Annotated in this window: 47 protein-coding genes (1 of these 47 only partly in view); 20 read left to right on the top strand and 27 right to left on the bottom strand. The window is 57.1% G+C overall.

Annotated elements, in window-relative coordinates:
- From AACY11_RS17090 to AACY11_RS17065, 6 genes are all read right to left on the bottom strand, one after another.
- On the bottom strand, positions 1–571 hold a 571-nt coding region (locus AACY11_RS17090), incomplete at its 3' end, for a virion morphogenesis protein (protein ID WP_339495388.1).
- Positions 561–1,010: a phage tail protein gene (locus AACY11_RS17085; protein WP_339495387.1), complete on the bottom strand. Its 450-nt coding sequence runs from the start codon at positions 1,008–1,010 to the stop codon at positions 561–563. The genes AACY11_RS17085 and AACY11_RS17090, both read right to left, overlap by 11 nt.
- Positions 1,007–1,468 carry a head completion/stabilization protein gene (locus AACY11_RS17080; RefSeq protein WP_339495386.1) on the bottom strand — a complete coding sequence of 154 codons (462 nt, stop codon included), beginning with the start codon at positions 1,466–1,468 and terminating at the stop codon, positions 1,007–1,009. Before AACY11_RS17080 ends, AACY11_RS17085 begins: the two co-directional genes overlap by 4 nt.
- Positions 1,469–1,566: 98 nt before the next feature.
- A complete protein-coding gene (gene gpM, locus AACY11_RS17075; RefSeq protein ID WP_339495385.1) occupies positions 1,567–2,289 on the bottom strand; it encodes a phage terminase small subunit in 723 nt (240 codons plus the stop codon).
- Positions 2,286–3,305: a phage major capsid protein, P2 family gene (locus tag AACY11_RS17070; RefSeq protein ID WP_339464379.1), complete on the bottom strand. Its 1,020-nt coding sequence runs from the start codon at positions 3,303–3,305 to the stop codon at positions 2,286–2,288. Before AACY11_RS17070 ends, gpM begins: the two co-directional genes overlap by 4 nt.
- 1 nt (position 3,306) lies before the next feature.
- Positions 3,307–4,230 carry a GPO family capsid scaffolding protein gene (locus AACY11_RS17065; RefSeq protein ID WP_339495384.1) on the bottom strand — a complete coding sequence of 308 codons (924 nt, stop codon included), beginning with the start codon at positions 4,228–4,230 and terminating at the stop codon, positions 3,307–3,309.
- Between the two features lie 162 nt (positions 4,231–4,392).
- Between AACY11_RS17065 and AACY11_RS17060 the strand changes: the two genes are divergently transcribed.
- From AACY11_RS17060 to AACY11_RS17050, 3 genes are read left to right on the top strand one after another with little or no spacing between them, the layout of a single operon-like run.
- Positions 4,393–6,435: a terminase large subunit domain-containing protein gene (locus AACY11_RS17060; RefSeq protein WP_339495383.1), complete on the top strand. Its 2,043-nt coding sequence runs from the start codon at positions 4,393–4,395 to the stop codon at positions 6,433–6,435.
- Entirely contained in the window at positions 6,347–7,234 is an 888-nt protein-coding gene (locus AACY11_RS17055; protein ID WP_339495382.1) for a phage portal protein, read from the top strand. The genes AACY11_RS17060 and AACY11_RS17055 overlap by 89 nt, the downstream gene beginning before the upstream one ends.
- A 56-nt stretch (positions 7,235–7,290) precedes the next feature.
- Positions 7,291–7,548, top strand: coding sequence for an ogr/Delta-like zinc finger family protein (locus tag AACY11_RS17050; RefSeq protein ID WP_081794887.1), 258 nt, complete (start codon positions 7,291–7,293; stop codon positions 7,546–7,548).
- 67 nt (positions 7,549–7,615) lie between these two features.
- Here the strand turns inward: AACY11_RS17050 and AACY11_RS17045 are convergent, their stop codons facing one another.
- Together AACY11_RS17045 and AACY11_RS17040 are read right to left on the bottom strand one after the other, a co-directional pair.
- A complete protein-coding gene (locus AACY11_RS17045) occupies positions 7,616–7,801 on the bottom strand; it encodes a hypothetical protein (protein ID WP_339495381.1) in 186 nt (61 codons plus the stop codon).
- Between the two features lie 101 nt (positions 7,802–7,902).
- The gene (locus AACY11_RS17040; RefSeq protein WP_339495380.1) at positions 7,903–8,253 is read right to left on the bottom strand and encodes a helix-turn-helix domain-containing protein; all 351 of its coding nucleotides are present in this window, start codon (positions 8,251–8,253) and stop codon (positions 7,903–7,905) included.
- A gap of 83 nt (positions 8,254–8,336) precedes the next feature.
- Between AACY11_RS17040 and AACY11_RS17035 the strand changes: the two genes are divergently transcribed.
- From AACY11_RS17035 to AACY11_RS17000, 8 genes are all read left to right on the top strand, one after another.
- The gene (locus AACY11_RS17035; protein WP_339495379.1) at positions 8,337–8,549 is read left to right on the top strand and encodes a DNA-binding protein; all 213 of its coding nucleotides are present in this window, start codon (positions 8,337–8,339) and stop codon (positions 8,547–8,549) included.
- Positions 8,550–8,578: 29 nt separating this feature from the next.
- Positions 8,579–9,055, top strand: coding sequence for a YmfL family putative regulatory protein (locus tag AACY11_RS17030; RefSeq protein WP_339495378.1), 477 nt, complete (start codon positions 8,579–8,581; stop codon positions 9,053–9,055).
- Positions 9,055–9,420 carry a hypothetical protein gene (locus AACY11_RS17025; protein WP_339495377.1) on the top strand — a complete coding sequence of 122 codons (366 nt, stop codon included), beginning with the start codon at positions 9,055–9,057 and terminating at the stop codon, positions 9,418–9,420. The genes AACY11_RS17030 and AACY11_RS17025 overlap by 1 nt, the downstream gene beginning before the upstream one ends.
- Before the next feature lie 72 nt (positions 9,421–9,492).
- On the top strand, positions 9,493–9,732 hold the full coding sequence (locus AACY11_RS17020) for a hypothetical protein (protein WP_339495376.1): 240 nt from the start codon (positions 9,493–9,495) through the stop codon (positions 9,730–9,732).
- Entirely contained in the window at positions 9,729–12,524 is a 2,796-nt protein-coding gene (locus tag AACY11_RS17015; protein ID WP_339495375.1) for a toprim domain-containing protein, read from the top strand. Before AACY11_RS17020 ends, AACY11_RS17015 begins: the two co-directional genes overlap by 4 nt.
- A gap of 16 nt (positions 12,525–12,540) precedes the next feature.
- Entirely contained in the window at positions 12,541–12,834 is a 294-nt protein-coding gene (locus tag AACY11_RS17010) for a hypothetical protein (RefSeq protein ID WP_339495374.1), read from the top strand.
- A gap of 66 nt (positions 12,835–12,900) precedes the next feature.
- On the top strand, positions 12,901–13,200 hold the full coding sequence (locus tag AACY11_RS17005; protein ID WP_339495373.1) for a hypothetical protein: 300 nt from the start codon (positions 12,901–12,903) through the stop codon (positions 13,198–13,200).
- Positions 13,197–13,472 (top strand): pyocin activator PrtN family protein, encoded by a 276-nt coding sequence (locus AACY11_RS17000; protein WP_025111104.1) that lies wholly within the window; start codon positions 13,197–13,199, stop codon positions 13,470–13,472. The genes AACY11_RS17005 and AACY11_RS17000 overlap by 4 nt, the downstream gene beginning before the upstream one ends.
- A gap of 1 nt (position 13,473) precedes the next feature.
- On the opposite strand, the gene AACY11_RS16995 is transcribed toward AACY11_RS17000, so the two are convergent.
- The gene (locus AACY11_RS16995; protein ID WP_339495389.1) at positions 13,474–14,598 is read right to left on the bottom strand and encodes a site-specific integrase; all 1,125 of its coding nucleotides are present in this window, start codon (positions 14,596–14,598) and stop codon (positions 13,474–13,476) included.
- 102 nt (positions 14,599–14,700) lie between these two features.
- Between AACY11_RS16995 and dusA the strand changes: the two genes are divergently transcribed.
- Positions 14,701–15,711, top strand: a complete 1,011-nt coding sequence (gene dusA, locus AACY11_RS16990) for a tRNA dihydrouridine(20/20a) synthase DusA (RefSeq protein ID WP_339495371.1) — start codon at positions 14,701–14,703, stop codon at positions 15,709–15,711.
- A gap of 49 nt (positions 15,712–15,760) precedes the next feature.
- Here the strand turns inward: dusA and AACY11_RS16985 are convergent, their stop codons facing one another.
- The gene (locus AACY11_RS16985) at positions 15,761–16,594 is read right to left on the bottom strand and encodes an undecaprenyl-diphosphate phosphatase (RefSeq protein WP_339433344.1); all 834 of its coding nucleotides are present in this window, start codon (positions 16,592–16,594) and stop codon (positions 15,761–15,763) included.
- A 503-nt stretch (positions 16,595–17,097) separates the two neighbouring features.
- On the opposite strand from AACY11_RS16985, the gene AACY11_RS16980 reads away from it, so the two are divergent.
- From AACY11_RS16980 to AACY11_RS16970, 3 genes are all read left to right on the top strand, one after another.
- Positions 17,098–17,838, top strand: a complete 741-nt coding sequence (locus AACY11_RS16980) for a winged helix-turn-helix domain-containing protein (RefSeq protein WP_339433345.1) — start codon at positions 17,098–17,100, stop codon at positions 17,836–17,838.
- A 270-nt stretch (positions 17,839–18,108) separates the two neighbouring features.
- A complete protein-coding gene (locus AACY11_RS16975) occupies positions 18,109–18,750 on the top strand; it encodes a winged helix-turn-helix domain-containing protein (RefSeq protein WP_339433346.1) in 642 nt (213 codons plus the stop codon).
- Positions 18,751–19,141: 391 nt separating this feature from the next.
- Positions 19,142–20,536: an undecaprenyl-phosphate glucose phosphotransferase gene (locus AACY11_RS16970; RefSeq protein ID WP_339433347.1), complete on the top strand. Its 1,395-nt coding sequence runs from the start codon at positions 19,142–19,144 to the stop codon at positions 20,534–20,536.
- Positions 20,537–20,821: 285 nt separating this feature from the next.
- Here the strand turns inward: AACY11_RS16970 and AACY11_RS16965 are convergent, their stop codons facing one another.
- From AACY11_RS16965 to galE, 6 genes are all read right to left on the bottom strand, one after another.
- Entirely contained in the window at positions 20,822–22,900 is a 2,079-nt protein-coding gene (locus AACY11_RS16965; RefSeq protein WP_339495369.1) for a YjbH domain-containing protein, read from the bottom strand.
- Complete coding sequence (locus tag AACY11_RS16960; protein ID WP_401160224.1) at positions 22,897–23,658, bottom strand: capsule biosynthesis GfcC family protein; 762 nt, start codon at positions 23,656–23,658, stop codon at positions 22,897–22,899. Before AACY11_RS16960 ends, AACY11_RS16965 begins: the two co-directional genes overlap by 4 nt.
- Positions 23,655–24,320: a YjbF family lipoprotein gene (locus tag AACY11_RS16955; RefSeq protein ID WP_339433350.1), complete on the bottom strand. Its 666-nt coding sequence runs from the start codon at positions 24,318–24,320 to the stop codon at positions 23,655–23,657. Before AACY11_RS16955 ends, AACY11_RS16960 begins: the two co-directional genes overlap by 4 nt.
- A gap of 11 nt (positions 24,321–24,331) precedes the next feature.
- Positions 24,332–25,393, bottom strand: a complete 1,062-nt coding sequence (locus AACY11_RS16950; RefSeq protein WP_339495367.1) for a polysaccharide biosynthesis/export family protein — start codon at positions 25,391–25,393, stop codon at positions 24,332–24,334.
- 144 nt (positions 25,394–25,537) lie between these two features.
- Entirely contained in the window at positions 25,538–25,774 is a 237-nt protein-coding gene (locus AACY11_RS16945) for a hypothetical protein (protein WP_129394762.1), read from the bottom strand.
- Between the two features lie 231 nt (positions 25,775–26,005).
- Entirely contained in the window at positions 26,006–27,022 is a 1,017-nt protein-coding gene (gene galE / locus AACY11_RS16940) for a UDP-glucose 4-epimerase GalE (RefSeq protein ID WP_339495365.1), read from the bottom strand.
- 390 nt (positions 27,023–27,412) lie between these two features.
- On the opposite strand from galE, the gene galU reads away from it, so the two are divergent.
- Both galU and AACY11_RS16930 read left to right on the top strand, forming a co-directional pair.
- The gene (galU, locus tag AACY11_RS16935; RefSeq protein WP_339433353.1) at positions 27,413–28,246 is read left to right on the top strand and encodes a UTP--glucose-1-phosphate uridylyltransferase GalU; all 834 of its coding nucleotides are present in this window, start codon (positions 27,413–27,415) and stop codon (positions 28,244–28,246) included.
- A 44-nt stretch (positions 28,247–28,290) separates the two neighbouring features.
- Entirely contained in the window at positions 28,291–28,701 is a 411-nt protein-coding gene (locus AACY11_RS16930; protein ID WP_339433354.1) for a mannose-1-phosphate guanylyltransferase, read from the top strand.
- A gap of 31 nt (positions 28,702–28,732) precedes the next feature.
- On the opposite strand, the gene AACY11_RS16925 is transcribed toward AACY11_RS16930, so the two are convergent.
- The 8 genes from AACY11_RS16925 to AACY11_RS16890 are packed head-to-tail and all read right to left on the bottom strand — an operon-like array spanning position 28,733 to position 38,235.
- Positions 28,733–29,869, bottom strand: a complete 1,137-nt coding sequence (locus AACY11_RS16925; protein ID WP_339495363.1) for an SGNH/GDSL hydrolase family protein — start codon at positions 29,867–29,869, stop codon at positions 28,733–28,735.
- 37 nt (positions 29,870–29,906) lie between these two features.
- Positions 29,907–30,950 carry an acyltransferase family protein gene (locus AACY11_RS16920; protein WP_339433356.1) on the bottom strand — a complete coding sequence of 348 codons (1,044 nt, stop codon included), beginning with the start codon at positions 30,948–30,950 and terminating at the stop codon, positions 29,907–29,909.
- Positions 30,951–30,962: 12 nt separating this feature from the next.
- Positions 30,963–32,066 carry a hypothetical protein gene (locus AACY11_RS16915; RefSeq protein WP_339433357.1) on the bottom strand — a complete coding sequence of 368 codons (1,104 nt, stop codon included), beginning with the start codon at positions 32,064–32,066 and terminating at the stop codon, positions 30,963–30,965.
- Entirely contained in the window at positions 32,057–33,289 is a 1,233-nt protein-coding gene (locus AACY11_RS16910) for a polysaccharide biosynthesis C-terminal domain-containing protein (RefSeq protein WP_339495361.1), read from the bottom strand. Before AACY11_RS16910 ends, AACY11_RS16915 begins: the two co-directional genes overlap by 10 nt.
- Positions 33,286–34,398 (bottom strand): polysaccharide pyruvyl transferase family protein, encoded by a 1,113-nt coding sequence (locus AACY11_RS16905; RefSeq protein WP_339433359.1) that lies wholly within the window; start codon positions 34,396–34,398, stop codon positions 33,286–33,288. The genes AACY11_RS16910 and AACY11_RS16905 overlap by 4 nt, the downstream gene beginning before the upstream one ends.
- A gap of 14 nt (positions 34,399–34,412) precedes the next feature.
- Complete coding sequence (locus AACY11_RS16900) at positions 34,413–35,495, bottom strand: glycosyltransferase (RefSeq protein ID WP_339466205.1); 1,083 nt, start codon at positions 35,493–35,495, stop codon at positions 34,413–34,415.
- Between the two features lie 31 nt (positions 35,496–35,526).
- The gene (locus AACY11_RS16895) at positions 35,527–37,755 is read right to left on the bottom strand and encodes a polysaccharide biosynthesis tyrosine autokinase (RefSeq protein WP_339495359.1); all 2,229 of its coding nucleotides are present in this window, start codon (positions 37,753–37,755) and stop codon (positions 35,527–35,529) included.
- 39 nt (positions 37,756–37,794) lie between these two features.
- Positions 37,795–38,235: a low molecular weight protein-tyrosine-phosphatase gene (locus AACY11_RS16890; RefSeq protein ID WP_339433362.1), complete on the bottom strand. Its 441-nt coding sequence runs from the start codon at positions 38,233–38,235 to the stop codon at positions 37,795–37,797.
- A 288-nt stretch (positions 38,236–38,523) separates the two neighbouring features.
- Between AACY11_RS16890 and AACY11_RS16885 the strand changes: the two genes are divergently transcribed.
- Together AACY11_RS16885 and tal are read left to right on the top strand one after the other, a co-directional pair.
- Complete coding sequence (locus tag AACY11_RS16885; protein WP_339495357.1) at positions 38,524–39,486, top strand: glycosyl hydrolase family 5; 963 nt, start codon at positions 38,524–38,526, stop codon at positions 39,484–39,486.
- 202 nt (positions 39,487–39,688) lie between these two features.
- Positions 39,689–40,615, top strand: coding sequence for a transaldolase (tal, locus tag AACY11_RS16880; RefSeq protein WP_339433364.1), 927 nt, complete (start codon positions 39,689–39,691; stop codon positions 40,613–40,615).
- Between the two features lie 202 nt (positions 40,616–40,817).
- Here tal and rssC read toward each other — a convergent pair whose 3' ends face one another.
- Both rssC and rssB read right to left on the bottom strand, forming a co-directional pair.
- Positions 40,818–41,300: an anti-sigma factor antagonist RssC gene (rssC, locus tag AACY11_RS16875; RefSeq protein WP_042560140.1), complete on the bottom strand. Its 483-nt coding sequence runs from the start codon at positions 41,298–41,300 to the stop codon at positions 40,818–40,820.
- Positions 41,297–42,481 carry a two-component system response regulator RssB gene (gene rssB / locus AACY11_RS16870; protein ID WP_221733203.1) on the bottom strand — a complete coding sequence of 395 codons (1,185 nt, stop codon included), beginning with the start codon at positions 42,479–42,481 and terminating at the stop codon, positions 41,297–41,299. Before rssB ends, rssC begins: the two co-directional genes overlap by 4 nt.
- 275 nt (positions 42,482–42,756) lie before the next feature.
- On the opposite strand from rssB, the gene AACY11_RS16865 reads away from it, so the two are divergent.
- The gene (locus AACY11_RS16865) at positions 42,757–43,056 is read left to right on the top strand and encodes a PilZ domain-containing protein (RefSeq protein ID WP_221733204.1); all 300 of its coding nucleotides are present in this window, start codon (positions 42,757–42,759) and stop codon (positions 43,054–43,056) included.
- 54 nt (positions 43,057–43,110) lie between these two features.
- Here the strand turns inward: AACY11_RS16865 and AACY11_RS16860 are convergent, their stop codons facing one another.
- Positions 43,111–43,436, bottom strand: partial view of an MlaA family lipoprotein gene (locus AACY11_RS16860; RefSeq protein ID WP_221733205.1) — the end only. The gene runs 364 nt beyond the window's last position; 326 of the gene's 690 nt are visible here — the last part of the coding sequence; its start codon lies off the right edge, out of view — the gene reads right to left on this strand; its stop codon occupies positions 43,111–43,113.

Genomic DNA, 43,436 nt, shown 5'->3' with positions numbered 1-43,436 from the left:
TTTGCGCGCCGGAGGTCTCGGTTTTCTCGCCATTCAAAATGCGGATCAGCAGACCGGCCTTGGCGTAGTTCACATGCTGTTGAATCCACGCCACGGACGGCCGCGCCGGCTTCTTTTTGCCCTTCTGGCGAACGCTGAATCCCAGACGGCGCAGGCGTTTCGCCTGTTTTTCCGTGCAGGCGATACCCGGCGCAACGGCGTTCCAGCGCTTCATCTGTGCAGCAGTGCGCCGCTCAGTAACGCCGTTGTGTTGCTGCGTGGCGACCCAGCGAGTCAGGGCGTTTTTCCAGCCCAGTTCGGCCTCGTCGGCACTGACCCGCGTGACTTGCAGCAGCTTGGCCAGACCGGCTTCCATCTTTTTCTTGCCCTTGGCCGATCCCTTGCGTTCGGCGAACGGCGAGCCGTCGACGTTCTGCTGAGCGCGTTGACGCTTGCGACTCATTGAGCGCACGCGCTTGGTCACGTTGTTCAGCAGGCGCCGGCGCAGCTTGGGCGGCAGCTCCAGCAGCGCCAGTTGAGCGTCGACGTTGAGTAGCCCCCTAACATCGAGGTCGCACGCATTAGCGCTCACCGCTGGCCACCTCGCCGCGCTCGGCAACCCAGAGGTCAAACGGGAGGAACGCCCAGCGTTTGCCGAAGGCCTCGATCTCACCGCCCGGCTCTTCGGCCAGATATTGCGGCTCGACGAATTCCAAGGTGATTTCCACGTCGAACAGGTCGTTGTCCAACGGCTCAACCGCGAACTCCGGCGCCGGTAATTCGTGCTGATCGCGATCGGTGTCGTGGTTCTCCAGCCAACTGCCCACAAGCGCCATCAGCCGCGCAGGATGGTCAGCGAATCGCTCCAGGATGATCGCGGCGCGATAGTGCATGTCGGCAAAGTGCATGCCGGCGACGTCGGGTTTCCAGATCAGCGAGAGCTTCACCTGCTCGGTGAAACTGTCGAGCTGTTCAGGCTGGACTAGGCGGCGTTCGCGCAGGTACGCGGTTAGACCTTGCAGCTTGATCACAGCAACACCGCCGTGACGCGGCCACGGCCTTGCAGCACCCGGACGGCCTGCTGGCTGAACGCCAAAAAGGTTTCGCCGCGCTCGGGCAATTCCTTGCCGATGTTTTCAGCGCTTTCGCGACGGTTCACGGTCGCGAACTGGGTGAGCAAGCTGGCCTTGGCGCGGCAATACACGGCGCGCTTGTACGTCGCTGCGTGAAATGTGCGCTCAGGTAGCACCGTGGTGTCCGCAGATTCCACTGTGGTGACACCGACGTTCTGCCACTGGCTTTTACGCTTGGCCAGGTCGCGGTTGACCTCAATCATCGCGGTGTTCAAATCGGTGACCAGCATCTCGACCAGGTACTCCGCCGGCAGGCGGTAACCCTTCTGGAACTCGGACACGGAGAGGTTCGGCCAGAAGCCGTCGTTCTCAATCGCCTGTTCCACAAAGGTGGTGGGGTTCCCGGAAAAGCTCATTGCTGGCCGCTCAAATAGGGCGGGGAGACTGTTTTTCGTGGGGCTGGCCATGAATGGCAGACACACGTCCACAGTTCCCCGCTGGGGGGGGTAGTCGGTTATTGGGCGCCGGTGACGGCGGGTATTTGTTTGGCGATCGCCTTGCGGCACTTCTGGATTCGGGTTTCGTTGCCGGCCTTCGCGTACAGCTCAGTCGAACGTTCCAGATGCTTGAGTGCGGTTTCCCACTGCTCGGCTTCCATGGCGCGCATACCGATCAGCTTGTGGTACTTGCTCGGGATCTGTTCGGTCAGCTCCCATTCACCATCGACACGCGGCAGCAGATCGGAGAGATATGGCTCCGGACTGCGCTGGGCGTTGTATTGGGCGTAAGCCCAATCGATCACGGCATCCGCGACAAAGGTCTGCACATCGCGGCGCTTGAAGCGCTCAGGCATCTCTTGGCCTTGCTCGATCGCAAAGTCAGCCAGTTCCAGACCGTCTTCAAACTGCTCGGTGTCGAACAGCCAGACCATCACCTGCACCAGGACGCGGTTCGGCATCACCAAACCCGACTCCATGTAGCGCTGGATAAAGTTCTGGTACTTGGGCAGCAGCTCCTCGCGCTTGAGTGCCTGACGCCCAGCGAGTCCCTTGATGTTGCTCAGGCGCTGCAGATCCTGATCCAGCGAGGCTTCCATCAGCAGCAAGTGCTTTTTCGCGTTGGCCGGACTGCTCAGGGCTTCCGCCGGCGAATACGCCAGCGGTGCGGCTGCTGCAGCGATCAATGCAGCAGTTCCCTGAGCCAAAGTGCGGCGCTTGTGTGCAAGGGCCAGGCTCATGCGGCCAACTCGACGTTTTCCGTAAACGCGATCTTTTCCATCTGCTCGATCACGTAGCCTTCGTTGCGGCTGTTGTAATCTTCAACGCGGGAGCGTTTCGGGTTATCGACGGTTTGCTTGCGCCAGCTCGAATCCTGGAAGTAAATCGACAGATTGTCCCAACTGGTGACCAGCACCCCGTTGACCGGGAAGAACGGCACGCTAAAGCTCGGCAGGCCACCGTAGGTGGCGATCACCTGAGCATCCTCGATACGCTCTTTCTCGGTCGGTGTGTCGCCCTGCTTGGCATACAGCTTCGCCTTATCAGCCGCCAGCAGGTCAGTACCGATAATCGCGATCAGGTCGCCGCCATCACGCAGACGTTCGTCCACCATCTGCTTGGTGTCATGCACCAGGGCGTCAAGGTTGGCGTAGTCGCCATCCGGGCCCAAGGTCACCTTGCCCGCTTCCTTGCCTTCTTTGAGTACCTGTTGCGGAGCCTGCTCGCGCAGTTGCTGCAACCAGCCTTTGTTCACGTCCTGCAGCATCGGATAGGCAGCGATATCGGTCTGTGCAGCCGCTTTCAAGCCGTGGAAACCAACCATGATGCGATCAAGGGCGATCTGTTTCTGCACGGCAGCGGAATAGCGTTGGTGGAAGTCCGGAAACTTCGCCCAGGCGTCGATTTTGGCGTACGGAAGACCTACATCGGACTCGGTGGACGAGAGTTCGTAGGTGGTGTTTTCCAGCTCGGAAGCGTCTTTCGCTTCGCGGTCGGTGGTCTTGGTGTTGGTGCGTCCGGTGACGGGGCCAGACACGCCAATGAACACCTTCTCGCCCTTGATCTCGCTCACGCCGATGACGTTGATGCGGGAAAGGAAGTCCGACTTGGCGGTGATGGCGTCGTTCAGTTCCTGGGTGATGGACGGCTCAACGCTGAACATCTTGCTGGACAGCTCGACGCCGTAGGTTTCGGCCATGGCCAGTTGCATGGCTGCATACATCTTGGCGCCGTAGGCGCTCAGGGAGCGGGCCATGTCAGAGTACCCGCGCTTTGGCTTTGTCAGCTGCGCCGGTGGAGCGCGGCAACTGACGGCCGGTGCTGGTGTTCTGCAGCGTCGTGAACTGCTTTTGCAGACTGTTCAGCGCAGCCAGCACCGCTTTATTACCGCCGCCGCTACGCTTGAATTCGCGCTCTTCTTCAGCCGTCGTGACGATATCGTCAACTGCAGCGCTTACGTCATCGATCGGGGCTTGATCAGGTTCCGGTGCGTCTTCGGCAGCAGGCTCGATCACGGCCTGAATGCCGGCAGCGACGACCAGCAGCTGGGCCAGCAGGGCTTTCAAAGCCGTTGCGGTAGCTTCATCCATTGGGGGTTTGCTCTCGGTTGGGGTTTGCGGAGTGGTTTCGGTGGACGATTCGTCAATACCGAAACGCTTGAACAAGCGGGTGAACATGCTGGCAAGGCGCCCGATCTCGCCCTGCGCTTCGGTTTCGCGCAGGGGGCCGAGTTCTTGGGAGGCGGCGTAGTACGCATCACGGCTGGTACGGCTGGAGAAATAGAGTTCTTGCGTGCCGACGCTGGCGGGTTCGTCGGTGACCGCGATACCGGTCAAGTAGGCTTTGCCACGCCCCCGGAAATTCGGTCTGATCTCAATGCTGGTGAACAGCTTTTCGCCGGCGTCGTTCAGGCGCAGCAGCTTGTCGTTTGGCTTCAGTTGCGCTTCAAGGGCGACTTGGCCAGGCTCCAGATCGTCGCCCTCCTCGACCAGGCGCACAGCAAAAACCGTCCCGTGAGATCCAAACCAGCGTTCGTGCTCGCACCAGATAACAGCGGTGTACAACGTAGGTGTGTACGTTTCGGCGATGTCACGCAGTTCCTGGGGAAGGATCTCGCGGCCATCGACGGTCGGGCCGCTGGTGGCAACACGTTTCCAGTAGGAGACAAGGGAACGGGGCATGAGTGGTAACTGCGCTCAATCGTTGAATGAGCCGCCACGATAGAGAGCCGAAATCCCTCAAACAAACGCTTTGCTTCGGCTCGATTCGTAGAAGAAAACTCTACGACTAGCGCCGCATTTCAGCCCGCGTTTCCGGCGTTTTCGCCGCTTAGACTGCGGCCCATGAACTACCCGACCGAAGTCAAAGAAGCCGCAAAACGCCTCTACCTGCGCCGCTGTTCGGTGAAGGAAATCCAGGCGCATTTGAAGCTACCCAACATTCGCATCGTCTACTACTGGATCCGCCAAGGCGGCTGGGACGAAATGCTCACGGATGAAGAACCGTTGAGCGCGGTCAACCGGCGAATCACCCTGATCCTGGAGAAGATCGATCCGCTGACGAAAGCCGAACTGGACGAACTGGAGCGGCTGACAAGCCTGCTTGAGCGTCTGAAAAAGCTGGCTGCGAAACCTGCGCCGGCGCCACCGTCAGATCGTCCGGACGAGCCTCGCGAACGGCAACCTGGCCAACGCCGTGAACGTGGCGAAGGTGGTGGCAAGAAGCGCGAAAAGAAGGCGAAGAACGACATCAGCGGCCTGACCGAAGTCGACTTTCTCGATAAATTCATCTCGAAGATGTACGGCTATCAGAAAGAGCTGTTCGAGGCGAAACAGAACCCGCTGACACGCCGCGTCCGGAACATCCTCAAAAGCCGACAAGTAGGTCTGACCTACTACTTCGCCGGCGAAGCGTTCATGGACGCCGTGCTGAGCGGCGACAACCAGGTGTTTCTGTCTGCCAGCCGATCGCAGTCCGAGATCTTCCGCAGTTACATCATCCAGTTCGCCCAGCAATGGTTTGGCATCGAGCTTACGGGCAACCCGATCACGCTCAGCAACGGCGCCGAACTGCGCTTTCTCAGCACCAACAGCAGCACTGCCCAGGGCTACCACGGCCACGTCTACGTGGACGAATATTTCTGGATCCGTGACTTCGAAAAACTCAGCACCGTGGCCAGCGCCATGGGCACACACAAGAAGTGGCGCAAAACCTATTTCTCGACGCCCAGCGCGGTTTCGCACCAGGCGTACCCGTTCTGGTCAGGCGAGGAATTCCGCAACAGCAAGCGCGGTAAGAAAGCCGGCGGTGTTTGGCCCAGCGAAGCGGCCTACACGCAGGGCGCGCTATGTCCGGATGGCCAGTGGCGCAAGACGATCACCCTGGACGATGCAATCGCCGGCGGCTGCGATCTGTTCGACATGGAACAGCTGCAGCTGGAGTACGACGAAGACAAGTTTCAGCAGTTGTTCTACTGCAAGTTCATCGACAGCACCCAAAGCGCATTCAGCCTCAAAGATCTGGAGCGCTGCTATTCGGATCTGTCGCTATGGGAGGACTACAACCCTGATCTAGATCGACCGTTCGGCAACAGCCCGGTCTGGCTGGGCTACGACCCAAGCCGCACCCGTGACGACGCCACCTGTGTGGTCATTGCGCCGCCACTCGAACCCGGCGCGAAGTTCCGGATCTTGGAGAAGCACAGCTGGCGTGGCCACTCGTTCACCTACCAAGCCGCACAGGTTAAGAAACTGACCGAGCGTTTCAACGTCCAGCACATCGGCATCGACATCACCGGCGTGGGGTACGGCGTGTTCGACCTCGTGCGCGACTTCTACGCCAAAGCGACGCCCATTCACTACAGCCTTGAGGCGAAAAACGCCTTGGTACTCAAAGCCCAGGACACAATCCAAGGCAGCCGCATCGAATGGGACGCCGGCTGGACGGATATTGCCCAGGCATTCCTGACCATCAAGCGCGGCGCCACCAACAGCGGCCAGATCACCTACAGCGCTTCGCGCACCGAAGCCACCGGCCACGCAGACATTGCCTGGGCTGTGATGCACGCCCTGGCCAACGAACCTTTGAACACCAACAAGCGGCGTCGTAGCCGCTACGTCACGAGTAACCAAACCAGCCATGGCCAACCGCAAACGCAGAAAGCAACACGTAGCCCAACCACCGCAACAGCCAATGCGCTCGTTTACGTTCGGGGAGCCGGAACAAGTGCTGTCCGGCAACATAGGCGAGTACGTAGGAGTATTTCCAAGCGACGACGGCAAGATCTACAAACCTCCGGTGTCGCGGGCTGGTCTGGCCAAGCTGCTGCGCGCCAACGCACACCACGGCGCCATTCCGAAGTTCAAACGCAACCTGCTGCTGCGTGAGTTCATCCCCTCGGCAGGCTGCAGCACTGAAACGATGGGGCGCGCCGGGCTGGATTACATGGTGTTTGGCGAAGCGTATTTCTACAACGACACCAATGCATTCGGCCAGGTGCTGGAGCTACAGCACCTCCCGGCCATAAACATGCGGGTTAAGGTCGACGGCGGTTTCGTGATGCTGCTGCCCGACAACAAGGAAATGGAGTTCGAACAGCACGAGATCTCCCACGTCCTGGACTACGACGTGGAACAGAATATTTACGGGATCCCCGACTACTTGGGCGGCCTGCAGGCGCTGCTGCTCAATGAGGCGGCGACCCTGTTCCGTCGCCGCTACTACAGCAACGGCGCACACGCCGGTTACATCTTCTACACCAACGACCCCGACCTAACCGAGGAAGACGAGGACGAGCTGCGCGCCCAAATCAGTGCAAGCAAGGGAGTGGGCAACTTCCGCTCAATGTTCGTCAACATCCCTAACGGCAAAGAAAACGCGATCCAAATCATTCCCGTGGGGGACTTCCAAGCCAAAGACGAGCTGGAGAAAGTGAAGAACATCACCCGAAACGATGTCATCGCTGCCTGGCGAATGAACCCAGCGTTGGCCGGCATCATCCCGGAAAACACCGGTGGTTTCGGCGATATCGAGAAGATCGATCGCGTGTACACCAGTAACGAGATCCGACCGATCTGTCAGCTCTTCGACCAACTGAATGAAACGCTCAGAGAAGACAGGCGATTTAGCTGGAAAAATACTCCGGATACAGTGGATACCACTGCATTACGATCTAATCAAAGATAAAGCCACTAAACTTTGTGGCAATATAGTGGCGATCAGTTGCCCCTGGGGAGGGACATATGCGAGTGACATGCAAGTGTGGAAACAAGGGATTAATCAGAGATAGCAAACCGCAATCGCCGGATTTTGTGACGCTTTATTGCCAGTGCCTAGACGTCCAGTGCGGGCATACATGGGTAGCCCATTTGACGTTTTCCCACACGCTGAGTCCATCAGCGCAAACCTTCGATCGATTGTTGTTCGACCGCCTCCGGGAAATGCCCAGGGCGAAACAGCGGGAGCTATTCGAACAGCTCGGAGCGCAGGCAGTTGCGTGAGGCGCAAATCGCCGACACCGGAATGCCGACGATCGTTACACCTAATCAGAATTAGGCGATCAAGGCATCAGCTATTGGCTGAGTCTTCAGGATTGATGGCAAGAATCTCAGAAAGCCGACGGAGCTGACCTTGCTCCTTTTCGCTTAATGACCGGTATAGGGCAATAAGGCGGCGTTCCGCTTTGCTCAGGTTATGCCATTCGAATTCGGCAATGCTCAAGCAAAGAGGTTCTTTTTTGACGCGATCCAACATGCTGACTACTCCATAAAGTGCATGGCTGAATCAGCATTGACGGGGTTAGATCCGGCTTTAGAACGAGGAGGCTACTAATGTCGTATGGGCTTTGTTACGGGTTAATTCTTCTGACGAACAGCGTCATCCGCCATCGCTTTCAGAAACCGCCGGATTGCTTCTTGATCACCTGGTGTGATCGCTCTGTATTGCGTAACAAGCAGATTCTCGACTTCGGACAGCGATGCTTCCGTAGCTGTCGTACGCTGGCCACTCAAAATGTAATGCACGTCAAACCCTGGCTCACGCATAACCTTACTGAGATACCAGGCAGGGGCATCGCTGCTGCCAGCTTCATAGTTAGCTTGGGTGCGCTTCGAAATACCAAGAACCTCGGCAATCTGATCCTGAGTCAGCCCGCTTTTCTTTCTCTCTTCCCGCAATCGCGAGCCGATGCTTTCAGAATCGTGCAAAATTTTTCATTCCCGATGTTTACAAATGCACTTATGTGCATCATTCTGCATTCCCGACACATGAAAATGCATGGAATTGCACTATGCCGAACACAAACATCAACGATCAAGCCCGCCAGCAAGCAAGGGAGGGCTTGGAGAAGCGAGGTCAATCAGCGAAAGACTTCGCGAAACTGCACGGACTGAACCCCAGCACCGTCTATGCGGTGCTGAGTGGACAGAGCCATTGTCGCAGAGGGGAGGCACATCGCGCCGCCGTACTACTTGGTATCAAAGACGGCGTGATCGAACAGTAACGGCAGTGGCCAACAGGGAACAGTAGAAGATGAAAAGCCCCGTTCTAAGTACACGCAAGGAAGCGATGCGCGAGATCATTCGCAGCTTTCCCGATGGACGCGAAGGCGCTGCCGCTCGCCTAGGAATGAAAATCAAAAAATTCGACAACCACGCCTATGAAAATGCGGGCTGCAGTCCACTGACTGATGCTCAGGTTTTCATGCTGGAACAAGCCAGCGGCACCAGTCATTTTCCGAACTACGTCGCGCAGATGTATGGCGGTTTGTTCGTAGCCGTCGCCGACCCGGAGAAGCTGGACAACATCGAGTTGTATGCCCGATCAGTTCAGGTATCAGCAAAGCGCGGCTGCGTTGACCACGCGATCGCCCAAGCACTGGAAGACGGTTCAATCAGCGTAGAGGAAGCCGAACACATCCTCGCCGCTCACAACCTTCACATGGCAGCCCGTCACGCTGAGGTGCTGGCCGCTATCGATCTGTACCGCGCCAAACCAGGGAAAAACTAATGAGCAATTTACCGGTAGTACAGGAATATCAGGACTTGCTCAAAGTCGCGGCCTTCACGTTTATTGAACGGCATCAGTGCGAACACTTGGGCGACGACCAGCAACTGTTCAAACGTGCTGTCCAGCACCTCGTGACGGATTACAACGCCACGACGCAGCACGCCGAGCGATTGGTACATTTGGCCAACAGTGAAATGTCAGCGGTGATCGATAGGACGCGACTGGACATCGTCAATAGCACCTCAACGCACACTGTGATTTTCGATACAGCCACCGGTAACGCCTGGGCAATTCCCGTCAGCCTGATCTACGAACGCATCCTCATAGCTCCCGATAACGGGCGCTTCCGCATCACCGCTTCGTAATAGCCAACCAATAAATCCCCTGTCCCACCGCCGTGGGTTTGGGTGAGCTGCGCCCGAAATTGAGGTTTGACGATGGAAAACGCCCTGATCATCAACGCAAAACTGACGCCTGCAGAGGCTCAAGCGCTCTTGGCCAACCTGCGCGAGCAGTACCGTCTCAGCTTCAACGAACTTTGGTACGCAGACCAATTCCGCCTGATTCCCGATGGACTGCGCCACGGCTCAATCCTCGCCAACTGTCCCGTGATGGCCGCTCAGAAACACCTGATTGGTGCCCTCTCCTACTGCCTCAAGAAAGCGAAGTATCCATGAAAGAGAAACTGCGCAGCGACGTGATCGAGCGCCTTAAAACCGATTACGGGCTTAAGCACCGGACAAGCACTGACTACATGCGCGGCGGTACCTGCCCTAAGTGCCGTCAGAAAACCCTGTACACACGGTTCTCGGCTCCATGGCTCGTAATTTGCGGCCGACCTGAAAAGTGCGCTCACACGTTGCATGTAAAGGAGCTGTACGACGACCTGTTTGAAGATTGGAGCAAGCGCGCGCCAGCGACCGACCAACACCCCAACGCCACCGCTCGCGCCTACCTGGAATTTGCCCGGGGCTTTCGCATCGAGCAGATCCAGGGCTGGTTTACTCAGGAAAGCTTTTACTCGCCTGAGCACAACGCCGGCAGCGCCACCGTGCGCTTCGCGTTGGAGAAAGGCGGCTGGTGGGAACGTCTGATAGACCGCCCGCACCGCTTTGGAAAGATGAAAGCCCGTTTCAAATCGAAGGACAGCTATCGCGGCGTCTGGTGGTGCCCGCCCTGCGTGGATCTGCTGGAAGCGAAAGAGGTCTGGATTGTCGAAGGCATCTTTGACGCCATCGCCTTGGTGCATAACGACATCGTCGCGGTGTCGGCTATGTCCTCGAATGCCTTCCCCGAGGAATCGCTGCGAGCGCTTGCCCGTGACCGCGACGGAAAGCTGCCCAAGCTAGTTTGGGCACTCGACAACGAGTCCGGCGCCCACGCCTACACCAAACGCTGGGCGAAGCAGGCGCGAGCCATGGGGTTCGTTTGCGAGGCAGCACAGATACCGCTGCGTGACGGCCGCAAGACTGATTGGAACGACCTACATCAACGCTGGAGTTTCATCGAAGACGAAAATGAACGTGTCGACCAGATCGCGGCTGATCTGAAACAAGCACGTCACCAGGGCGCCCTGCTGCTGGCCGGGAGCGCCGCCGAAAAAGCGCTGCTGATGTACGACTGGAACAAGCGCGGTGAATTTCACCTAGGTTTCGGCAGCCGCCTGTACTGGTTCAAGTTGGACATGGAGAAATTCAACCGGGCGATGCAGGACATCGAAGACAGCGAGAACCACGACGACCAGCTTTTAAACCAATCACAGCAACGCGAAAAAGCGCTGCAGCAATCCGGCAGCGTGGTCGAAATCGCCAACTGCTACCCACAAGCTCTGTATTTCCAACGCAATGAGATTACGGATGAATCCTGGTACTACGTGCGCGTTGACTTCCCGCACGACTCTGAAAGCGTGAAAAACACCTTCACCAGTGGACAACTCGCCGCTGCCAGCGAATTCAAAAAACGACTGCTCGGTATGGCCGCTGGCGCCATGTACACCGGGAGTGGTCAACAACTGGAAAAACTTATGAAAGATCAACTGTTCGGCATCAAAACCGTGTCGACCATCGACTATGTGGGCTACAGCAAGGAGTACGCCTGTTATGTCTACGGCGACATCGCCATCAAGGATGGCAACACCTACAAGGTCAACAGCGAAGACTATTTCGAATTCGGCAAACTGCGTCTGAAGACACTGCAGAAAGGCGTTCCAATCAAGCTGCAGCGCGATGGTAAAGACTTCAACGAAGAGTGGTTGCAACTACTGTGGACATGCTTCGGCGCCCAAGGTTTGGTGGCTTTGGTCTTCTTTTTCGGCTCACTGTTCTGTGAGCAGATTCGTAATCGCTACAAGTCGTTCCCGTTTCTGGAGGTGACGGGCGAGGCCGGCGCCGGCAAAACCACCCTGCTGAACCTGCTTTGGAAGCTGCTCGGCCGCGAGGGTTATGAAGGCTTCGATCCGATGAAGTCGACCAAAGCTGGCCGTTCTCGACTGATGGGCCAAGTGTCGGGTATGCCCGTCGTGTTCCTGGAAGCCGACCGTCACGGCGATGATCGATCTCACGCCAAGAATTTCGAGTGGGACGAGTTGAAAGACTATTACGGGGGCGGCACCTTGGCTACCAAGGGTGTAAAGACTGCCGGTAATGAAACCTACGAGCCGCCGTTTCGCGGCACGATCGCCATAAGCCAGAACGCCGCCGTGATCGCTCACGAAGCGATCATGACGCGCATCGTCAAACTGCACTTTGTACGCCCAACCGTCACTCCGCAAAGCCGCGCTGCAGCGGACAAGTTGAACGTGCTGGACGGCAGCACCCTGAGCCATTTCCTAATTCGAGCGGTCGGCAAGGAGTCGGCCGTGCTCGAGCTGTTCGCCCAACGCATGCCCGAACATGAAGCCAAGCTACGCCGACTGCATACACATTGCTTCGATTGCAGTTCCGCGTTTCAGAGCGAACACGGCAACTGTCGCAACTGCGGCTCGGATCTGAGGGGATATTTGCGAGTCGAGCGAATCAGCAAGAACCACGCGCAGTTGCTCGCGCTGCTCGATGCGCTTCGATTGATCCTGAACCTGAGCGAACCTCAGATAGCTGCCACCCAGCGCCAAATCGTGCGCATGGCGATCGAGCGCCAGGCCTCGGTCAGCTCCGACCACCCGGCCGTGGCCGAGTTTTGGGAAGTTTACGACTACCTCGAATCCCTGAGTGAAGATCCGGTGGTCGACCACAGCAGTGATCCGACCGTGATCGCCATCAACCTCAACGAATTCTGCGAACGCGCCGCCGAACACAAACAGAAGCTGGCCGACGTGGCCACCCTGCGCGACCTGCTCAAAGAGTCCCGTTCGCACAAATTCCTGGAGGCCAATAAGGCCGTCCACAGCGCAGTACGTGCGGCGTTGAACGCAAAAACCCCACTGGCTCAGGGCCGCCCGACGACGGTCAAGTGCTGGATCTTCAAAGCGTAAAAAGGAGGCTACACCGATGCAAATCCAAGTCTTTTTGGGCAACGCCGGCGACGGCAATACGAGCAAGCTGCAGGAGACCTTTGATCACCTGACAGTGTTGGGAAAAAGCCAGCCGTTGATTCAGGCCGGTGCTTATGGCGAGGAAGGCCTGCTGCAAATTCTGGAAGTCCGGGCCGCCGGTGGCCAACGCGAAATCCTAGTCGAAGACTGCAGCCGGCAACAGATTCTAAGGGTATTGGAATGGCAATCCTGCACTGAGGATGACCCAGATTACGCCGACTTGGTAATCCACTTGGCGCGTCGGGACTGACAGAAAAAAGAAGCGATGTCGAGGAGTTGCAGCTCCCCGACATCAACCACCACTGAGGGCAACACCATGAAAGCAAAGCACCAAAGAAGCAGCGAGGTAAAGGCTAACACACTGCCCGGCGCTGAAACCGAATCCGCCCGTCATCTGATGGCTATTCGGATTGTTGGCACAGCTCTGTTTGATTACCGGGTTCAGAAAACTGAAATCGCACGGATCCGCCTTGAATGCCTCACCACTTTCGCCAAGGAGCTGGGCGACATTGACGCGGCAGAGTTCGCAGTTGTCGCTCAACTGCTGGCTGGCAACTCAACAGCCAACCTAAACCCAACCGATAAAACTCACTCACTCGAAGGAACAACAATATGAAAACTTTGTTTGTACTGATGGCTCAATACAACGGCCAAGTGGTCATTCCGCTGGATCGAGTGTGCCAGGATTATTTCACGCACCTGACAACGGATATGTTTCAACGCAAAGTGGGTGCCGGGCAGATAAAGCTCCCGATTACTCGCATGGAGCCGAGCCAGAAAAGTGCGAAAGGTGTTCATATTGCAGATCTGTCGGCTTACCTGGACGAACAGCGCGCTGCAGCAGTCAAGGAAAGCAACCAACTGAATAGCGCGCCGCGTAGCAGCTAATTCACTTTAACGTTTTGGCGCCCAGCTTTACGGGCGCCTGCAGGATGCACTCGAACCACTCCCAAGTTGCATAAACATCCCCTCGCCCGCGCAAGTGGGTATAACGGCGCATTGAATTCCAGTCTCGATGTCCCGACACGCTCGCTACTCGCGGAATATCCCAATCCATTTCAAAAAGACGACTGACGCCTTCGTGGCGCAGATCGTGAAAGTGCAGATCTTCAATGCCAAGGAATTTGCAGGCCCTTGTCCAGGACGTCGACACGGACTCCGCGCTGTAAGGAAAAATCTCAGGCAACACTTTAGGCATGGTCTGAAGTATCGCCCATGCTTCTGGCGGCAAATGACACCAGACGTCGTTACCGATCTTCTGGCCAGGATTCTTCATGTCGCGAACCAGCACCCGCTGGCCAGCTTCGTCCAAGTCATCCCACAGGATCCGAGTAATCTCTTCTTGCCTACGCGTAGAAAACAACGCGAAGCCAGTCAGCTTAAGCATGTTGATAGACGTTGGTCGACGGTTTTGGATACTCCGGAAGTGCGTAAGCAGTTTGTCGAGTTCGTCCAGGGTTGGCCGGCGATCGCGTTCGCGGCTTTTCATGTTGTAACCGAGCTTTTTTAATACTCGGCGGGCGTCCACCATTGCATGCGGATCCACCTCATAACCCCAAGCGGGGCGAGCGATTGAGAGAACAGCGCCCAGGTGTGCGAGATCGTTGCCTGCGGTCTGAGGCTGAACGCCCCCACCCTCCTTGCCCATGCGCCATAATGCATACTCGACCAAGTGCTGACTGCTTATATCTCTGTCGTTCAACTTTCCCAGGTAGGACTCGCTGATCGCCTTCAACGTGCCGAGCTTAGTTTTCCCGAGAGGACGCGCCTTGGTCATTTCGGCCAAGTAGCGATCGATCATTTCCTTGATCGTCGCACCAGGTCGGTTCGCCCGCTCGATCGCACCTGGTTCGTCCAGTTCGGTTTCTCTTTTACGCACCCAAGCCTGTGCGGCCTGTTTTCGGGCGAAGGTCTGACTCTCTTGGTAAACTTGCGCCCCATCGCGAAACAGGCGTATCTGTGCCGTGTAACTGGTGCTGCCGTCGGTGCGTTTCCGTGCTCTGATCGTGGCCATCGTCAACTGGTACAATTGGAAAAGTGATTGGTACATTGTACCAACCGACCTCAGAAAACGCCTATTTACCCCCTGAAATCGGCCTAGAACACGTAGAGCAAAATGGTACATAAATCAGCTACATACCCAACAAACACCGGCTCTACGCTGTCTAGAAGGTTCTCCGTTGCGCCCATGATGGATTGGACTGACCGCCATTGCCGGTTCTTCCTACGCCTGCTGTCGAAGAACGCCCTGCTCTACACCGAGATGGTCACCACCGGCGCGCTCCTTAACGGCGATCACGAACGTTTCCTCCGTCACAACGAAGCCGAGCATCCGCTGGCGTTGCAGTTGGGCGGTAGCGTTCCGCTGGATCTGGCCGCTTGCGCGCGGATGGCCCAGGAACACGGTTATGACGAGGTGAATCTCAATGTCGGCTGCCCAAGCGATCGTGTGCAGAACAACATGATCGGTGCGTGCCTGATGGGGCATCCGCAACTGGTGGCCGATTGTGTGAAGGCGATGCGCGATGCAGTGTCGATTCCGGTGACGGTGAAACATCGGATCGGGATCAATGGGCGCGACAGTTACGAGCAGTTGTGTGATTTCATCGGGACGGTGCGGGATGCCGGGTGTACCAGTTTTACAGTGCATGCGCGGATTGCGATTCTGGAGGGGTTATCGCCGAAGGAAAATCGCGACATCCCGCCGTTGCGCTATGACGTTGCCGCGCAGTTGAAGGCGGATTTTCCGGCGTTGGAGATTGTGCTGAACGGCGGGATCAAGACGATAGAGGCTTGCCATGAGCATTTGCAGACCTTCGACGGGGTGATGCTAGGGCGTGAGGCTTATCACAATCCGTATTTGCTGGCGGAGGTGGATCAGCAGTTGTTTGCTAGTTCAGCGCCGGTGATCAGCCGCGCTGAGGCGCTGGCGCAGTTGCGGCCTTATATTGCCGAGCATTTGCAAGCCGGTGGCTCGATGCATCACATCACGCGGCATGTGCTGGGCTTGGGCACCGGGTTCCCGGGGGCGCGCAAGTTTCGTCAGTTGTTGTCGGTGGATATTCACAAGGCCAAGGATCCGCTGGCGTTGCTGGATCAGGCGGCGGAGTTGCTTGAAGGCCGTTGATGCCCTCCCCTCAAACTGGCCAGGCGAGCTGATTCGCCTGGCTTGATCCTCATCCCGCCGCTGCCTCCGTCCAGTTCACCCAGCCGAACAGCCACGTTGCCAGTATCAGCAAGCCAAACGCGATCCGATACCAGGCGAACGCGGCGTAGCTGTGGTTGGCGATGAACTTGAGCAGGCCGCGCACGGCGATCATCGCGAAAACAAACGCAGTAACGAAGCCGAGGGCGAAGACTGGCAGGTCACTTTGCTGAAACAGGTCGCGGTACTTGTAGCCAGAGTACACGGCAGCGCCGACCATGGTCGGCATGGCGAGGAAGAACGAGAACTCGGTGGCGGCTTTGCGCGACAGACCGAACAGCAGGCCGCCGATGATGGTCGAGCCGGAGCGCGAGGTGCCTGGAATCATCGCCAGGCATTGTACGAAACCGACCTTTAGCGCGTCAGACCAGTGCATGTCGTCGACGTGATCGACACTCACGACGTGATTACGCTGTTCGGCCCACAGCATCACAACACCGCCGACGACCAAAGCCACAGCGACGGTGATGGGGTTGAACAGGTATTGATGGATTTTGTCAGCGAACAATACTCCCAGTACAACGGCGGGGAGAAAGGCGATCAACAAGTTGAGGGTGAAGCGCTGAGCATTACGCTCAGTGGGCAATCCTTTGGCGATGGCGAAGATCTTCGGCCGGAACTCCCAGACGACGGCAAGAATGGCCCCCAGTTGAATAATGATGTTGAAGGCCATCGCACGTTCGCCGCCGAAATCCAGCAAGTCGGCGACGATAATCTGGTGGCCGGTACTTGAGATAGGCAGGAACTCGGTCAGGCCCTCTACCGCACCTAATATCAACACCTGGAAAAGGGTCCAGAAATCCATTAATCCTCCGTCAGAGTGCTCGTGGCGAGCGACCCGTTAAAACTGCACTCAGAAATTGAGTATCGGTATTGAAACAATTGCCGTATCGTCCCATTGCTGAGTAGGCGACGCAGAATATGCCTTATCAAAAGACACACTCAAGCCATGTTAGTAATCGTCCGCGTACGAACTACTCGAAAAATATTCAGGCACTTTAATAGAAAAAGTTTGCCAACCGGGAAAAGTGTGATCAATATCACACTCTCTTCGATGGCTAGATAATGGCAAAAGGACACAGGCCAGTAATGGCCACTGATTCAAAATAGTGGCACAATTTCATATTGCCACCATCTGGCAGCTAGTTCAGCACCTCGAGAAAATCAACTAAAAGCATGGAATGCTTAATTATTGTTATAAAACTCGGGAGCCACGTCTAAAAATCGCGTGAATGTTACCAATTGTCAGTCACAGATGAGAATTAGTGCTTTAACATCCCGATGTCAGCACTTAATTCGAGTCAATGCATGATGCTCTCAGGGAACTTGGCGACTAGAAGTCCGCGCCCGACAAACGACGAACCCGGCGTTCTCACTCTGGGTCGAACCCGTGGCGTGGCTGAACACTTTAGAGCGCTGATCGCCCGGCACATACGAAGCGATATGGCACTGGATGCCAACGCCTACACTAGTTCATATGAGCAGAATGAACACCCTGGTTCGTATCGAGCCATCTTCATTGTCATCGACAGCCCCCAGGCTCTTGAAGAGAATCTTGCGCTGGTGGAGAGCCTGCGCACTGACAACTTGAAACCTATCATTTGTGCGGTCATCACCGGTCGCGGCGCCTTCAACAAGATCAAGTATTTTCTAGCCGGGGCGGACTTTTGTATCAAGGTCAACACTCCTTGCGACGATGGCGCCGAGTCACTTGGCGAATTCTTCAACAGTGAAGAATGGCAAAGAGAAGTCAATCTGACACTCGACCCCACTCGTATCTGCCTGATGGATACCAGCAAGAAGCTGGATATTTCTTTCGCTGAAATGAAGATCCTGGAAGCCTTTGCGCAAACCAGTAATCACATCCTCAGCCACGATGAAATCGCCGATATCATGGGGCTCAATACCAATTTCTACGATCCCAGGGCGCTGGAAAAATCAATCAGCCGCTTGCGTGGAAAAATCAAGGACATGTATGGTACGAACGCGATTCAGAGCATCCGCGGCTACGGCTATCGCCTGATGCGCGGTCTGATATCGACTGCCTGACTCAAGGGCACCCTCCCTTTTGCATACTTACGAAGGATCGTCTGATGCAACCATATAGCTCTAGTTATACCTCACGCCTACTAATAACAAAGCGCTTGAATGAGCACGCCAACATAATAATAAATTCAACAACATAGCAGCAGATCGAGTGGAATTCATCGAGAGCTATCATTGGGCCCAGACCCTGCCTATCGATTACTTCCAAGGAAGTCATTGCTCGCCTGCCGATTTATCTTTTAGCCATTTTTGGTGTGTATTTAGGAGAGAGACATGGAAACTAGTACAACCCTCCCAAGAAAATATTTTGTTGTCGTGACTCACAGTACAAGTTCTCAGCGTGAACTTGAGAGCATGCTGTCCAGCAAGCGCTTCAATTCGTTTGGTACGTCTCAGGCACAAATGTTTATTGAAGGTGCTACTTCGCCCTCTTCCGCCCCCATGCTGATGGAGTTCACCTACGCAAACGGCACCCGAAGAAACGTCGCCCGCACGATTGAACATGACACACAGCGAATATTGGCCACTCTTGAGTCCGAATGGCTGGCTGCACAGTCGGCGAATCCATTTCACAGCGTTCCGGCAAACACGCCTCCAGTCATCATGGACGACACGCCTTGCAGCGAAACCTGGCATCTTGATGATGATCAGGGCGCACTGAGCAAAGAAGGCGTCGAAATCAGTCTGACTGGCCTGGAAACAGCATTGGTCAAGAAAATGCTTAACCATGAAGAGCGTGTTGTCAGTCGCGATGACCTGATCCTCAGCATCGGCCGAGAGCCGGAGCAGTATCGCGGCCTGGAAATGTGCCTGAGTCGCCTGCAAGACAAATTCAAAAGCGCCAGCAAGGGTGAGCGATTGTTCCGTGCCGTAAGAAATCGCGGTTATTGCCTCATCCAGGAAATCGTCGCGTAAACACGGCGACCGCTCCATACAAAGCAAACAGATAACAGTGCGATTACAAAAACAAGAAGAGCACTCTGTTTGACTTTACCTCCCTTCGCCAAATAAGACATCCCTGCCTCCACCCCGACAACAGTAACAAAAACGACATCACCTATTCACCCCCTCCTCCACGACCTTTTCTAACACCCCTCTATTTAATTATTAAAAAGTTGGCACTATGCCACCTTGTTAGAACTCGTCAGACACCATCCCCGACAATAACTTAGTCTATTGATTGACGACAGTTCGGCCTATCGACGTTGTTACCTCAGGACACTCGTTAAAACAAAAACAATAACTCTGACTAACAACTCGGTTTTCAACTGTTGAAACCTGAATGGACGTCTTTTGGGGATATCGTATGGATCTTTCTCTTAGTATCAATCGAAGCGCAGGCCTCAAAGGACTGACCTTTTGGGGCCAATGGGCGCTGGCACAGGGCTTTGTTGTAACGCTGTTGTTCATGCTCGCTGAACAGCACACCGGTACCGTGGCGTTCTACTACCGAATGTGCGCAACGCTGGCGGTATTGGCCTCGGTCCCGGCTTACACGTTTAGCGGCGTTTATCGCAAACGCGACAATTACCTGACCGGGTTGGGTCGGCTGTTGATGGGCTGGTCCATGACCATGGCGGCGCTGGCCTTCATCGCCTTTGTCTGCAAGGCCGATGAACTCTTCTCACGACAGGTAATTCTGAGTTGGGCGGTGTATGGCTTCCTGGGTCAGGCACTGCTGTACGCGCCGCTGCATGCGTTTTCGAAGTTCTATCAGCGCTCACGTAAAAGCGAGCACAAGACCCTGATTGTAGGAACAGGCGAACTGGCACTGGGCTTGGCGAAGAAGCTCAACCAACTGGAGAACCTGCCGTTGGTGGGTCTGGTCAGCAACGGTGATCTGCCGGCCCTGGACTCGGACGCACCGCGCATCGTCGGCGCTCAGGAAGAGTTGCTGACGCTGATCGAGGCCCATGACATCCGCCGCTTGTACATCACGCTGCCGCTGTGCGAAGCGGCGAAAATCGAAGCGATGTATGTCGATTTACTGGGGGCCAACGTGGACGTTGTCTGGGTGCCGGATCTGAACAGCCTGACGCTGCTCAATCACTCGGTGAAAGTCGTGGACGGTCTGCCGGCGATCTACCTGAACGAGAGCCCGCTGACCAGCCGCCCGACGGCGGCCCTGAGCAAAAGCCTGATGGAGAAAAGTGTGGCGCTGCTGGCCATCATCCTGCTGAGTCCGGTGCTACTGGTCATTGCGCTGGCGGTCAAACTCAACTCGCCCGGCCCGGTGTTCTTCAAGCAGGATCGCCATGGCTGGAACGGCAAGGTGATCAAGGTCTGGAAGTTCCGCTCGATGCGTATGCACGATGACCATGAAGTGAAACAGGCCAGCCGTAACGACTCGCGTATTACGGCGGTCGGCCGCTTTATCCGTCGCACATCGCTGGACGAGTTGCCGCAATTGTTCAACGTGCTGCAAGGGCATATGGCCCTGGTGGGGCCGCGTCCCCATGCTGTCGCGCACAACCATTTTTACTCGGGGAAGATCCTTGCCTACATGGCGCGTCACCGGATTAAACCGGGGATCACCGGGCTTGCTCAAATCAGCGGCTGCCGAGGCGAGACGGACACCATCGACAAGATGCAAAAGCGTGTTGAGATCGACCTGCAATACATCAATAGCTGGTCATTGTGGCTGGATCTGAAGATCCTGGTGAAGACACCGTTTACACTGCTGTCGAAGGATATTTACTGAGGTTGAGGGCTTAACACCGCGAGGGGACGAAAGTCCCCTTTTTTGTGCCTTTTGTTTTTTTTGGGGGGGGCAGGCGACATCGATGTTGAATGTGCCGACGCCTTCGCGAGCAAGCCCGCTCCCACAGGGATTCTCGGCGGGCAGCGGGGTTGGGGTTCGGCAGATAACACGGTGGGAGCGTGGCTTGCCCGCGATGGCGGTGGGTCAGGCAACATTAATGCTGGATGTGCCGACGCCGTCGCGAGCAAGCCTGCTCCACAGGGGTTCCCACCGGTTTAGCGAGGGTTACTCGGTGATCTTCTCGAAGTTGCGATAGAACATGTCCCCTTCCCGGCTATCGGTCATTGAGTGCAATTGATAGCTGCGATTGAGCCTTGCGCCACCGTCACGAGTCAGTGGCGCCCACACCAGGTTGGCGCGGCGCATGGTGGACATGCTCATCATTTCGTCGAACGGAATGGACAGGTAGATGCCTTTGTCGAAGCTACCTTCACCGTACTCGGCACTGCCGGCGGTGGTGATCGTCGCCCAGGCCCCAAAGCGTACGCCGTTGAAAAACTCACGCGAGATGTCCAGCGTGCCGCCCCAGTCGCCGGCCAGGTATCGGCCGACGCTGACGGCCGCCAGCGTGTCGTAGGGCAGGTCGGTGTAGCCCGTGATGTGCCCGGTCACTACCGAGTAGTCACGCAGCGCGAAGCCCTGATCAAAATCGCGCTGACGCACGTAGTTGAGATCCGCTCCCACCGACCAACGCTCACCCGTCGGACGGAACAGTACTTCCCCGCCAACCCCGGCAAACATCGACTCCAGATACCCGCCGTACACCATGCCATACAGGTCTTTATCCAACTGTTCGGCATGGCTGACCTGGAACAACGGCATGGTCACTTCGGAGGTGGTCAGGTATTGACGTAAATCCGTGCGCACGCGCGGCAAGCCGCTCGGCGCATCGTAGGAAAACTTGTCGAAGTTGTTCGCCAGGTTGGCGCTGAGCAGGCCGCTCCACCAGGTGTTGCGGTTGAAGCGGTATTCGGCGTCCGCATCGGCACTGAACTGATAGAGCAAACCATCGGGGCCGCCAACGTTCTGTTTGAAGCCCAATCCAACGCCATAACTGAAGTGCTGCGGTGCTTCGGTGTAGAGAGTCTTCTCGTTGCGCGGCATCGCCGGGTTGATCTCGGTGGTGCGGTGCAACGACTCCAGCGGCTCTTCGTTGTTGATCACTTCACGGAAGGTCTGGCGCGGTACGCTGGTTTCTTCCAGCGGCAGGTCGTAGCGTTTGTTGACCAGGGTGAACCAGTCGATGTCGTCGTTGACGCTGTTGTCGAGAACCCGGCTCGCACGGCCGACCGCCTTGGACGAATGGAAGTAGCGCTGTTGCTCGCCATACACGATCAACTCGGAATCCCGCTGGCTGATGCGCTCGACCTTATAGCCGGCATTCTGCTGCAGGCGTTGCGACACGTCGGCCCAATTGACCTGTTCCATCGACGTGGTCGGCATTTTTGCCGGCAACGGCTCTGGAGTGGGATCGTACGTTTTGGCCGGGGCTTTGCGGCTGACGAAATTGGTGTGGAACGTCACGCCAAACATCGCTGTATTACCACGCTCCCACGCTGCACTGAGGTCGATCGAATCGGTGACCTTGAACACCGCACCGAGGTTGATCGGCGAGTCCTGTTTGATCACGTTGTCCTTCGGTTCGCTTTTGTAATCGTTGCCTTCGTATTCGAGTTTCAGGCTGAGGCGATCCCAGGGCGTCTGGTAGCTCACGCCGCCAAAAAGCGAGGGGCTGCCGCGAAAGTACGAACCGGCGTTGACGTCACCAGTACCTTCAGTTGCCGGGCGGGTTTTGAAACGGTCATCGGCGTAGCCCAACGGGTTGTCGACGTCGCCGCGATTGCCGATATAGCCCCACGCGATACCGGCGCTGAAATCGAAGTTGTCGTAGCGCTTGTTGGCGACGAAAAACTCACTGGAGAACAAACCCGTACCCCCGATATCCCGGAAGCCCAGCGCCACTTCGGGCGCCCAATGACTCTCCTGCCACAGCCGGACCTTGGCGTCGACCGCCTTATCCTTATAGCTCTGGCTGCCACTCAGCGCCTCGGAGCCGTATGGCCGGTTGGTGATTGCGGTGTAGCGAAAGGAACCTTCGAGCCAATCGAGCGGCTGCAACGAAACGCTGTAGCGGCTGTAAGGCTCGGTGCGGTTGGCGTTGACGCTCAACTCGCCGGCCGGCGCCATGCGCGCCGTCGGCGTTTGCAACAGCCCCGTGCCACCGAAGTCATTCTGGGTAATGCGCGGCTCGGCATGAACCAACCCGCATGGCAATAACAACACAGCTGCAAACCGTAAATTCAACGAACCACCTCAACCAACTGCGTGGCAATCAATTCAGCCAACTGCTGATTCAGCTCAGGAACAGGCGGATCAAGATCATCATTTTTTACCGGTACAAAAATCTTGCTGCCGGCAACGGGAAGCTGGCCGCTTTCGCGATTCCAGTGGGCAATGCCAACGCGCCGCGAAGTGCCGTTGGGCTGGATCAGCCACAGATAGTCGGCCTCGGCGTCGGCCAGAATCGTGCAGTCTTGCAGGTAGTCGCGAGCCTCCTGCAAGGGCTGATACGGCAAGTGGCAAGGCTCGGCGACTGCACCAAGCACTTCAACTTCGTCGACCCGCTTCGGGTAGATCAGCCGATCACCGTTGTCGAGACGAATGTTGCGCGCAAAGCCAACTTCCAATGCCACCGGATCAAGATCGGCGATCTGCCGGCCAGTGACCGGCATCTGCCGAACGTCCTCGATCAACCGCGCAGCCAGCGCTGCGCGACCCGGTCGATCGAAGAGCAAGGCCATACGCCGCAACACATCCAGATCAAACAGCACACCGGCCTTGAGCCGCGCCTGCTCTTGCAGCAGTGACTGACGCAGCAGCACACCCGCCAGCCAATAACCCTCGGCATTGGGCACGGCCTCGTTGATCACATCGAGCAAGCGCCCATTCGCCGGCAACTCGACCGGCCCGGGATTGGCGACATCGCCACTGACGGTGACGGCGGCGTGGCTCATTGCGCTGATCAACATCAGACTCGCCGATAACATACCGAGCCGCTTCACGGGATGTGCCTGCGGTCAGGCGTCAGTTGCACAATCTTCACGCGTAACTGCGAGGTCAGTTGTTGCTCGCTCTGCATAATGAAACCGTCACGCGGATCGACCCAATAACGATTGGTCGCCCGCAGGCCGATGGCCGGGGCATCAATCTGCTCATCGACACGCAGCACGGTGTAGTCCTTATCAAGAATTCTGAGGGTTTGCGTGGATCGGCGGGAGAAGCGGCTGTTGACGATGACGCCGACCTCCTGGCCTTTGTAGAGGTCGATCCAGCGCCGCGTGGTGTAGCCGTCCGCAACCTGATGCAGGCCTTGTTTGAACGGCGAATCGTCGGACTGACGCATGCCATCCAGATCGCCCTCCAGGCCCAGGCCAACGCTGCGCACGGCGAGGCCGTTACGAAGCAGCAACACCTGCTTGCCGGAGGCGACCCAGAACTGCAGATCCTCACGCTCGCGCACCAGCGCCAGCACCCCGGAGCCGGACGGCGTGGTCAGTTTGAGTTGCGGATAATTGACCCCGGCCACTTCGGCCGCCGACACGTCCACTTCATCCGGGCCGATGACCGCCGCTTTGAGGTTGTTCAACGAAGCGCTCATCAACGGGTTGCAGCCACACAACAACGTGGCCGCTATCAGGCAGACGCCCACTTTCAAGGTGTTCACAGTCGGCGGCCTTATTTGGTGTTGCTACTGTATTCGCTCCAGTTCTTCGCAGCGGAAGCGCCCGTACCGACAATCGATGCCGATGGCACCAATTGGCTGATGAAGCGGTTCCAGCGAGTCACGTTGGCAGGTCCGACATAAACAACATCCTGAGGACGCACCTGGAAGTGCGAAGCGAGCGCCATGGCGGTCGGCGATTGGGCCTCCAACTGGTAGATCTTCGCCGGCTCGACATCGAGGTTTTCCACCCCGCGAATGACGTAAACCGCGTTGCCGTTGGAGGTGGTTTGACTCAAGCCTCCGACCGAGCCGAGCACGTCCGAGAGGTTCATGGTCGAGGTCTTGAAGCTCAGTGCACGGGGCTGATTGACCTCTCCCATGACGTAGATGCGCTTGTTGTCGTTGTACGGCAGATAAAGCTTATCGCCACCCTTGAGGTAGACGTTCTGCAACTCGGAATCCGGCTGGTTGAGCGAGTCGAGATTGAGCGGATACGTTTGCCCATGGCGCGTCAGCAACAGGCCGGACAAGTCAGCGTTGTTGGTGTCGATGCCGGCTGAGCCGAGGGCCTCGACCACACTCAGTGGAGTGGTGGAAATCGCTTGTGGGCCGGCCTTGGTCACCGCGCCGGTCACCACGACTTTCTGGCTGGCGAAACGCAACACCGCGACATCCACTTGCGGCTCGGCGATGAAGGCCGACAGCCGCTGTTCGATGTCTGAGCGCAGTTGCTGAATGGTTCGCCCGGCGGCCTGGACTTCCTTGATGTAGGGGTAATAAAGCGTGCCATCGGAACGCACCAGACGGCCATTGGCGTCGATCTGTTGTTGCGCGCCGGACGGGGCCGTCAGCTCTGGGTGATCCCACACCGTGATGTACAAGACATCGTTGTTGCCGATGAGGTACTCGGACGGCGTTGCCAACAGTGCCGCCGGCACCGGCTCACGCTTTTGCGTGGCGCGGTTCATGGCAATCAGTTTGGGGGTGATCGGAATCAGCTCGACCCGGCTACTTTCACTGGCCCCTTGGCGGGTGATGTCACCGGTGCTCAGGTATTGGCCGGGGGAAAACATGCAACCTTGCAAAGCGAGACTTGCCAACATTAAAAGAGAAAAACTACGAGTCATAATGGCACTACGCTATTCAAGGGCGAATCCAAAAACAAAGTCACCCGACTTACGTCGGGCGACCTTGTACTGCACTAACAAATGTTCCTGTTAGTTGTGCGTGCCGGTGGTACCGGTGGTACCCGTCGTACCGGTGGTACCGCCGTTGGCACTGCCACCGCTGTTGGACGCCGCTACAGCACTGGCAACCATTGCAGTACTGGCTGCAGGCGCTTGAGAAGCCGCTACATTGCCACCTACATTGGTTACCGCTGTCAGCGGCGCTTCAGCGGCGGCTGCCCAGTTGCTCAACATCGTCAACAGGGCAATTGCCATCACTTTTTTCATATCAACTCCTTTCTAACATTCAACCTGATCGAAATCGGGTGTGTGCTAGAGGTGGTAGAGTTCAAGTCCGCAAAAAGCGCGAACAAGATCCGTTGTTCTTTCACAGTCTTACCCAACTGATAAAAGTCGAACGGCAGGTTTATATCTACGGACTTGCAATAAGCATTGCCAGTGTAATTTCCCGACGTTATCTAACAACCTGACTGAAAATAACATTGGGTTAAATAGCCATCATCGCAAGTAACCCTTGGGATGATTCGATTGCCAGCGCCAAGTGTCGGTGACCATGTCCTGCAAGTTGCGCGTGGCTTTCCAGCCCAGTTCTCTCGCCGCCTTGGAGGCATCGGCCCAGCTCTCGGCAATATCGCCCGAGCGACGCGGCATGACCCGATACGGAACGGGCTGCCCGCTCGCCTGCTCGAAGGCGTGCAGCACTTGCAGCACGCTGTAACCGTCACCAGTGCCCAGGTTCCAGGTATGAATGCCGGTGCGCCCGGTGATGGACTGCAAGGCCTTCAAATGCCCGTCCGCCAGATCGACGACATGGATGTAGTCGCGCACGCCCGTGCCGTCGACGGTGGGGTAATCGTCGCCGAAGATCGACAACTCTTGCAGGCTACCGACCGCCACCTGGCTGATGTAGGGCAGCAGATTGTTGGGGATGCCGCTGGGGTCCTCGCCCATATGGCCGCTGTCGTGGGCGCCGATCGGGTTGAAGTAACGCAACAGGGCGATGCTCCAGCGCGGCTCGGACTGACACAGGTCGCGCAGCACGTTCTCGACGATCAGCTTGGATTGGCCGTAGGGATTGGTCGGATTGCCGGTGGGGAAATCTTCGCGGATCGGCATTTGCTCAGGCTCGCCATACACCGTGGCCGATGAGCTGAACACCAGGTTAAACACCCCCGCCGCTGCCATCGCCTGGCACAGCGTGATGCTGCCGCTGACGTTGGTTTCGTAATACGCAAGCGGCTTGCGCACGCTCTCGCCCACCGCCTTGAGCCCGGCAAAATGCAGCACGGCCTCGATCGCGTGCTCGCGGAAAATCCGGTCGAGCAAGGCTCTGTCACAGACATCGCCTCGAATCATCCAGACACTTTTGCCGCAGATGGCTTCTATCGCATGCAACGCCGCTTCACTGCTGTTGCACAGATTATCCAGCACGACAACTTCATAACCTGCTTCAAGCAGCGCAAGTGTGGTGTGCGAGCCAATATAGCCGGCACCACCGGTTACCAGAATTTTCATAGCGCGGTCCGTTATTGAATAAGTGCCAAGTAGCGTGTCAAGCCTCATTGTTGGATTTTGTGTGGTACACCACACAAACAAGGCGACAACAACCGAAAACAAAACTGGTTCAATGACTGGCAATAAATATCTTTGCAGGTCACACTCTATTGCCCGGTACTTATTAGCACTGCAAGTGTGCTTGTCACTATCAACAGATACCGACTAAAAATAACTAATAACGCGCTGACCGACATCTCATAACATTGCCATGTTTTACCCCCTCGATTCATTGCCATTAACAACCTGACTCAGGTATTAAAGTAGACCTTCAATCATCATTGAAACTTGCAGCCATTTGTTATGGCCTGCCATCGTCGCCTGTGTTCCATGACTGTCCAGGATACTTTTATGATTCGTAAATGTTTGTTCCCCGCTGCCGGCTATGGCACGCGTTTCTTGCCGGCCACTAAAGCGATGCCCAAGGAAATGTTGCCGATCGTCAACAAGCCGTTGATCGAGTACGCCGTTGAAGAAGCGCGGGACGCCGGTCTGCAACACATGGCCATCGTTACTGGCCGCGGCAAGCGTGCGCTGGAAGACCACTTCGACATCAGCTACGAACTCGAACACCAGATTCGCGGCACCGAGAAGGAAAAATTCCTCGCCGGCACCCGAGCGCTGATCGACACCTGCACCTTCTCCTACACCCGCCAGGTGGAAATGAAGGGCCTGGGCCACGCGATTCTCAGCGGTCGGCCACTGATCGGCGACGAACCGTTCGCCGTGGTACTGGCCGATGACTTGTGCCTGAACCTGGAAGGTGACGGCGTACTCAGCCAGATGATCCGGCTCTACAAAAAATTCCGCTGCTCGATCGTCGCCATCCAGGAAGTCCCGGCCGACCAGACGCACAAATACGGCGTGATCGCCGGTGAGTTGATTTCCGATGGCATCTACCGGGTCAACAACATGGTGGAGAAACCTGCGCCGCAGGACGCCCCCTCGAACCTGGCGATCATCGGCCGCTACATTCTGACACCGGACATCTTCGACCTGATCGCCGACACCCAGCCAGGCAAAGGTGGCGAGATCCAGATCACCGACGCGTTGATGAAACAGGCGCAGAACGGTTGCGTGCTGGCCTACAAATTCAAGGGTTTGCGCTTTGACTGCGGCGACGCCGAAGGGTATCTGCAGGCGACCAACTTCTGCTATGAAAACGTGTACCTCAAGGGCCGCTGAACCGGCCACATCCCCCGCCCACTCTCCACTTCAGGCAGACAACCATGAACATTGCACAACATTCGGCAGACATTGAACGAGAAGTGGGCAACCAAGGGGTGATGAGCTGGTTGTCACGCCATCAGCCATTGCCCAGCGCCAATGAGTCGTGGCTGGGCACGATTTTGCTGGTTGAGCGCATCGGCATGTTTCCTTCGTCCGGTGATATTCGCCGGTCGATGTCCGATCCCTATCCCCTGCTCGCGCATTTGAAAAGCATCTATGGTGAGCAGGCACTGGAGATGGATGACCGCGATGGCCTGAAAGTGATACTCAGCGACTGGCGCTTTCGCGTACGCATCTGCTGCAACGATCCAGGGATCATCATCAACGTGGAAACCCGTTGTGATACGCGGTTGATGCCGCAGAAAACCGCCGAACTGTTGAGTCAGTTGGATGCGTTCGAAAAAGCTTGAACACACAACGTTTCAAGCTGATCAAAGTGGGTTACAGGGCAGGTGTTTCGTTGCAGCTGCCTTCCCTGCCACCCACGATCCAGCGGTAGAAATAATCGGCAATCACCTTGCCGCCCGTGGCGGGCTGCGGATGGATCCTGTCCGGGCCGATCATCGTAGCGGCGTAGCGTCTGACGTCGGCGCCGAACGCACATTGCAGGTTGGCGTAACCCAGATGCTGTTCCCGTGCCCAAGGCGCTAAAACCTGTGCGTAAGCCGACATCGGATAGGCACTGGAGCGCGTGGTGTCCTGCCGCATGATCAGGTTGATGCTCGCCGCCGGTTGAATCTCGCGGATCATCCCCACCAGGCCCTGAACGTTCTGCAGATACTGCGCAGGCGTCACGCCAAAGCCCTGATCGTTGCCACCGAGCATGATCAGGTAAATATCGGCAGGGATCTTCGCCACCACGGCTTTCCACTGCATCTGCCACTGTGGATCGCGGTGATAGAAATCGGCGGACGCTGCGCCGGACGCCGCCAGTTTGGAGACGCGAATGCCGTTCTGATCGTTGCTCATCCAGACGCCGAACAGCGTGGGCGCGCCTTTCACCACTTCCAGTTTGAATGCCCAATCAGCCGCGGCCGGTGTGCCCGGCAATGGCACCTCCTGAACCCCGACACCTGCGAGCGTCAAGGGTCGCCAGTTCTCGGATGGCGTCCAGCGGTAGCGGATTTCACTGGATTGACCGTTGCCGAGGTAAAGCAACTTTGCCTGAGTAATCACGGTGTCGATGGCCGGTGTCGGGCGGGCGTCTATTTGCAGCCATGAACCGGGCCGACCGGTGAGGGTGCGGCTATCCGGGCTGGCCTGACCGAGGCCAGACACCCGCCAGTCACCACCAAAGTACTTTTCACTGCGGCGGGTGTATTTGAAATGCGTGCCGCCCAGTGCTGCGCCATGGTTGAAACCAACGTAGCCAGGCCCGGCGAAACCGACCTCCCCGGCTACTCGCTGCACCAGTTTGTTCAGATAGAAATCCTGCCCGGCGCTGTAGCTGTCGCCGATCACCGAGACCGACAACACTTTGCCGGCCTGGCCTTCTCGCCACTTTGCAAAGCGCTCGCGCGCATCACCGAGCTCTATCACCGACGCCGCAACAGGCTGGCCGTCATCGACTGCAACCATGGATCAATTCCTTCAGTCTGAGATGCTCGCGAAGCTTCTAGCGATTGATCTGCGCAACCGGTGCGATGGTCGCCACCGGTTTCTTCACCGCCGCCCGCTCACCCAAAAACAGCACAGACGTGAAGTTGAATCGACTGAAAACTAGCGACAGCACCACCGGCCCCAGCAAGCCACACGCAACGCCGCCGAGTACCAGAAGGCTTTCATCCTTCACGCCCAACCGTCCCAGTACGAACCGCGACGTGGCGGCGAACAGCACATGGAACAGGAAAATCGCATAGGAATAGCCGCCCAACCACGTCAGCCACTTCGAGCGCATGTCACTCGACAACAGTGCCAAGCAAGAGACGCAGCCCACGGTCAACCCGATCAGGCTGCGACGGTCGACGATCAACGCCCGGTCCTCCGCCGCCACGTACAGCAAGGCCAGCGAAATCAGCACGAACACCAGCGGGCCGATCACCTTGAATGTCTGCTTCAACTGGCTGACGTTTGCCTGACCAATCATCCCCGCCACAAAAAACGGCAACAGGTAAAGGGCGCCATTGATGCCGAAGGCATCGAACGTGAACGGCGGCAGCAAAAACACCGCCGCCGCGAAAGCAAACAGCAGGTACAAGCGCGTTGCCGAACGCAGCAAGCCACGCCACTCCAGCAAGCCGACGAACATGAAAATGATGAACACCGCCTGCAGGAACCAGAAGTGGTTGATCGGCACCCAGAACGACAACAACGCGTCTATCACGCCGACGTCCTTGTTCACCCCAGGCCCCACCGCTTGCAATACCGAGAACGGTACGCCCACGCAGAACAACGGCACGATCAGCCGCCGCACCTTACCGGCGAAGAACGCGGAAAAGTCATTGCCGCGAATTTTGTAGAGGGCGTAGATGTATCCGGAAATGAAGGTGAACAGCGGCATGCGCACATACACCATCGAGTCGGCGATCACTCGAAACGGCGAGCCGATGTCTATTTTCAAACCACCGCCCAACGGACCGATGACGTGATAGAGCACCAACAGCAGGCATGCCAGGCCGCGCAGGGTTTCGATCTCCAGGGACTTTTTCTTGCTCGACATAAAGCACCTGCCTCAATTCAGAATTCTTGATTCGACCTGCACGGGTTTGTTGGCCCGCAGCATCAATCCCAGACCGACAAACAGCACCGGCACCACCATGGAGAAGTGCCGGGCGAAGGAACCGAAGTCCGGTTCGAACAGGCCCTGCACCAGCAAAAACGCCAGGGGTATCGCGATCAGCTCCTTGGGTTTGGTCTGGATCGGCGCACCTTTGTAGTCGGTCGAAGTGATGACTTTGAACAGCAGCAGCGCGGTCATGATCATCAATGCGACGAAGATCACCTGCCCCGGTCCGGACAACAGAATCAACTCCACCGGGAACGACAGCCGGAAGAAGATGATCATCGAGTCCAGCGCCTGCGAGACGAAGTCACCGCCACTGAGCCAGGACACGATCAACGATTTCGACCCCTCCTCGCCCGCCGTGCGCAACTCGTTGTTGCTGGCACGGATCGACGACACCGGAAACCCGAGCGCCACCTGAATGGCCATGGCGACGGCCAGGTAGAACAGGAACAGCATCAGGAAAAAAGTGAAGCGCGAGACGTACTTCTTCATCACGCAGACGCCGACCCAGGACAGCGAAAACAGAATCCAGTAGGGCCGGATCAGCACGCCGTAGATCACCGCCGACAGAAAAAACCCGCCACGGTATTTGCGCGTCAACGAGCTGAGCAAAATACTCAACACGGCCACCGACACGATGATTTCCTTGGTCAGGTTTTCCAGGAAAAACGAGCGAACGATGCCCCACAGACACAGGGTGCCGAAAATCGCCAGCGGCATGCGCCGGAACACCACCACCGGAATCGCCGTGAGGAAAAAATTGCAGAACATCCCGTAGGCCCAGGCGTTGGTCAGGTTGATCCCGGTGGGCCGCAGCAGGAACGCCGAACACTCGTAGGACGAACGATCCGGCGAGAACGGGTTCCAGAAATTGCAGTTGTCGGCACGGGCGTAGGACGACCACAACGTCATCGCATCCGGCCCCGGATCGCGGGGGATCAGCAGCGGCATGGCCACCGACAGAAACAACCCGGTGAACAAAATCAGGAACGAGATCGACGAATCGAGTTTCTTGCCACGAAACTCGATGCACGGCAGCTTCAGGCCCATGACAGCACGGCCTTTTTCGCCCGGGTCACACGGGTCAACACGGCAATGACGCCGAGCTGAACGATGACCGCAAAGACGTTGCCCCACGCGGCGCCGTAGATCGAATAGTGCTTGATCAGCACGTAGCTGACCGGCACCGAAATCAACAGGCAAATGGCTGCACTGAGCAGTGATACGCGGCTGTTCTTCGAAGCGATCAAACCACCCCAGACGATGTCGCCAATGGCGCGCAACGCAAAGGAAAAAATCAGTACGCCGAGGATCGCGTTGTCTGGACGCGGCACAGGGGTGGCGACGTAATCGAGCACCACGTTAAAGAACAGATAAATCGCCACCGCGACCGCCGCAGACACCAGCAGCGAGCGCATCACCCATTTGTTCACGAACAATTGCTTGACCGTGAACGGCTGTTGATCGGCCTGAAACCGCTTGGCCAGTACCGGAATGCCCACCACCGCCACCACCGCGTAAGACAGAGCCTGCAAGGTGTTGGCCGCCGACCACGCGTACACGTATTTACCGAGGCTGGCGTAGGGTTCCAGATCAATGATCAGAAAGCGTTCGGCGTACTGACTCAACGCGATCAATCCGGTGCCGAGATAAAACGGCAACCCGGCCTTCCACACGGTTGCCGTGGCTAGCGTGCCGCTCGTCCGGCCTTTGTGAACGTTCACCACTATCAGGTAACCGGCGACGATCACCAGCACGTTGGCGGCAACCCACAGCCACAACACACTGACAATCCCCGAGATCCAGCCGAGCATCATCCCGCCCACCGCCAAAACCGCCCACAGCCCGGTTTTGATGAAAAACAGCAGCGCGCCCGCCGTGGCTTTCTGCGCGGAAAACACGAAGGCGTTGAGTTCAAACGACAGATGTTCAGTGAGCAACACCAGCGTCACGCAGAGGATCAGCGCGCTCGTCGCCTCGACCTGCTGGAACAGTGAATAAACCCCCACGGTCACCAGCGACAACACCAACCCCACCGCCAGATACAGCAGCAAGACCTTGTCGACGACCCGGCGCGAACTGCCACCCACGCTGATCAACCGATTGATCTCGGAACTGAAACCGACGCTGTAGAACTTCGACGCGATCAACGAGGCCGCCATGACCACGCCGTAAAAACCCAACGCCTCGTAACCGAGGAAATGGGTGATGGCCAGCACCAGCAAAAACTTCGCGCCCAATGCTCCGCCGCGAAGCAGTAGCCGAAATATCATCGAACGACACCTTTGATGATGTCGTCCATGGCCACGGTTTTCGCCTCGATCTCGCGGCAGGTGTCGGTCAGGCGCTTGCCAAAATTCGCCAGTGCGTTCGGCGCGTAAACCGTGTCGAGGATGGTGTCGACATTGATGTCGCCACCGTTGATCACCCAGTCTTCCACGCCCATGTCCTGATAGGCGCCAAAGCCTTTGCGCTCGTAGCTGATGTGATACGCCGGAACGCCGCTGAGCAGCGATTCGATGGCGCCATGCAAACGCACGGAGATCACCAGATCCGGCTGATATTTGGCCAGCGTCGCCTTCAAGGGCAGCAGGTCTTCGGTAATGCCCAGTTCGCGATAAAACGCGCCGTCATCGTTGCCGCGAACGGCGCTCTGGACGGCGCAGACGACTTTGCTTTTGCCCTTCAACCGCTGCAGCAACAACTTCAGGTTGGCCACGTAGGCGATTTTCTTTTCCTTGCTCCACTGCGGCGGCTTGCGCAGCACCACGCAGACGGTTGCCGGCGACGACGCGCAACGGGTGAATTTCGGCTGCTGCAGGATTTTGCTGGCCAATGACTGCACCGCCAGATCCGGCGCGCGGTACACGTTTGCACAGGCGTCGAACATCGCCGAGGAGCGGTTGTCGCGCACGAACACCGCATCGGCGCTGGCGTAGTGCTCGACGATCTTGCGGCTCTCGCCATGGAAGGGCCCGATGCTTTGCGGCAGATAAATCGAAGGGACGTTACTGAGGATCGCGGTTTCCAGTTGCTTGGCGTGGCCCAGTTTCAACTTGATGTGCTCGAAGGCACTTTTGGAGCGCATGTAGCCACCGCCGACGCCGACAATCAGATCGGTTTTCTTCAGCAGGTCAGCAAGGCCTGCGTAAGACTGATTGAGGAACACCGCTTGCTTGACCCGCCCCAATCCCTTGGCCGCCATCACTGGCGCGTCAAAACGCGGGTGCGGCAGGTAGCTGAAGGACTCGGGATCGGAAGCCACGACACTGATCGCCGTGTCGTCGCCAAAGTTGCGCTGCACCAGGGCAATCGCCAGATCCACGAGCAGGCCGTCACCGGAGTTGGACGCACTGTAGCCATGCAAAATCGTTACGTTCATAAGCTGAGTTCTACTTAATAAGTGGGGGCGCAATACACGTCGTAGGTCTGGCGGATCATCAACGTGGCGCTGAAGCGCTCACGCACGATGTTGCGACCTTCGTTGCCGAGGTCGAGCAATCGGGGCTTCTGGATTTTCCCCAGCACATCGGCCAGGGCCTGGTGATCTCCGGTCGGAAAGACGTAACCGGACACCTCGTTGGTAACCAGTTCGGGCAGTGACGTGCAGTTACTGGCAATCACCGGCAAGCCCATGGCCATGCCTTCCAGCGGCACCATGGCAAACCCTTCCCAGCGACTGGGCACAATCAGCGCATCGGCTTTCTGGTAGAGCGCCTGAACTTCGCTGGGCGTGACCCAAGGCAGGTATTCAACGGCGTCCATCGGTGGGCATTCGACCGAATCTTCATTAACCGCACTGCCGACCACCGTCAGTTTCAAATCGCTGCGTTGCACCTTGGCGAAGGCCTTGAGTAATACGTCGAAGCCTTTTTGGTAGTCGAGACGGCCAACAAACAGCAGATGAATCGGCTCCGGACTATCGACTTTCGGTACTTCGTCGCGTTGATGAATGCCGTTGTAGATCAGCGTCATGCGCTTGCGCTCGATGCCAAATTTCGCGGCGCTATCCAGCTCGTACTGGCTCACGCAAATGATCACGTCGGTGACCTTCTGCAGCACGCGCTCAATCCACGCATAGGCCTTCTGCTTGATTGGCGAACTTTCCATCAGGAACGAAAAGGCGTGCGGGCAGTAAACGATTTTCGGCTTGCGCCATGGCCTCAATAGCACGCACACGCAACGGCCGATCACCCCGGAAAAAGTGCTGTGCAAATGCACCACGTCGGGTTTTTCCTTGAGCATCACCTGGGCCAGACGCCAGGCGAAACGCAGCAGCGACGACACATTGCGTCCGGTTCGGGCGAAGGTGCGAATCTGAGGCGCGGGAATGCCGTGCAATTCTTTTTCCTGATCCTGCGGGACCAGGTAAACCCGTTGGTAGTTCGCCGCGTCGCCTTCGGGCGATGCCGAGATCGTCCGAATGACGGTCGCGACGCCACCTTTGATCGTCTCTGCTACGTGCAGTATTTTCTTCACAACTCACCCACTTCAAACATGTAAGGACAACTCAGGATCTGTCGGACGCGTATTCGTAGTTGTAATAGCCGTAGCCGCCATTGCCGTAGTAACTGGCTGCGCGCTTCTCGACGCCGTTGAACACCGCGCCCTTCAACTCGATACCGTTCTGGGCAAAGCGGCGAATGGTCAACTCGATCTCTTTGGCCGGGTTCACGCCAAAGCGCGTGACGATCAGGCTGATGCCGGCTTCACGGCCGACAATCGCCGCGTCGGTCACGGCCAGTAGCGGCGGCGTATCGATGATCACCACGTCATACATCTCGCTGAGTTGCGCCAGCAGTTCGCGGAAGTTGACGTGCATCAACAGCTCGGAAGGATTGGGCGGCACCTGCCCGCGACTGATGAAGTGCAGGTTGTCGACTTCGATTTTATTGATCGCCTGCTCGATGCTGCAGCGCTTGACCAGCAGGTCCGACAGACCATTGCTGATCGGGGTATTGAGGGTTTTGTGCAAATGCCCTTTGCGCATGTCGGCATCGATCAGCACCACACGCTGACCGCTCTGGGCCATGACTGCGGCGAGGTTGGAGGAGACGAACGTCTTGCCGACTTGCGGGCTCGGCCCGGAAATCATGATGCGGTTGTTGGTCGAATCCAGCCCGGCGAAGTGCAGGCAGGTGCGCAGGCTGCGGATCGACTCGATGGACAGGTCCGTGGGGTTGCGCAGGGCCAACAGGTACGCCGGTTTATCGACGCCATCACGCGCGCGACCTTTCTTACCGTCCTCCTCCTGCTGCAGCGTGCTGTAAGGGATCGACGCGTACACCGGCAAACCGAGTTGTTCAATGGCTTCTGGCCCTTCCAGGCCGCGACTCAGCGACTTGCGCAGCAACACCAGCGCGACGCCGACAAAGGCGCCGAGGAAAGTGGCGATGAGCACAATCAGGGCTTTTTTCGGTTTGACCGGACTGGTCAGGTCGACGTCCGCCGTGTCGATCAAGCGCACGTTGCCTACCGCACCCGCGCGGACGATGTCCAGCTCCTGGGATTTGTTCAGCAGTTGCGTGTAGATCTGCGAGGCGACTTCAACATCGCGGGTCAGGTTCAACAACTCCTGCTGTGTGGCCGGCAGATCGCCGACTTTGCTCTCCAGCGACTTCTGTTGCTGGGTCAGTTCGGCGATCTGCGACATCAACGCACGGTAGGCCGGATGCTGTCGGGTGAACTTGCGATCCATCTCCGCCTGCTGCATTTTCAATTCGGAGATGCGCGTGTCCAGCGCAACGGTCTGGCCCAGTACCGATTGGGTTTCCAGGGAGATGTTCACCGTTTTGCCGCGGGTCTGATAGGCGTTGAGCGCATCACTGGCCTTGGCCAGATCGCGCTTGACCTGAGGCAGTTGGCTCTGCAGGAAGGCCAGGCTCTGCGCCGCTTCCGCCGAGGTGCGCTGCACGTTCTGCTGCACATACAGCGCCGCGATCTTGTTGAGGATTTTTACGGCCTCGGGCGCGTCGGAGCTGGCCAGGGCCAGACGAATAATCCCCGACTCCTTGCCTTGCTCGGAGATATCCAGCGCATCCTGATAACCCTGGATGGTCACGATTCGAGGGTTGCGCACCACTTCGAAGCGCGTGCCGGGGTTCGCCGAGAGTTGTGCGATCAGCCCTTCAACGCCCTCTTCAACGAAGGCTTCGCCAGCCACGCCTTGCGCCAGCAGGTTGTCGTTATCATCGAACAACTGGAAACGCTGCTGTTCGCCGGCGATCAGCGTGAGCTTCTTGCCCAGCAACGCGTTCGGCAGCGTGAGCCGAGCGATCTCCACGCGTTCACCGCCCCAGGCGTAGCTGTTCAGGCCAAAACGCGGTGGCGCCACGCTGAACGCCGTCTCGCCGCGATAACGGCGAGCGAGAAAAGCGCCAATCAGCGGGAAGGTCTTGGGGGTGACATCGATATCCAGACGCAGATCGTCGACGGTTTTGCCAATCACGGCGCGGGATTTGATGATGCCGATTTCGGTCACCGACGGCGATTGCCCACCGAGCATGCTGTTGAGATCGGCGAAACCGAGCATGTCGTTCTTTTTCGGCTCGACCTGAACCAGCGCGTTCGCCAGGTACACGGGCGTGGCCAGCACCGCATAGGCAACGCCGGTGACCATAAAGGCGCCGGTCAGTGCGCCAATCAACCATTTCTGGTCAATCAGACTGCCGAATATGCCGAGCAGATCAATACTGTCTTGATCATTGCTTCGGGTGCCGATTACTGACGGTAACTGCATAAGTCTGTTCTTACCATTCATTGATCTGAAGAATATTCATCAACGCGCGAGACGTTGTGCCCAAGAGCTGACAGCATCTTCAATCAATGCATGGGCATGAATAAAAGCGGCCTTGCCTTGACGGTACGGATCTTGTATTTCGCGCTCGCTCTGCCACTTACCGAGCAAAAACACTTTGCCTCTCGCATGAGAGGCCATGTTCAATACTTGTTTTACATGCTCTTTTTCCATCACCAGAATAAGGTCTGATTCATTAACGATGTCCGAGGTCAGTTGCCGCGCCTTGAAACCCTCGGCGCAATGCCCGTGGTCTTCCAGCACCTGACGGGCCGAGGCCTCTATGGATTCGCCAACCCGCGCGGCGAGGCCGGCGGAGGAAACCGTGATTGATGAGGGGGCCAGCGCGTTACGCAGCATGAGCTCTGCTGTCGGACTTCGGCATATATTGCCCACGCAGACGACAAGGATCTTTCTGAACAAGGTGTACTTTCCTGTGTAATATCAAACTGCCAACATCTAGAGCGGTTTAAATGAACCCGCTAGATCTTCCCGCACTCAGAAATAGATTCGCCCTGTTAATACAGCGTATTAAGTACCACAGCCCTAAAAGCGCCCCAACCAGAATTACCGGACCAAAAATAACTGTGATTTTCAGATAATGAATTACTGACAAAAAATAACACTCACGCACTTAGCGCTCTTGTTAGTTTCAAAACGAATGTCACGAGATCACTATTCGCTGTTGTCACTTCTCATTGGAGATCAGACATGAAATCCGCCCATCTCATACGATTCAGTGCCTCGGCGTTATTGGCGCTCAGTGCCGCCACTCACGTGCAGGCCAGTGATCTGTTTCCCAACCTTCCCGCCAGGACCATCGGTGTTCAGGTGAAGATCCAGAACTTTTCCGCCGACGACGCTGCACACATCAAAGCCGCAGGCTTCAGCTTTGTGCGTTTCGGTGTGTGGAGCGACAGTCTCAGCGCCAGGGCGTATCAGCAGCAGGTCAGCGATGCTTTTGCGGCGGCCGGTTCCGCTGGTTTGCCGGTCCTGTTGACCGTGCGCGCGATCAAACCGCTGACCGCGACGCCCGGCAACACCCGTCAACTGAAGGCCGCCGGCGATTCGTTTGCCAATGTGTTGGCGGGCCTGGAAAACGCCTACAGCGCGCAACTGGTCGCGACTGAAATCTGGAATGAACCGGACCTCGAAACCTACTGGCCGACGCGCCATTTCGACACAACATTTGTGCCGTTCATGAGCGCGGTGTGCAAATCCCTGCAAGGCAAACCCCAATCCACGCCACGGGTCGGTTACGGCTTCGCACGCGCGCCAACGGCGGGATCGGCTTCGACCGTTGCGCTAAACCGCATCGTCAGTGAGTACCCCAAATGCCTGAACGCCATTTCCTATCACCCCTACGGCATGACGGCGGCGCAGATCAGCAACGCGCAGGCCTTTATTCAACAGAACTTCCATTTGCCGGGCGTTATCAGTGAGTGGGGTATATCGGCACTCACCTCCAACGGTGGGAACGCCGGACAAGCCAGCAAAATCAGTGCGTTCATCACCGATGTAAAAAAGCTCAACATCCCGCTGACATCAATATACGAATGGAAGAACAGCGATTCGGGCAGCAACGATCGCGAGAAGAACTTCGGTTTTCTGACCTCGGGCGGTCAGCCGAAACCGGCGAAAACGGCCGCCGCAACGCTCTTGAATGCTCAGTAGGCGTGGCGTAACCGATCTGTGCACAGGTCGGTTGCTTTGAACCTGTGGGCGGTTTCGCTATCGAACTCATCGATACCGCGCCCTACCTTTCAAACAATCGTTTTCAGGTTGTTGCCGCAGGGACCGTCGATACACGCACCCGCCCTTGAGTGGCTGTCAGCGCTCGGGTAATGTCGTCAAACCCACAGGACAGAGCACACACATGACTTCCAAGCTGGAACAACTCAAACAAATCACCACCGTGGTTGCCGACACCGGCGACTTCGAAGCGATCGCCCGGGTTAAACCGGTCGATGCCACCACCAACCCATCCCTGCTGCTCAAAGCGGCAGCCATCCCCGCTTATGCCCAATTGCTGAATGCTTGCGTCAGCGACTGCAAGGGTGATGTCGGCCTGGCCAGCGACCGTTTCGGCGTCGCGGTGGGCCAGGAAATTCTCAAGGTTATCCCGGGCCGTATCTCCACCGAAGTGGATGCGCGCCTGTCGTTCGATCAGCAAGGTGTACTCAAGCGTGCGCATCGCTTGATCGAGTTGTATGACAAGGCTGGCATTGGCCGCGATCGCGTGCTGATCAAGATCGCCTCGACCTGGGAAGGTATCCGCGCTGCCGAGGTCCTCGAAAAGGAAGGCATCCAGACCAACCTGACGTTGCTGTTCTCCTTCGCTCAAGCGGCGGCATGTGCCGATGCCGGCGTGTTCCTGATCTCGCCGTTCGTAGGCCGCATCTACGACTGGTACAAGAAGGCCAACGGCAACGACTACACCGGCGCCGACGATCCGGGCGTGCAGTCCGTGACGCGCATCTACAACTACTACAAGGCCAATGACTACAAGACCGTGGTCATGGGTGCGAGCTTCCGCAACCTGAACCAGATTGAGCAACTGGCCGGTTGCGACCGTCTGACCATCAGCCCGGACCTGATCGACAAGCTGGCGGCGGACTCTGGCAAGCTTGAGCGCAAACTGGCGCCAGGCAATGCCGGTGAAGCACGTCTGAGCCTGAACGAAGCGCAATTTCGCTGGTTGTCCAATGAGGACGCGATGGCGACCGAAAAACTGGCCGAAGGTATTCGTCAGTTCGCTCGCGACCAGGAGAAGCTTGAGGCGCTGTTGCAAGCCAAACTGTGATTTGACTGAGTGAAATGCAAAAAGGGCGAACCCTAACAGGTTCGCCCTTTTTCATTGCACCAGCACTGGCAAATGTAACGTCAGATTTGACGCTTTCGCGAGCAAGCAAACTCCCGAAGGTCTTTTTTTGCTCGACACAGATCAAAAGTGGGAGCGGGCTTGCTCGCGAAGGGGCCTGGCCAGGCAACCTGATTTCAGAGGATCAATGGCGTTCGAGGGCATTCACCAGGTCATGGAAAGCTTCACGGTTGGAATCGTTCAGCCCCATGAGGATCTTGTGCGCTTCAAGCACCTTGATCCGCACCACCTCTTCCGACTGGTCCTGATCAGGCAGATCGTCCAGGCACTCCGGGCATGGCACCGGGTGATTGACGATGTTGAACACCTGCTCGAAGCCCATCGATTGCAGCAGTCGGGTGATGTCATCGTGGGTGGTGACGACGGTCGGCAGCAGGCCGACCTTCTGCCGCGACAGGATCGACAGTTTGGCCAACAGCCCCAACGTGGTGCTGTCGATGCTGCGGGTTTCGGTCAAATCGATCACGATCGCGTTGAAGTTCAGCGCGGTGAAGATTTTCTCAATAGTCGCATCCAACGCCGAACACAGGGTCAGGCGAACTTCACCGACGAACTTCAGGACGAAGGTGCCGTCCTGCTCGGCGAACTGGATTCTACCGGTACTCATTGAAGGTTCCTGCTCAACACCAACAGGGCGATATCATCCGGCATCTCCCCTAGCGTGGCCAATCCAAACACTTGCCGCAGACCATCCAGGCTGCCGCCCGCTGACTTCACCCGCTCGGGCAAAGCCGCTTCTTTTTCTTTGAGCGTAGGTTCTGGCAAAAGGTCCAGAATACCGTCAGACATCAGCGTCAGGCTGAACGTCGGCGGCAGCTCAAGTACGTGATCTTCGTAGGCGGCTTCATTGAAAAGGCCTACCGGCAGACCACGCCCTTCGAGGTAACGAACACTGTCAGGCGTGTACAACACAGGCAAAGGCAGATGGCCGCCAATGCTATAGGTCAACAAACCGGTCTCCTCGTCGATGACTCCACCGACCATTGTGACGTGTTTGCCCAGCTTACAACTGATCAGCCCCCGGTTGATATGACCAAGAACCTGCGAAGGCTTGAATTCCGGCAACGTGCCGTTGCGCTTGGACTCGAACAGCAGACGCGTGGTCATGAACTTCAGCAGCACCGTCACAAACGCTGAAGAGGCGCCATGACCTGATACATCTGCCAGGTAAAACGCGACCCGGCGCTCGTCGACACGGAAATAGTCGACAAAATCACCGGACAGGTACAGCGACGGAATGATCTGGTGAGCAAACCTGAGCTCGTCAATGCTCCACGGGCTTTCCGGCAGCATGTTCATCTGCACCTGGCGACCGGCGTTCTGGTCTTCCTGGAGCAGACTCAGGCTGGCCTCAAGCTCGCGATTGGCCTTTTCCAGCTTCTCGCGGTAGCGCTGATTTTCCAGCAGCAGACGCGCGCGATCCAGGGCCCGGCGCACGGAGTGCTCGAGCACGGCCAGATCTTCGAGAGGCTTGATCAGGTAATCCGCCGCACCGAGACGCAGGGCCTCGACAGCGTCGTTCATCACGCCGGCACCGGACACCACGATCACCGGTGTTTGCGGCGATAGCTCGGTGACCTGACGGATAAGTTCGAGACCACCCATCTGCGGCATGCGCAGATCGCAGATGACCAGGTCGGGCGTGTCTTGCTCGAATACCTGAAGACCCTGTTGGCCGTTACTGGCCTGCAGGACGCTGAAACCACTGTCTTCCAAATAGGCCGCGAGGCTCGCGCGCACTACTTCGTCATCATCGATTATCAGCAGCGTGGCACTGGTTTTTGGCATGTGGGCAAACGGCGCCAGAATTAGGTTGGCGTAGCGGGCGGGGCTACAGCCCTGCACTGACTACTGGATTCGCTTTCTAGCCTCTCTGCTGCATCGCTTTCGAGCGTTTGCTCTGCACGACGATTACACCAGAGGTGCCCTTCTAAGGCGCAGACGGTACTCCCATCCGCGGGGTGTTTCAAGCATGTGCCGATGGTCGCTTGACGACTTTACTTGTCAAATCACAGAGAGTTATAAGAACAGCTCAAACCGTAACCCAATGGAAGGACGAAGCCATGAGTCAAACCGGTCGGGACTACAGCGAAAAGCGCGATTTCATCCGTATGCGGGTCGATGCCGATGTCGTATTGATTCACGCAGGTGATCAGGTGTCAGCGGTATGCATCGACCTCTCCAGCAGCGGCATGCAGGTAGAGGCGCCTAGGCAATTTGCGGTCGGCGACCGATTGAGCGTGCGCATCGACTCCGAACATGCCGCGCTCAGCGGGCTTGAAGCCGAGACCGAAGTGGTCTGGGTCCGGGCACAGGATGGCGGCGGCCAAAAGCTCGGTTTGACTATTCTGCAGATGAAATAAGCGCAAACAAAAAAGGCGGCCCACAGGCCGCCCTCTTCATTTTATCGGTCGAGATTAAAAATCGTCGACGACCTTACCATCCTTCACCTTGAACTCGCGGTTCTGCAGGTAAGCGTTGCGAATGAAGGTGTACTTGTCGCCGCTGATCAGCTTCTCGCTCGACAGCAGGCTGGCACGGGTGTCGACGATGTTCAGGCCGAACACTGAATTACGCACCGGCACATCGTTGATGTAAGGGTAAGGACCGGTATAGCCGTCGACGTATTTAGCAGGAGCGTCACGCAGTGTGCTTGGGCCGAGCAGCGGCAGCATCACGTACGGGCCACTGCCAACCCCCCAGTAGCCGAGCGTCTGGCCAAAATCTTCGTCGCTGCGGTTCA

It is taken from the genome of Pseudomonas sp. RA_105y_Pfl2_P56 (assembly GCF_963970845.1).
Taxonomy (GTDB): domain Bacteria; phylum Pseudomonadota; class Gammaproteobacteria; order Pseudomonadales; family Pseudomonadaceae; genus Aquipseudomonas; species Aquipseudomonas baetica_A.
This window is presented reverse-complemented; position numbering and strand designations above follow the sequence as displayed.

Coding starts and splice junctions, on each gene's coding strand:
- AACY11_RS17005 (WP_339495373.1), top strand. CDS start 12,901: ATGAAAGCAAAGCACCAAAGAAGCAGCGAGGTAAAGGCTAACACACTG.
- AACY11_RS16885 (WP_339495357.1), top strand. CDS start 38,524: ATGAAATCCGCCCATCTCATACGATTCAGTGCCTCGGCGTTATTGGCG.
- AACY11_RS16985 (WP_339433344.1), bottom strand. CDS start 16,594: ATGGATTTCTGGACCCTTTTCCAGGTGTTGATATTAGGTGCGGTAGAG.
- AACY11_RS16865 (WP_221733204.1), top strand. CDS start 42,757: ATGAGTCAAACCGGTCGGGACTACAGCGAAAAGCGCGATTTCATCCGT.
- AACY11_RS17065 (WP_339495384.1), bottom strand. CDS start 4,230: ATGCCCCGTTCCCTTGTCTCCTACTGGAAACGTGTTGCCACCAGCGGC.
- AACY11_RS17025 (WP_339495377.1), top strand. CDS start 9,055: ATGAGCAATTTACCGGTAGTACAGGAATATCAGGACTTGCTCAAAGTC.
- AACY11_RS16970 (WP_339433347.1), top strand. CDS start 19,142: ATGGATCTTTCTCTTAGTATCAATCGAAGCGCAGGCCTCAAAGGACTG.
- gpM (WP_339495385.1), bottom strand. CDS start 2,289: ATGAGCCTGGCCCTTGCACACAAGCGCCGCACTTTGGCTCAGGGAACT.
- AACY11_RS17045 (WP_339495381.1), bottom strand. CDS start 7,801: ATGTTGGATCGCGTCAAAAAAGAACCTCTTTGCTTGAGCATTGCCGAA.
- AACY11_RS17000 (WP_025111104.1), top strand. CDS start 13,197: ATGAAAACTTTGTTTGTACTGATGGCTCAATACAACGGCCAAGTGGTC.
- AACY11_RS17080 (WP_339495386.1), bottom strand. CDS start 1,468: ATGAGCTTTTCCGGGAACCCCACCACCTTTGTGGAACAGGCGATTGAG.
- dusA (WP_339495371.1), top strand. CDS start 14,701: ATGGTACATAAATCAGCTACATACCCAACAAACACCGGCTCTACGCTG.
- rssB (WP_221733203.1), bottom strand. CDS start 42,481: ATGCCAAAAACCAGTGCCACGCTGCTGATAATCGATGATGACGAAGTA.
- AACY11_RS16930 (WP_339433354.1), top strand. CDS start 28,291: ATGAACATTGCACAACATTCGGCAGACATTGAACGAGAAGTGGGCAAC.
- AACY11_RS16925 (WP_339495363.1), bottom strand. CDS start 29,869: ATGGTTGCAGTCGATGACGGCCAGCCTGTTGCGGCGTCGGTGATAGAG.
- tal (WP_339433364.1), top strand. CDS start 39,689: ATGACTTCCAAGCTGGAACAACTCAAACAAATCACCACCGTGGTTGCC.
- rssC (WP_042560140.1), bottom strand. CDS start 41,300: ATGAGTACCGGTAGAATCCAGTTCGCCGAGCAGGACGGCACCTTCGTC.
- AACY11_RS16905 (WP_339433359.1), bottom strand. CDS start 34,398: ATGAACGTAACGATTTTGCATGGCTACAGTGCGTCCAACTCCGGTGAC.
- AACY11_RS17020 (WP_339495376.1), top strand. CDS start 9,493: ATGGAAAACGCCCTGATCATCAACGCAAAACTGACGCCTGCAGAGGCT.
- AACY11_RS16980 (WP_339433345.1), top strand. CDS start 17,098: ATGATGCTCTCAGGGAACTTGGCGACTAGAAGTCCGCGCCCGACAAAC.
- AACY11_RS17035 (WP_339495379.1), top strand. CDS start 8,337: ATGCCGAACACAAACATCAACGATCAAGCCCGCCAGCAAGCAAGGGAG.
- AACY11_RS16915 (WP_339433357.1), bottom strand. CDS start 32,066: ATGGGCCTGAAGCTGCCGTGCATCGAGTTTCGTGGCAAGAAACTCGAT.
- galE (WP_339495365.1), bottom strand. CDS start 27,022: ATGAAAATTCTGGTAACCGGTGGTGCCGGCTATATTGGCTCGCACACC.
- AACY11_RS16920 (WP_339433356.1), bottom strand. CDS start 30,950: ATGTCGAGCAAGAAAAAGTCCCTGGAGATCGAAACCCTGCGCGGCCTG.
- AACY11_RS17010 (WP_339495374.1), top strand. CDS start 12,541: ATGCAAATCCAAGTCTTTTTGGGCAACGCCGGCGACGGCAATACGAGC.
- AACY11_RS16895 (WP_339495359.1), bottom strand. CDS start 37,755: ATGCAGTTACCGTCAGTAATCGGCACCCGAAGCAATGATCAAGACAGT.
- AACY11_RS17060 (WP_339495383.1), top strand. CDS start 4,393: ATGAACTACCCGACCGAAGTCAAAGAAGCCGCAAAACGCCTCTACCTG.
- AACY11_RS17030 (WP_339495378.1), top strand. CDS start 8,579: ATGAAAAGCCCCGTTCTAAGTACACGCAAGGAAGCGATGCGCGAGATC.
- AACY11_RS16945 (WP_129394762.1), bottom strand. CDS start 25,774: ATGAAAAAAGTGATGGCAATTGCCCTGTTGACGATGTTGAGCAACTGG.
- AACY11_RS17050 (WP_081794887.1), top strand. CDS start 7,291: ATGCGAGTGACATGCAAGTGTGGAAACAAGGGATTAATCAGAGATAGC.
- AACY11_RS16950 (WP_339495367.1), bottom strand. CDS start 25,393: ATGTTTTCCCCCGGCCAATACCTGAGCACCGGTGACATCACCCGCCAA.
- AACY11_RS16995 (WP_339495389.1), bottom strand. CDS start 14,598: ATGGCCACGATCAGAGCACGGAAACGCACCGACGGCAGCACCAGTTAC.
- AACY11_RS17070 (WP_339464379.1), bottom strand. CDS start 3,305: ATGGCCCGCTCCCTGAGCGCCTACGGCGCCAAGATGTATGCAGCCATG.
- AACY11_RS16910 (WP_339495361.1), bottom strand. CDS start 33,289: ATGATATTTCGGCTACTGCTTCGCGGCGGAGCATTGGGCGCGAAGTTT.
- galU (WP_339433353.1), top strand. CDS start 27,413: ATGATTCGTAAATGTTTGTTCCCCGCTGCCGGCTATGGCACGCGTTTC.
- AACY11_RS16975 (WP_339433346.1), top strand. CDS start 18,109: ATGGAAACTAGTACAACCCTCCCAAGAAAATATTTTGTTGTCGTGACT.
- AACY11_RS17015 (WP_339495375.1), top strand. CDS start 9,729: ATGAAAGAGAAACTGCGCAGCGACGTGATCGAGCGCCTTAAAACCGAT.